The following is a 43,096-nucleotide window of genomic DNA, read 5'->3' on the forward strand; positions in this document are numbered from 1 at the left end:
TCCCTATAGCTCCGGATAAAATAAAAATACTAGGAATAATTAAGTAATTAGATGATTTTTTTTTAATTTTATTGCAAATAAAAATAAATAGAAAGAAAACAAAAATTAAACGAAAAATACTCAAAAGTATTTTTCCCTTATTTCCGGGAAATAGAGAAAGACCATAAGCCATCCCCGGATTTTCTACAAAAAAAATCCAAAAAAATGGAAAAATAGGAATACCGTTTCCTAACTCAAAATGAGTTTTTATATAAATTTTAAAAAATTGATCAATCAATAAGATTGAAAAAATACCTAGAAAAATTTTCTTCAAAAAATTAAGATTTTACTTATGTTATTATTTTCTATAAAAATTGAAAAATTTTTACAAATTTTTTTTTGATACTCTTTGTATAAATATATAGATCTCTTCTTCTCCAAAAGGAATTTTAATTCCTTTTCCTATTTTTTCTTCAAAAAAAAGTCTTTCAGAAAGTGTTTCCTTACAGATATGATCCTTATTATTCTGAATAAAAAATTTCATTTTTCTATTAAGAGGACTTATATAGGTTAATATTCTATCTACTATATTATATTTACTCTTTTTTCTCAACTGTTGTATAGTTCTAATTAATTCCCTTATCATATAATCCTCTCTAAGAGAATCTGTAATATTTAAGTCTAATGCTATTGTTAATTCATTATCAAATAAAATAGACCAATTTTTTATAACTTCAGTAGTTATTTTAACATCTTTTATAGAAAGAACAATTTTTTCTCCATCTATAAAAAAAGAACAATTTTTTCCTGATTCTATTTCCTGTATTTTTTTTGGAGAAAAATTTTTAATATAATCAGATATTTGATGAGTCTTATTTCCAAATTTTGGTCCAATCATTTTATAATTAGGATGAACACGTTTTATAAATTCTAAAGAATTCTGAGGAGAATCTAAAAATTCAATTTTTTTTACATTAATCTCTTTTAAAAGAATATTGGATAAGTTTTTTAATCCAATAAGTATTTTTTTCTCTTTTAAAAAAACAAGAATTTTTTGTAATGGTTGACGTATTTTTATTCCATTTTTTTTTCTAATAGAAAAAGCCATTTTTGTTATTCTTTGAACTATTATCATCAACTTTTCTAAAGTTGAATTAACCAGATTAGAATCATATCTTGGAAAAGATGACAAATGAACACTTTCAAAAGTTTCTTTTTTCGTTATTGAATTTAAATCAATATATAATTTTTCTGAAAAAAATGGAGTAATGGGAGAAATTAATTTTGATATAGTAATTAAACAGTTATAAAGTATTTGATAAGCTGATATTTTATCGTTATTATATTCTTCTTTCCAGAATCTTCTTCTGCATAATCTTATATACCAATTACTTAATTTATCTACAACAAAAGAAAATATTAAACGAGCCGCTTTAGTTGGATTATAAACAGCATAATATCCATCCACTTTTTTAATCATTGTATTTAATTCAGAAAGAATCCATACATCTAATTCTATTTTACTTTCCATGTAACAATTTTTTTCTTTATAAGAAAAATCATCTATGTTAGCATATAAAACAAAAAAAGAATAAATATTATAAAGAGTTCCAAAAAATTTCTTAATTCCTGTATCAATTTCTCTTTTGTTAAATTTTAAATTATCCCATGGTTCTGAGTTAAAAATAATATACCAACGTATAGAATCTGCACCGTAATTATCTATTAAAGAAATAGGATCAATAGTATTTCCTTTACTCTTAGACATTTTTTGTCCTTTTTCATCTAAAACAAGGCCTGTTGATACTACATTTTTATATGCAATAGAATTAAATAATATAGAACTGATAGCATGCAATGTAAAAAACCATCCTCTTGTCTGATCTATTCCTTCTGCAATAAAATCTGCAGGAAAAAATATATTATTATCTATCAACTTTTTATTTTCAAAAGGATAATGAAATTGAGCATAAGGCATTGATCCTGAATCAAACCATACATCTATTAAATCTGGTTCTCTCATCATAGGTTTTCCACTAGAGGAAACCAATATAATTTGATCCAAAAAATGTTTATGTAGATCTAATTGATCATAATTTTTATTTTCCATATCATTTGGAACAAAATTTTTTAATAAATGAATAGACATAAAACCATGTTTAATAGACTTATTTATTTCTACAAACAATTCCTGAATAGATCCTATAATTAATTCTTCTTTTCCATTTTTAGTCCTCCAAATAGGTAAAGGAGTCCCCCAATATCTAGAACGTGATAAATTCCAATCTTTTAAATTATTTAACCATGATTCAAAACGTTTTTTTCCTACATTTTTAGGAAACCAATTAATTTTTTTGTTTAAAAAAACCATCTTATCTTTCATCTTTTTTGTATTTATAAACCATGAATCTAAAGGATAATAAATAATTGGTTTTTCTGTTCTCCAACAGTGTGGATAAAAATGTGTATATTTTTCTACTTTAAAAATCTTATTTTCTTTATTAAGAAATGTAACTAAATCTTGATCTACGGATCTATTTTTCGTATTTTTTTCTTCAAAACTGTTCTTAATATATCTACCACCAAATTGATGAGGATAAGATTTTAAAAATCGACCTTGAACATCTACTAATGGAATAGGTCTCTTATCCTGATTTAGAATTAACATAGATGGAATATTATATTTTTTTGCTAATTTTAAATCTTCTATTCCAAAAGTAGGAGCAATATGAACAATACCTGTCCCTTCCTTTGTATTAACATATTCATCTCCTTCTATTATTTGAAAAGCTCTTTCCTTATTTTTATAAGGTTTAAACCATGAAATTAATTGTTCATATCGACTTTTAACTAAATCTTTTCCTTTAATTATACCTATGACGAAATAAGGAATTTTATCTTCTTTTACTTTTACTTTAAAATTATAAAAATCAAAATAATTTGATACAGAATAAAATTTATTAGGTTGTAATATCTTATGAATTAATTTTCTAGCAAAAAGAATATATTCTATTAAATAAGAAGAAGAAAAAAAATTATAAATTTTAACTAAAACATAGTCTATATTCGATCCAATAGCTAAAGCTGTATTAGATGGAAGAGTCCAAGGCGTTGTTGTCCAAGATAACAAAAATAAATTACTTGTTTCTTCTAACAATTCCTGAATTTTTTTTGACAAAGTTTCTTTTTTTACTTTAAATTTTAAAATAGGAGAAATCTGTTCTATTTTTTTATAAGCTCCAGGCATGTTTAACTCATGATGACTTAATCCTGTTCCTGCTGCTGGAGAATAAGGTTGAATAGTATAATCTTTGTACAAAATCTTTTTTTGATAAAGTTTTTTAATCAACCACCATACACTTTCTATATATTTTGTTTTATATGTAATAAAAGAATTCTCCATATCTATCCAATAACCTATCTTATCTGTAAACTCTATCCATTCTTTCATTGATTCTTGAACAAAAGAAAAACAAATTTTGTTATAATCTTTTACACTAATATTTTTCCCTATATCATTCTTAGTTATTCCTAGTTTTTTTTCCACATTGATTTCTATAGGTAAACCGTGAGTATCCCATCCAGCTTTTCTAATCACTTTTTTACCTTTTAATGTATGATATCTTCCGAAAATATCTTTTATAGTTCTTGCTACTATATGATGTAACCCTGGCTTTCCATTCAAAGAAGGAGGACCTTCATATAAGGTATATATGGATATATTTTTATTTTTTTTAGATTGAAAACTTTTTTTAAGAATTTTATTTCTTTTCCAGTATTGATAAATTTCTTTATCTATTTCATTAAGATTCAATGTTTTATATTCTAAAAATTTTATTGACATATTTCAAAAAAAATTTTATCTATTTATTAATAAAACTTTATTTTCATAAAATACCATATTTTACTTTTTTTTCTATCCATAAAACATGATAAATAAAAATAAAAATTCTCATTCAAAAAATGAAGAAACACCATTATTAAAACAATATAATAATATAAAAAACAAATATCCGGATACTATTTTATTATTTCAAGTAGGTGATTTTTATGAAATATTTGGAGATGATGCTGTTAAATGTTCTAAAATACTAGATATAGTTTTAACTAAACGTTCAAATACAATCCATTTAGCTGGTTTTCCTTATCACTCGTTAAATAATTATTTGCCAAAATTAGTAAAATCAGGATGCAGAGTTGCTATTTGTGATCAATTAGAAGAAGCTAAAAAAGGAGGAAAAAATATTGTAAAAAGAGGTGTTATAGAATTAGTTACTCCAGGAATCACTATAAATGAAAGTATTTTACATACTAAATCAAATAATTTTTTGGCTTCTATTTATATAGAAAAAGAAAACTTTGGTTTAAGTTTTTTAGATATTTCCACAGGTGATTTTTTTGTTGTAGAAGATAGAAAAAAAAACATATTGCATTATTTAAAACACTTTAACCCAAGTGAAATTCTTTTTCGTAGAAAAGAAAAAAAATTTTTTGAAAAAATTTTTAAAGAAAAATATTATTCTTTTTTAATGGAAGATTGGATGTTTAATTATTCATACACATATGAAAAATTGATTTCTCATTTTCAGACAAGTTCATTAAAAGGTTTTGGAATAGAAGATTTGAAATTAGGAATCATAGCTTCTGGAGTTATCTTAAGTTATTTATATGAAACAAAACATCATAATATAAAACATATTTCTAGTATCAAAAAAATAAAAAAAGAAGAACACATGTGGATTGATGATTTTACTTTTAAAAATCTAGAAATATTTCATGGTTTAAATAAAAAGGGAGTTACTCTAATAAATATTATTGATAAAACAATAACCCCAATGGGTTGTAGATTATTAAAACATTGGATTTATTTTCCTCTTATTCATATTCATTCTATAAAAAAACGTCATAAAATAGTAGAAGAATTTCTCTCTAATTTTTTTAATCGTTGTTTACTGAAAAAAAAATTAAAAAAAATATATGATATAGAAAGAATTATTTCTAAAATAGCTATTGGAAAAATTACTCCACGTGAAATTTTCACATTACAAAAATCTTTAGAAGCTATTCATGAAATAAGAAAAATTTTACTAATACAAAAATCTAATAATTTATTGGAGATAGGAAAAAAACTTCACAATTGTTTAATTATATCTAATATAATAAAAAAGACTATACATTATGATCCTCCACATCAAATTGATAAAGGTAATATTATTGCAAAAGGATTCTCTAAAGAATTGGATAAAATTCGTCATATATGTTCATCAAAAAAAGAGTATTTAGATAAACTTTGTTCCAAAGAACAAACAAAAACAGGTATATCCAATTTAAAAATTGGATATAACAATATTTTTGGTTATTTCTTCGAAATTAAAAAATCTAAAAAAAAACAAATTCCATCCAATTGGATAAAGAAGCAAACATTAACTAATTCTGAACGATATATCAATGAAGAATTAAAAAATTATGAGGTGCAAATTTTAAATTCTGAACAAAAAATTTTTTCTCTAGAAAAAGAATTATTTCACAACTTAATTCATCAATTATTGAATTATATCAAATTTTTACAACAAAATGCAAAAATAATAGCGGAAATAGATGTTCTTCTTTCTTTTTCTATTTCCGCTTCAGAAAATAATTATGTTAAACCAGATATCAATCATTCCTTTGAATTACATATAAAGGAAGGAAGACACCCAGTTATTGAAAGACAATTCATTTCTAAATCATCATACATTCCAAATGATATTATATTAAATAAATATGATCAACAAATAATGATAATAACAGGACCAAACATGTCTGGAAAATCAGCTATCTTACGTCAAACTGCAATTATCATATTAATGTCCCATATTGGAAGTTTTGTTCCTGCTAAATCTGCAAAAATTTGTTTAATAGATAAGATATTTAGCAGAATAGGGGCTTATGATAATATTTCTCTAGGGGAATCTACATTTATGGTAGAAATGAATGAAACAGCAAATATATTAAATAATATATCTCAAAGAAGTTTTATCATACTAGACGAAATAGGAAGAGGAACAAGTACATATGATGGTATATCTATAGCTTGGGCTATTACAGAATTTTTACATGAAAATTCTTTTAAACCTTTAGCATTGTTTGCTACTCATTATCATGAATTAAATGAAATGAATTTGTTTTATAATAGAATAAAAAACTTTCATCTTTTTATAAAAGAAAAAAATGAAAATATACTTTTTATGAGAAAACTTGTAAGTGGAGGATGTAAACACAGTTTTGGAATTCATGTAGCAAAAATTTCAGGTATGCCTATAAAAATAATTCATAGAGCTTTAAAATTATTAAAATTATTAGATAGTAAAAATAAAATTTTTGAAAAAAAAGAAAAACCTAAAAAAAATTTTTTTCACATGTTTTCTATTATAAAGAAAAAATTTATTAATAGAATAATTAATTCTTTTTATAAAGAACATTCTGAAAAATAAAATTTTTGATATTAAAGTATATATATTTAACTTTCTAGTATTTTACTTTATAAGTACTAAATTCTATTTAAATTAGATTTATTATTGCGAGAATAGCTCAGTTGGTAGAGTACGACCTTGCCAAGGTCGAGGTCGCGGGTTCGAATCCCGTTTCTCGCTTTTTAAATTTTTTAAAAATCCGGGTGGTGGAACTGGTAGACACACAGGACTTAAAATCCTGTGATCTTTAAGATCGTACGGGTTCAAATCCCGTCCCGGGTATTCTTTTTTTTTATGAATCATAATTAAAATAATTAGTAGATTCTTTAGTAATACTTACACTATGTGGATGGTTTTCTTTTAATCCGGAATTAGTTATTCTTACAAATTTTCCATTTTTCATTAATTCTTGAATAGAGGAAACTCCACAGTAACCCATACCTGAACGTATTCCTCCACATACTTGATAAATAACGTCTTTCATTTTTCCTTTGTAAGGAACTCTAGCCTCTATTCCTTCTGGTACCGTTTTTTCGTTAAATTGAAAATAACGATCTTTGCTTCCTCTTTTCATAGCAACTAAAGATCCCATTCCTACATAAGTTTTAAATTTTCTTCCCTGAAAAATAATTTCTTCTCCCGGAGCTTCTTCTGTACCGGCGAATAAACTTCCAATCATGACACAACTAGCTCCGGCTGCTATAGCTTTTACTACATCACCTGAATATCTAATTCCACCATCGGAAATAACATTTACATTTTTAGTCTTAGCATACTCATATACATCATTTATAGCTGTTATTTGAGGCATTCCTACTCCAGCTATTACTCTTGTTGTACAAATAGAACCAGATCCTATTCCTACTTTTAAAATATTAGATCCAGCATCTATTAAATCTTTTGCTGCTTTCATAGTAACTATATTTCCAGCTAATAATACAATTTTAGGAAAAAAACTTTTAATGGTTTTTATCATTTTTAATACACTCATAGTATGCCCATGTGCTGAATCTATAGAAATTAAATCTGCTCCTACTTTTACTAAAGATTCAACTCTTTCCAAGGTATTTTTGTCTATTCCTATTGCTGCTCCTACACGAAGACGTCCTCTATCATCTTTACATGCATTTGGATACTCTATTAGGTTATCTATATCTCTAATGGTTATTAAACCTACAAGTCTCTTAAAATTATCTATAATAGGTAATTTTTCTATTCTTTCTTTTAATAAAATTTTTTTCGCTTCTTCCAGTGTTATATCTTTTTTAGATGTGATTAATTTCTCTTTTGTCATCACATTCTCAACTGAGGTTTCTAAATCTAAACGATATTTAATATCTCTATTCGTTATAATTCCTACTAAAGTTTTATCTTCTTCTATAACAGGAAGTCCAGAAATATGATATTTTTTCATAAGATATTGAGCATCTCTAAGTGTAGAACACCTAGATAATGTAATAGGATCATCTATCATTCCACTTTCACTCCTTTTAACTTTATAAAGTTCTTCAGATTGATCTTTTATATTCATATTTTTATGAATAATCCCCATTCCTCCTTCTCTAGCTATGGAAATAGCTAGAGAAGATTCTGTTACAGTATCCATTGCCGCACTGATTATAGGTATATTTAACGTAATTTCCGATGTAAGAAATGTATTAAGAGAAACATCTGATGGTATAACAGAAGAAAAAGAAGGAACAAGTAAAACATCATCAAAAGTTAAAGCTTCTTTTATAATTTTTTTATTTAAAGACATATTATTAAATTTTTTATATAAAAATATAAATGAATTTTTATTTGTAGAAATAGATAAAAAAATTATAACATCCTTATTATCAAAATAAAATATACATAATCAAATAAAAGATAAATATATTTATCTTCTATAAACAATCAAAAATCCGATAATAATATATTTTTTCATTCCGAATTTTTATATAAATTTGTTCAGAATATGTTATAACTGAAATACTATTGATTATGATGAAAAAATTAAGAATCACAGTCACCACTATTTTTTTAGCAATATTTTTATTAACAAGTAGTTGTAATAACAAATCTAAAAACGAAAATAGCTCTCCTTCTACAGAAGAAGAAAAAGCAGCAAATAGCAATGAAAATCAATCAAATTCAACGACGGATACTCCTCCTTCATCTGCTGCTAATACACCTAATGAGGAAGACTCTTCAAATTCAAAAAATGAGGATTCTACGTCTTCTAAAGAGAAGGATAATAAGGTGAATACAGAAGAAAATGACAAAAAACAATAAATTTTTATTGAAAAACAAAAAAATAAGCAAGAATGATGAATTATCTCAATCTTGCTTATTCTAATTTTTTTTAAAGACTTTTAACTCTAGCCTTTTTTCCTTTAAATAATCGAAAATAATAAATTTTCGATCTTCGAACTTTTCCTTTTTTATTTACTATTATTTTTTTTAAATTAGGTTGATTAAAAATAAATATACGCTCCACTCCTATTTCTCCACTCATTTTTCGAACAGTAAAAGTTTTAGTTAAACCTTTTCCTTTTTTTTTTATAACTATTCCTTTAAAAGATTGTACTCTTTTTTTTTCTCCTTCTCTAATTTCAAAGAAAATAGTGATAGAATCCCCAGATTTAAATGGTGGAAAATGATTTTTTTTTATATATTTTTTTTCTATACTTTCTATTAAATTTTTTTCTGACATATTAATTATTATTTTTTAATTCATATAGAATTTTTTTTGTCAGTAAATTTAACCTCTTTTTTGAAAAGCTTTCTATATGTAATCGAATGATATTTTCAGTATTGGATTTTCTAATATGTATCCATTCATTATTTAGAAAAAATATTTTAATTCCATCTTCTAAGTTCATATCCTCTCTTTTATATTTATTTTTTATTTTTTCCAAAATTTTTTCTATTTCTTGATTAGAAGAAAATTTAATTTTCTTTTTTGACATAACATAATTAGGATATTTCTTTTTTAATTCAGTTAAAGAAATTTTAGAAAATTTAGCTAAATAAGTTAAAAATAAAGCAATCCCAACTAAGGCATCTCTTCCGTAACGTAAATCTGGATATATGATTCCTCCATTTCCTTCTCCTCCGAATATAGCATGAACTTCCTTCATTTTTTTCACGACATGAACTTCCCCAACGGATGTAGAATAATAAGAAGCTCCTATTTTATTAGATAAATCTCTTAAAGCATTAGATGATGAAAAAGTAGAAACAATAGGTCCTATTTTATTTTTTAAAATATAATCGGCAATAGATACTATTGTATATTCTTCTCCAAAAAATCTTCCATTTTCACAAATAAAAACAACTCTATCTACATCAGGATCAACGGAAATTCCTAAATCGGCTTTTACTTCCGGTACTCTCTTACAAATTTCTTTTAAATTTTTTTCAATAGGTTCTGGATTATGAGTAAAATCACCATTTGGATCACAATACATTTTCATTACATCTTTCACTCCCAATGATTTTAAAAGAAGAGGAATAGCAATCCCTCCAGTAGAATTAATCCCATCTACAACTATTTTGAATCTAGCTTTTTGAATAATATTTTTATCTACTAAAGGTAAAGTTAAAATCAACTCTATATGCTTCAAAATATAATTTTCTTTATATATAGAATTTCCGATTTTTCTAAAAGGAACAAAATGAAAATATTTTTTATCTACTATAGAAGAAAATTTTTTAAAATCTTTTTCAGATAAAAATTCTCCTTTAGAATTAAACATTTTTAATCCATTCCAACTCTTTGGATTATGACTTGCTGTTAACATTATTCCACCATCGGCTTTCTCATTTAGAATAGCTATTCCAACAGTTGGTGTCGTAGATAATCCAATATCAATTACATTAACTCCAAGACTTTGAAAAGTAATAATCAAAAATTTTTGAAAAATAGAGGATGATATACGTCCATCTCTTCCTAAGATAACTGTATACTTCTTTTTTTTATATTTTCTTTTCATCCAAGAAACATATCCTGCTGAAAATTTTATAATTTCTATAGGAGAAAAACCATCCCTTCCTCCTAAAGTCCCTCTTATTCCAGATAAAGATTTTACAAGTATCAAAAATTAATTGGATTTTATATAAAAAAAATTAATTTTTCGAATCACTCAAATTTTATTTGAGCGTTTTTTTTTAAATAAAAAAAGAAAAAAAATAATACAAAAACATATTAATAATAATTAAATGAATTAACAATATTGATATAATGTCCAGACTCTTTTAAAAGTCTCATTTTATTTAATGATAAACAATCTGTTTTTTAACAAAAAAAAACAGAAATAGTTCTGTAACAAAGATAAATAAAACTATTTAAAATACAAACCGTTACTTAATAAAATTAATAATTTTCATCTTTTTTATCTTTAAAGAAATTTTTTTCATAATCTTCCTCCCATTCTAAAGAAGGTTTTTTCTTTTTATCAAGATCTATAAACTTTGCCTGATTACTTATAAACTCCAATCTAAATTTACCTAAACTTCCATTTCTATGTTTAGAAACTATAATTTCTGCTTGACCATAACAAGATTCATTATCTTCTGTATCCCAGTTATTAAATCCATAATATTCAGGTCTATAAAGAAACAAAACAATATCTGCATCTTGTTCTATCGCTCCAGACTCTCGTAAATCAGATAATAACGGTCTTTTGCTTCCTCCTCTTGTTTCTACTGCTCTAGATAATTGAGATAACACTATTATAGGTACATCTAATTCTTTAGCTATAGATTTTAAACTACGAGAAATAATGGATATTTCTTGTTCTCTATTAATCAATTTTGTTCCAAGATTACCATGAGTCCCCATTAATTGCATATAATCTATCATAATTATCTTCACTCCGTGTTGTGATATAAAACGACGACATTTAGCTCTTAAATTAAAAATGGATAAAGAAGGAGTATCATCTATAAACAATGGAAGACTTTTTAAATTATTGGTTTTATCTATTAATATTTTCCAATCTAAATCAGTAAGTCCTCCAACCCTCAATTTTTCTGATGGAATTCCAGTTTCCGAAGACATTAATTTAGTTATTAATTGTATAGACGACATTTCTAATGAAAAAACAACAACAGGTACTTTTTGTTTAACAACTATATTTCTAACCATAGATAACATAAAAGTTGTTTTTCCCATTCCAGGTCTAGAAGCAAGTACAATCAAATCTGAATTTTGCCATCCTGATATCAATTTATCCATTTTACAAAAACCAGAAGGAATTCCACTCATTCCTTTTTTATCTACCTCTTTTATTCTATTTAGGGCTCTAACTATAATAGATTGAGTTGTTTCATATTTTTTCGTTCTTAAATATTTTTGACTTATTTCAAAAATACTAGACTCTGCTTTATCTAGAAGCTCAAAAACATCGGTACTTTCATCATAACAATTTTCTATAATATCTGATGATATACTTATCAATTTTCTTAAAATAAATTTTTGTTGTACTATACGACTATGATATTCTATATGTGCAGAAGAGACAACTTTTTGTGTTAATTTTATAAGATACAATTCTCCACCAGCCATTTCTAATTTTCCAACTTTACGAAGTTGACTAGATATAGTATAAAGATCAACAGGTTTAGAATTATGATATAAATATTGAACAGAACGAAATATTTCTTGATGTTCTTTCTTATAAAAAACTTCAGGAAAAAGGATGTCTATCACTTCATCTAATCCCTTTTTATCTATCATAATAGAACCTATTATAGCTTCTTCCAAATCTAATGCTTGAGGTGGAATTTTAACGTTTTCTAAATCAGAAGAAAATTTTCCGTTTCTGTTATTTGGAATTAAATGATTTGTTTCTCTCATACAATTTCTTATTCATAATAGAGTGAGTGATTAACTTTATTATCTATTAAAAGCTATCATTAAAAAAACCTATAGCAATATACTTATTTTTTCTATCTATAATAAGTTCTTCTTCTCTTATAGATGATAATTCTTTATAATACGTTATTACTTTTTTTTTAATAATTTGATAAGCTTTTTCTGGACAAAAATGAGCTCCACCTAAAGGTTCTTTAATAACCTCATCTACAAGATTTAACTGATACATATCCTCTGCCGTTAATTTTAACGATTCTGCTGATTTTTCTTTATTTTTCCAATTTCCCCAAAGAATAGTAGAACAACTTTCAGGTGAAATAACAGAATACCAAGAATTTTCCATCATAGAAACTTTATCTCCTATACCAATACCTAAAGCACCTCCACTAGCCCCCTCTCCTATAATGAGGACTATAATAGGAACTTTAATAGACATCATTTCATAAATATTTTTTCCAATAGCTTCTCCTTGACCTCGTTCTTCTGCTTCTATTCCTGGAAATGCTCCTGGAGTATCAACAAAAGAAACTATCGGTTTACGAAATTTTTCTGCTAATTTCATAAGACGTAAAGCTTTTCTATATCCTTCAGGATTAGGCATACCAAATCTTCTATATTGTCTATCCTTCGTATTTTTACCTTTTTGTGTACCTATAAACATAAATGTATTTTTTCCTATTTTTCCAAATCCACCCACTATAGCTTTATCATCTCCAATATAACGATCTCCATGAAGCTCAATAAAAGAATTTTTTTCTGTAATAGAATAAATATAATCTAAAGTATAAGGTCTATTTGGATGTCTAGATAATTGAACTCTTTGCCAAGGTGTAAGTTTACTATGTAATTTCTTAATAGTCACTTCCAATTTACGTTTCAATTGAAAACAAACTTCTTTCATATCTATACCACTCTTTTTTTCTATCATCAAACAATTGATATATTGATCATATATTTCTTGTATAGGTTTTTCAAAATCCAAATACTCCATATTAAAAAAAAGATTGAATATACTCTTTATTCATAAAAGAAATATGTTCTGTTGATATTCCTTTTGGACAGTCTATTTCACAGGATTGTGTATTAGTACAATTACCAAAACCTTCTTCATCCATTTTTTTTACCATATTTAATACACGTTGTTTTCTTTCTATTTTACCTTGTGGTAATAAAGAAAATTGAGCTATTTTAGCTGAAACAAACAACATAGCAGATCTATTTTTACATGCAGCAACACATGCTCCACAACCTATACATATAGCAGCATCAAAAGCTTTATCAGCTTTATCTTTCGGAATAGGAATTAGATTTCCATCTATAGTTTTTCCAAATGTATTTACAGAAATAAATCCTCCAGATATAATGATTCTATCCAAAGAAGATCTATCAACTACAAGATCCTTAATAACAGGAAAAGGTTTGGCCCTCCATGGTTCTATATATATTACTTCTCCATTATTAAAATGACGCATATGTAATTGACAAGTAGTAACTAAATTTTCAGGACCATGAGGTCTTCCATTAATATATAAAGAACACATACCACAAATACCTTCACGACAATCATGATCGAAAGAAATAGGAATTTCTTCTCTTTTAGATAAAATTTGATTGTTTAATAAATCTAACATTTCTAAAAAAGAACTATCTGGAGATATATTATAAACTTTGTAAGTTTTAAATTTTCCCGTATTTTCAAAACATCCTTGTCTCCAAATTTTCAATACAAAATTAAGTGAACTTTTCATGATGATATTTTTTCATTTATAAGAACGTGATTGTACTTTAACAAAGTTAAAAGTTAACTTTTCTTTATGATGGATCTCTTCACTAATTGATTTTTCCTCTTTATATTCCCATAAAGAAACATGTTTATAATGATTATCATTACGAATTGCTTCCCCCTCTATTGTCTTATATTCATCTCTAAAATGACTTCCACAAGATTCTTTTCTATTTAATGCATCTATAGCTATCAGTTCTCCTAATTCTAGAAAATCAGCAACACGTCCTGCTTTTTCTAGTTCTGAATTAAATTCACTATCCTTTATAATATTTCCTGGAATAAAAACATTGTTCCAAAAATCATTACGGAGTTCTTGTATCTTTTTTATAGCTTTATTCAATCCATTTTTATCTCTACTCATTCCAACATATTTCCACATAATATTTCCAAGTTTTTTATGGAAAAAATCAACAGATATTTTACCATGATTAGAAAATAATTTCTGAATTCTTTCTCTTACTTTTTTTTCCGACTTATGAAATTCCTGATGTTTTACAGATACAATATCTTTTTTACCTCTTTTTATATATCTAGATAGATAATCTGCTATAGTATATGGAAGAATAAAATAACCATCAGCTAAACCTTGCATTAATGCAGATGCTCCTAGACGATTAGCTCCATGATCAGAAAAGTTCGCTTCTCCTATAACATAACAACCTTTTACAGAAGACATTAAATTATAATCTACCCATAAACCTCCCATAGTATAATGAATAGCAGGATAAATTTTCATAGGTGTTTCATATGGATTTCTATTTGTAATTTTTTCATACATATGAAATAAATTACCATATTTAGAATCTATAACCTCTTTACCATATTTCATAATAATTATATGGCTAGATTTTTTTATTCCAACTTCATGTAATTTTTCTTTTCCATATTTTTCTATAGAAGTGTTAAAATCTAAAAAAACACCTTCTTTATTTTCATTATTTTCTATCCCAAAACCTTTATCACAACGTTCTTTTGCTGCTCTTGATGCTACATCTCTTGGAACTAGATTTCCAAATGAAGGATATCTCCTTTCAAGATAATAATCTCTTTCTTCTTCTTTTATATCTTCAGCTTGTTTCTTTCCTTCTCGTATAAGAATAGCATCTTCTATCTTTTTTGGAACCCATATCCGACCATCATTTCTCAAAGACTCTGACATTAATGTTAATTTAGATTGAAAATCTCCATGTATAGGAATACAGGTAGGATGTATTTGAGTAAAACAAGGATTTGCAAAAAAACCTCCTTTTTTATGAACTCTCCATATAGCACTAGCGTTTGATCCCATAGCGTTAGTTGATAAAAAAAATACATTTCCATATCCACCAGAAGCTATTATTATAGCATGTGCAACATGACGTTTTATTTCTCCAGAAATAAGATTCCTAGATATTATTCCTCTAGCTTCTCCATCTATAATTACTAAATCTAACATTTCATGACGGTTATACATTTTTATTTTACCTTTTCCTATTTGTCTTGACATAGCGGAATAACAAGCGAGCAATAACTGTTGTCCAGTTTGTCCTTTGGCATAAAAAGTTCTTGATACTTTTGTTCCACCAAAAGATCTGTTTTCAAGATAACCAGCATAGTCACGAGCAAATGGAACACCTTGAGCTACGCATTGATCTATAATATTGGAAGATATTTCAGCTAAACGATATACATTCGCTTCACGAGATCTATAATCTCCTCCTTTTATGGTATCATAAAAAAGTTGATAGATAGAATCATTATCTCCTTTGTAATTTTTAGCAGCATTAATCCCACCTTGAGCCGCAACAGAATGAGCTCTTCTGGGAGAATCTTGAAAACAAAAAACTTTCACTTGATATCCTAGTTCAGCTAAACTAGATGAAGCAGATGCTCCAGAAAGGCCTGTTCCAATTACAATAATCTCTAGATTAGATCTATTATTAGGAGAAATTAAATCCAAATTAGATTTATGATGTCTCCATTTATCACTTAATGGACCATTTGGTATTTTTGAATCTAATTTCAAATAATTATTATTTTGATTACACATAAAAATTAATGAAAAAAAAACCAGATAGCAATAATGCAAAAACCAAAACAAACAAACCAAAAATAAAAAAAACCTAACTTACGTATCCAAAATAATCTTTTTTTATTGGAAAGGCCTATTGATTGAAAAGAGGATTGAAAACCATGATTTAAATGAAAGCCTAAAACAAAAAAAGAAAAGACATATATAAATGTATATATAGGATTTTTAAACAAAGATATAACTAAAACATAATCTGAAACATGTTTATATTTCATAGGAATCATGAAGTTCATTAAATGAATAATTAAAAAACAAAGGATTAAAAATCCTGTATAAATCATTGTTCTGCTTCCGAAAGAAGAAGTCGTATTTTTGATAGCGTAATCAATATTTCCCTTTGATTTATTATTCCTTATGTGTAATAAAAATCCAAATATTATATGAATAATAAATCCTGAAGCAAGAACATACTCTAATATTTTCACTAAAATATTCCTCCTCATAAAAGACACTGCATTATTAAATGATTCTTCTCCATAAAAAAGACAAAGATTTACACTTAAATGTAATAACAAAAATGACATAAGGAAAATTCCTGTAACAGCCATAATTGTTTTTTTACCAATAGAAGATTTAATAAATCTAGAATGAATCATCTATTAATTTTTGTATCTTTATCAAAGATATTTTTTTTTTGAAAAATTATCAATTTTTTATTTTTTTAAGAGCATCTATTAACATATTTATATCTTTTTTTTCATTAAAAATACCAAAAGAAATTCTTACAGGAGTTACTTTTTTTAACAAAAATTTATCTTTTGTTATCTCCTTAATTACATGAGATATCTCTTTTAAATTATTAGAATGACATGAACTTCCTTTGGAGATAGCAATACCCATTAGATCTAAATGAAAATAAAATAGATGATCCTTTTTAGGAAAAAAAAAATTTAGGATATTAGGAAGGCTTTGATCCATAGAATCAGATAATCCATTAAAAATTATGCTTGGTATAATTTTTTTCAATTCTGAAATACAATAAGTTTTTAAATTTCTTATTTTTTTCTTATAATTTTGAAAATTATCACAAGATAAACGTAAAGCTTCCGACATCCCTGCAATTCCATAAATATTTTCCGTACCTGAACGAAAACCGAATTCGTGACTACCTTTTCTTATTAAGAATAATTTTATTTTTTTCATTACCTTTTTTCTAATAAAAATAAAACCAATTCCTTTAGGACCATAGAATTTATGTGCACTAGCAGTAGCAAAATCAAAAGGTGATTTTTCCATGTTAAAAGAATAATTTCCAATAACTTGAATTGTATCCGAATGAAAATATGCATTATATCTTTTACAAAGAAACCCTACTTTATCAATATCTAATAAATTTCCTATTTCATTATTAGCATACATTAGACTAACAAGCTTTTTTTTTGAATAATTTCTTTTCAATATCATTTCAAGATGATTTAAATCTATAACCCCTTTTTCTTGTATTCGAACTAATTCTAAATTAACTATATCCCTGTTTACAAACTCTAAAACGGTTTTCAATATAGATTCATGTTCTAAAGGAGAGGTTATAATATTATGAATATTCAAGTTTATAATAGAATATTTCAAAACAATATAATTAGCTTCTGTTCCACCAGAAGTGAAAATAATTTCTGATGGATATGCATTTATATTTTTTGCTATTTTTATTCTAGATTCTTCTATTATAGAACGAGCTTCTCTTCCATAACTATGTTGTACAGAAGATGGATTTCCAAATGAATTTTTTAATGTTTTCAGCATTACTTTTATTACTTCATTTCTTACAGGAGTAGTAGATGCATTATCTAAATAAGCTCTTTTCATAAAAGATAAAATAGATTTTACTTGTTTTTATTAAAAATATTTTAATTTCCTAATTTTTTATAATATACTCGTTATTAATTTTGTATATCTTACTATGTTATTAATATAGTACTTTATTCATGATTATTTACATGATTTTTTTTGTTTTAAAATGTTATTAAAATGTCTATTTTATTTTTATTTAAATTGAGTAAATATGATGAAAATAAATGTTGTAGTTTGGCTTTTAATGGGGCTTATGATTGGATTTATCACATGTTATTTTTTTGTAAAAAAAACAATATTGAAAAAATATATTCAATTATTAGAAAAAACTAATATTAAAGTAAAAAAAATTATAAAAAACGCAGAAAAAGAAGGGGAAACCATCAAAAGAAAAAAAATATTTCAAGCAAAAGAAAAGTTTACAGAACTTAAGTCTAAACATGAAAAAAATATTCATCTTAGAGAAAAAAAAATAGTAGATACAGAAAAGAAAACAAAAGAAAAAAAAATTAGACTATCCAAAGAAATTGAAATTTATTTTCAAAGAAATCATCGTTTAGAAAATCAAATACACGATTATGAAAAAAAATTCAAAATTCTTCAAAGAAAAAAAGAAAATTTTCATAACGTTCATTTAAAACAAATAGAATTACTTGAAAAAATATCTAATTATTCCTCTGAAGAGGCAAAAAATAAATTAATAGAAAAACTTAAAGAAGAAGCTAAAATAAAAGCACAAGCACATATACAAAATATTATAGAAGAAACGGAACTAACTGCAAAAATAAAAGCTAGAAAAATAATTATTCAAGCTATTCAAAGACTAGGGACAGAACAAGCTGTAGAAAACGCTGTTTCTGTTTTTCATATAGAATCAGATGATGTTAAAGGTCGAATTATTGGAAGAGAAGGTAGAAATATAAGAGCTCTAGAAAAAGCAACAGGTGTAGATATTATAGTAGATGATACACCAGAAGCTATCCTTTTGTCTTGTTTTAATCCAATAAGAAGAGAAGTAGCCAGGTTATCCCTTCACAAATTAATAATAGACGGACGTATACACCCAGCAAAAATTGAAGAGATAGTAGAAAAAACAGAAAAACAAATAGAAGAAGAAATAATAGAAATCGGAAAAAAAAATATTATTGATTTAGGAATACATGGAATACATCCAGAATTAATTAGAATGATAGGAAAAATGAAATATCGATCATCTTATGGACAAAATCTATTACAACATTCTAAAGAAGTCTCAAATTTATCAGGAATATTAGCTTCAGAATTAGGATTAAATTCTAAATTAGCTAAACGTGCAGGTTTATTACATGATATAGGAAAAGTACCAGAAAAAGAATCAGAATTTCCTCATGCTATTTTAGGAATGCAATGGGCTGAAAAATATGGAGAAAATATAGAAGTTTGTAATGCAATAGGATCTCATCATGATGAAATAGAGATGAAAAATCTTATATCTCCTATTATTCAAATATCAGATTCAATTAGTGGGGCTCGACCTGGAGTAAGAAGAAATTCTTTTGAATCTTATTCTAAGAGATTAAAAAATTTGGAAAACTTAGCTTTAAGTTTTAAAGGGGTTAATAAAGCTTTTGCTATACAGGCGGGAAGAGAATTAAGGGTTTTAGTAGAAAGCGAAAAAATAGATGATAAAAAAGCCTTTCAATTATCTTTTGATATAACAGAAAAGATAAAAAATGAAATGACTTATCCCGGACAAATAAAAGTAACCGTCATACGAGAAACTAGAGCCGTACAAATAGCCAGATAAAAAAAATAAAAAATTATGAAAGATTCTATTACTTCATTTATTGATAAATATTTTTTACATTTTAATGCTTTAGCCTTGTCAGAAGCTTCTAAAGCTTATAAAGCTCACATTGAAAATGGAGGAAAAATGATGATTACATTAGCAGGAGCTATGAGCACTGCAGAATTAGGAAAAATATTAGCTGAAATGATAAGAAAAGATAAAGTTCATATCATTTCTTGTACCGGAGCTAATCTGGAAGAAGATATTCTGAATTTAATAGCCCATTCTCATTATAAAAAAATTCCTAATTATAGAGATTTAACACCGGATGAGGAGGTCGTTTTTTTAAAAAAAGGATTTAATAGAATTACGGACACATGCATTCCAGAAAAACAGGCTTTTAAATTGTTACAAAATAACATTTTCAATATTTGGAATAGGGCTAAGAAAAGCTCAAAAAGATATTTTCCACATGAATATATTTATCAATTATTATTGGAAAATACTTTAGAACCATATTATAATATTTCTTCAAAAGAAAGTTGGGTATTAGAATCTGCAAAAAAAAATCTTCCAATTGTTGTTCCAGGTTGGGAAGATAGTAGCTTAGGTAATATTTTTACTTCATATTGTATAAAAAAAATATTTCAACCTAATCTTGTTAAAAATGGAATAGAATATATGATTTATTTGGCTAAATGGTATCAGAAAGTATCCAAAAAAAATAAAATAGGTTTCTTTCAGATAGGTGGGGGTATATCAGGAGATTTTCCAATCAGCGTTGTTCCCATGTTATCGCAAGATATAGGATGCAAATATACACCTTTATGGGCTTATTTTTGTCAAATTTCTGATTCAACAACAAGTTATGGGTCTTATTCAGGAGCTATTCCAAATGAAAAAATTACCTGGGGGAAACTAAACAAAGAAACACCTAAATTTATTATTGAATCGGATGCAACCATTGTTGCTCCATTAATTTTTTCCTACATACTTAATATGTAATTATATAATATATTTGTATGAAAAAAATACTTGATTTACAATGAATAATTTTTATGATCTTGTAGTTATCGGATCTGGTCCTGGAGGTTATATTTCTGCTATTCGAGCTAGTCAACTAGGACTTCGCACTGCTATTATTGAAAAATATAAAGACCTAGGTGGAACATGTTTAAATATAGGATGCATTCCTTCCAAAACACTTTTGTATTCTTCTAAATATTTTTTTTTAGCTAAAAATTATTATTCATCACATGGAATTTTTTTTGAAAATCTATCTTTAGATTTTATAAAAATGATGGAAAGAAAAAATAATATAATAAAAAGGATAAATAATGGTATAAAATATCTAATGAAAAAAAATCATATTGATTTATATAATGGATTAGCTTCTTTTAAAAAAAAGAAAGGAATTATCTCTATCACAGATGAAAATTTTTTGAAAGAAAAAAAAGAAGTTTTATACAAAAATTGTATCATAGCAACAGGATCTAAACCTTTAAGTTATCCATCTCAAAATTTTAATCACAAAAAAAAAATTATTTCATCTACAGAAGCTCTTTCTCTAGATAAAATTCCAAAAAAATTAATAGTAATAGGGGGAGGAGTTATAGGATTAGAATTAAGTTCATTATTCCATCAGTTAGGAAGTCACGTTACAATTATTGAGTCTATGGATAGAATTATTTTCAATATGGATAATTCTTTAAGTATTGAAATGAAAAAAATATTCAAAAAATATTCCATTCAAATAGAAACTTCTTCAATTGTAAAAAAGATAATTACATTAGAAAATAATGAAGTGTTAGTTCTCATTGAGAATAAAAATAACGGAAAAGAAACAAAATATGTTGGAGATTTTTGTCTTATTTCAATTGGAAGAATCCCATATACAAAAAATCTTGGATTAGATAATTTAGGAATAAAAACAGATAAAAAAGGATTTATTACAGTTAATGATTCACTACAAACATCAGAAGAAAATATATATGCTGTAGGAGATGTTATAGGAGGTAAAATGCTGGCACATAAAGCAGAAGAAGAAGGTTTATATGTTGCGGAATTATTAGCTGGAAAAAAACCAAACAAACCTAATTATAATTTAATTCCATCCGTAATATACACTTATCCGGAAGTATCTAGTGTTGGAGATACAGAAGAAGAAGTTAAAGAAAAAAAAATAGAATATAATAAAGGTATTTTTCCTAATAAAATATTAGGAATAGCTCTTGCTAATGGGAATACAGATGGTTTTGTAAAAATCTTATCCAATAAAAAAACAGATGAAATATTAGGAGTTCATATGATAGGAAGTCATGTTTCAGACATGATTATGGAGGCTACTATAGCTATGGAATTTAGAGCTTCTTCAGAAGATATATATAGGATTTGTCATCCTCATCCAACCTATAGTGAAGCTTTTAAAGAATCAGCTTTACTTAATTTTGAAGGACAATCTATACACATGTAAAAATCACCACACTATAGGTTTTTTTCCATGATGAATTAAAAATTTATTAGCATTTAAAAAATGTTTAGACCCTAAAAAACCTAAATTAGCGGAAAATGGTGAAGGATGTGAAGTTTTCAAGATATAATGATTGTTATTAGCATTAATTAAAAATGCTTTTTTCTTTGCAAAAGTACCCCACAACAAAAAAATAACATTTTTTTTTTATTTGAAATGATTTGAATAATTTTATCTGTAAAAATTTCCCATCCTTTATCTTTATGAGATCTTGGAATACCTTCTCTTACAGTTAGAATAGAGTTAAGCAATAATACTCCTTGTTTAGCCCAACGAATTAAGGAACCACTTTTTGGTAATGATTTTTTTCCGGGAAAACAATTGCTAACTTCTATAAAAATATTTTTTAAAGTAGGAGGAAACAAAATTCCATCGGGAACAGAAAAAGATAAACCGTCAGCTTGATGATCCCTGTAATATGGATCTTGTCCTATGATGACTATTTTTAATTTATTGAAAGAACAATAATGAAAGGATGAAAAAATATTATTTTTGTTTGGAAAACAAATATGATTTTTATATTCATTTTTCAAAAAGATTAATAATTTTTTAAAATAATTCTGATTAAACTCAGATTTAATAATAAATCTCCAATTATCATTTTTTTCCATAAAAAAAATATAATTTTATCATCTTATCAAATAACAATACAATAATCATTGTATAATAATGATCCCTTATTTTTATCTTAATGAAGAATTTTCATGTAAAAATATTTTCTTCTGAAGGAGTTCTTCTTTAGATTCTAAAGTATTTGGTATACAACAATTTACTGGGCAAATACTGACACATTGTGGTTCATCATAGAAATCTACACATTCTGTACATTTTTCTTCTACTATAAAATAGAAATCATTTTCCTTTGGTTCATGAAAAAGATTAGGATCTATAAGTAATTTTATATTCTTTCTTTTTAAAGATGTTCCATCAGACATTCTCCATTTTATACCTCCTTCATAAATAGCATTGTTTGGACATTCAGATTCACAAGCTCCACAATTAATACACTCTTCTGTGATTTTTATAGACATTTGTTTAATTGTTTAAATTAATATTAAAAAAATGAATACATTAATTCGAACTTTTGATAAGTTAGGTTTTTTACTTAAAGAATTTAAGGAATTTTATACAGAAAAAAATAATTTTTCTGAATCTAAAAAAAATTTTTTTTTATTCATGAATTATTTGAAAAAAATATCTGATAAAAATACTTGGTTTAGAATAGAAGATCTATTGATAACCATTGAAGAATGGAGTATTTTGTTGAGAATTGAAAGGTTAGAAGAATGGATAAATAAATATTCCTTCGAAAAAAAGAAAAAAAAAACTGTTTTAGTTATAATGCCCGGAAATATTCCAATAGCAGGATTCCATGATTTTTTATGTGTTATTTTATCAGGACATCGTATTTTAATAAAATTATCTAAAGAAGATGATTTATTATTTCCTTTTTTATGTAATATAATTACTTATATAAATCCATCATTAAAAAAAATGATAAAATTTTCAAAAAATTTTTCAAAAGAAAAATATGATATCGTTATAGCAAGCGGAAGCACTAATACAGCTCGTTATTTTGAATACTATTTCAGAGATTATCCTCTTTTACTTAGAAAAAGTAGAACCTCTATAGCTATTTTACAAGGGGACGAAAGTAATAAAGATTTGGTTTCTTTAACAAAGGATATATTAACTTATTCTGGAAGAGGATGTAGAAATGTAGGAAAAATATTTGTTCCTAACAATTATGACTTTCGTTTACTATTAGTAAATATGACATCTTCTTATATAATGAAAAATCCTAAATACGTTAACAATTATAATTATTATCATTCTATTTATACTATGAATAATATTCCAATGAAAAAAAATAATATTATTATTTTAATAGAAAATAAAAAATTATTTAGCCCTATTTCCGTTATTTATTATGAATTTTATTCAAATCTAAATAAATTAAAAAATAATATCTCTAATAATAGAGAACATTTACAATGTATCGTATCAAAAAATATTTTTCCATATGAAACTTACTTCGGAAATACCCAATATCCTAATTTACTAAATTATTCAGATGGTTTTGATACTATGAAATTTATCAATCAATAATAGACGATCAAAACGATTTAAATTTTTTTATAAAAAAAAACTTTATCTTTTCCTAAATAAAAATATTTTATAATCTTTCCATTAATTAAAGGAGAATGTATCCCTTTTTTTAAAAAGAAATGAAAAATAAAAATTCTAGATTCATCCCAATAATTATTTTTTATAAAACTATTTAAAGTTTTTTGATCTCCTTCTACAATTAAGGATAAAATATTTTTTTTATATAAATAATTTATAATATCCTTTATTTTATCTCTATTAAAAGAGATTTGAACAAAGTTTATATTTGTTTTATTTTCTTTCTTTTTTTTTGTAAAAACTATTGTTTCTTTTTTTTCTTTTAAAGAAAATGTAGAGATTTTTAAATCTCTATCTAATATAATTCTAATAGAATTATTTCCAAAATATTTATAATCAATTAATTGATTATCATTTAATAATGATTCTCCTTCTACTAAAAAACTATCTTCTTCAGTCCTCCATTTAAAATTTAATTGTCTAGAAAAAGAAATATTTTTAACCATAGGAAAATCTGTTTTTTTTTTCATAAAAGAATACATAAAACCATTATAACTTTGACCCCATTTTAATATGATATAAGGTCTCTTTTTTTCATGAAAAGAAAAAAAACGTTTATTTAAAATACGACACTGATTTTCTAATAAATTTTCTATTACTTCTATTCCAAAATATTTTAACTTTTTTATTCCTAATCCTGCATTTTTTTTACAAGGATTTTTTATTCCTATCACAACCCTAGGTATCTCATTTCTAATGATTAAGTCAATACAAGATAAATTATTATTAACATAATAACATGGTTCTAATGTTACATAAAGAGTAGATTTAGTTAACAATGATTTATGTTTTACCCTATTAATCGCTTCAATTTCTGCATGATCTCTTCCTCTATACCATCCTTCTGATATAATATATCCATCCTTTTCTATAACACATCCAATCATAGGATTAGGACTAGTGTATCCTAATCCATTTTTTGCTATTTGAATAGCCCTTTGCATAAAGAAATTTTTTTTCATTTCTAAGAATTCCAAATTTTCCAAGATTCTTCCGCTTGAACATGTAACATTTCTAATCCATTTCGAATCATAGAACCCTTTTCTTCTCCTTTTCTTAAGAATAAAGTTTTGGAAGGATTATAAACTAAATCATAAAAGTAATGTTGAGAAGAGATATATTGGTATGGCAATAATGGACATGAATTGATTGATGGATAAGTTCCCAAAGGGGTACAATTAATGATAATTTTATAATTATCTATTATATCCTTATTAATATTTTCATAAATAAAAACATTTCCATTTTTATTCCTAGAAACATATTTATGTGGTATTTTAAATTTGTTTAAAACATATGATATAGATTTAGATACTCCACCAGTTCCAAGAATTAAAGCTTTTGGTTTTTTTTTAAATGATAATCGATTAAAATCTTTTCTAAACGTGTATTCAAAACCAATAAAATCGGTATTATAACCAATCCGATATCCATCTTGATCTATTTTTATTACATTAACAGATCCAATAGATTTAGCTTCCATCGAAATATCATTCAAATAAGGAATAATTTTTTCTTTATATGGAATTGTTATATTACATCCTTTTAATGATTTATTTGTGAAAATAGACAAAATATTTTCTATTTTCGGAATATCAAATATTTCATAAGATGAATAATGATGGATAGATTCTCTTTTGAATTTATCCATAAAAAATTCTTTTGAAAAAGAATAACCAATACTTTTTCCTATCAATCCAAAAATACATTTATCTTTTTTACGATGATTATTACTACTTATCATATATATATAGGAAAATGATCAATTAATTATTTATATTTATTCCTCTCTTTTTAAACGCATACGTTCTCTATATCTTGCTCGTAAAATTTCATTCCTCCTATCTTCGGAAGGTTTTATATATTGTTGTTTTTCTCTATACTCTTTTAAAACACGTGTTTTATCAAACTTTTTCTTGCATTTTTTTAAAGCTTTATCAATAGATTCACCTTCTCTAACTGTCGTAATTATTAAAACCATAAGTAATATAAAAAAATAATAATAGATGTGGTGGACACTACCGGATTTGAACCGACGACCTCTACTCTGTCAAAGTAGTGCTCTAAACCATACTGAGCTAAATGTCCTTTTTTTTTATGTGATAAAAACAAAATTAAATTAAATATTTTTATTTTTTTATGAAAAATTCACATTTTAAAAAATGTTAAATAATATTTTAAACAAATCTATAGAAGATTTAAAAGAATTCAACTTAAAATTGAAAAATTTATTTAATATAGAATTACATGTCCATACATATGAAGATTTTCTTTTTTTATATCCTAAAAAATATATCCGTCTTTTTATATTAAAAAATATATCAGAATTAATCAAACATCAAAATATATATAATAACATTATTGTCCAAATAATAGGTAAAATTACAAATATTGAAGAAATTGACTGTAAAAATAAAAAAGGGAAGATATTGATAGCACGTTTAGAAGATCATACAGGTTTTATTCAATTAGTATGGTTTCATTCTGTTTTCTTTATGAAGAAAAAAATTCAAAAAAATATTTTAATAACAGTTTCAGGTAAAATAAAATGTTACCAAAAAAAGATTCAAATTATACATCCAAACATTCAAAAATTTCAAAAAATTGAAAAAAAATACACCATATGTCCTATCTATCATATACCTAAAAAACTTCAAAAAAATGGAATAGATAACTCTTTTATGATAAAAATTTTAAAAAAAATAATAAAAGAATCAAAAAATGAAATAGAAGATATTTTTACTAATAAGTATATAAAGGAAAAATTAAACATAGAAAGAAAAGAAGCATTGACTCAAATACATTTTCCAGAATCTTTAGATAAATTAACAAAGGCTAAATATTTTTTAAAATTTGAAGAATTATTTTTTTTCAAACTAATTCTTTTATCTATCCAAAACAGAAAAAAAAACTCTTATGAAAAAAGTTATTCTTTTTCGAGAATAGGAAAAAAGTTTAATACTTTTTATAAGTATTTTCTTCCATTCTCTTTAACAGAAGAACAAAAAAAAGTATTTAAAGAAATACGTTTTGATCTAAAAAAATCTATACAAATGAATAGACTTTTACAAGGAGATGTTGGATGTGGAAAAACTATAATAGCTATTTTAGCTATGTTGTTAGCTATAGATAACGGAGTTCAATCCTGTCTTATGGTTCCTACTGAAATTTTAGCTATACAACATTATTTATCTATACAAAAAATGTTTTCTAAAATTGGAATTAAAATAGCACTTTTAACTCGTTCTACCTCTCTTAAAAAGAAAAAAAACATATATCATGATGTACTGACAGGTAAAATTTCTATAATTATAGGAACTCATTCATTAATTCAAGATTCTGTAAATTTTAAAAAATTAGGATTAGCTATAATAGATGAACAACAACGTTTTGGTGTAGAACAAAGGGAAAAAATTTGGAAAAAAAATAAAAAATTACCCCATATATTAGTAATGACTGCTACCCCTATTCCTAGAACTTTAGCTTTGATCCTCTATAAAGATCTTAATCTTTCCATAATAAAAGAATTTCCCATAAATAGAAAACCTATAAAAACTATTCATTGTTTTGATAAAAATAGATTTAAAGCATTCGAAATCATACAAAATCAAATCAAAAAAGGAAGGCAAATATATATAGTTTATCCTACTATTAATCCTACTATTAAAAAATATAAAAAAGATGAAAATGAATATAAAAATTTAACAAAAGGATATGAATTTATTAAAAAAAATTTTCAGTATTTAGAAAATAAAATAGGAATTTTACATGGAAAGATGAGTTATGAAGAAAAAAATATTCAAATGAATCTATTTTTTCGTGGAGAAACTAAAATTATGGTTTCTACAACTGTTATTGAAGTAGGAATAGATATTCCTAATGCTTCAGTTATTTTAATAGAAAATGCAGATTATTTTGGTTTATCTCAATTACATCAGTTGAGAGGAAGAGTTGGACGTGGCCCTCATCAAAGTTATTGCATCCTTATGACTGATGAAAAAATTGGTAAAATAGGGAGTTTTAGAATAAAAGTCATGTGTGAAACTAATAATGGTTTAGAAATAGCAAAAAGAGACCTTACCTTAAGGGGAAGTGGAGATATCATAGGAACGAAACAAAGCGGAAAATCTATTTTTTTTAAAATTGCAGATCTTGTAAAGGATTTTTCCTTAATAAAAGAAGCAATTTCTATTGCTAAAAAATTTTTTTACGAAAATCCTGATTTTGTTCTAAATGAACAAATGAAAAAAAACCATTTTTATAAATACTATAAATCTTTCTTAGAAAAGAATAAAAAGATGAAAATATGATTCTTTCTATAAATAATCATCAACGTAAAATAATAGAAACAATTAATGGACCAATATTAGTAATTGCTGGGGCAGGATCAGGAAAAACACGAATAATTACATATCGTATTATTCATATGATTAAAAATCTAAAAATAGATCCTTCTAAAATATTAGCTTTAACTTTTACTAACAAAGCTGCAAGAGAAATGAAAAATAGAATTTCTAAATTAATAAACCAAAGGGACTTAAATAAAATGTATTTGGGAACTTTTCATTCCATATTTTCAGGAATCCTCCGTAAAGAATCTCATTGGCTTGGATATAAATCCAACTACACTATTTATGATCAAAAAGATTCAGAAAATGTAATCAAAAAAATATTGATGGAGCTTAATTTTAAAATTTCTCTCAGTCCTGAAAAAATTAGAAGAAAAATATCTGAGTATAAAAATAACTTATTTAAAAAAATGATAATAGACGGAAACTTATACCAAGATATAAAAAAAATATATAAATTTTATGTACAAAAATGTTTAAAAGCAGAAGCTTTAGATTTTGATGACATCTTACTTCATACAAATTATTTATTTAATCATTTTCCAAATGTATTACAAAAATATCAAGAAAAATTCAATTATATATTAATTGATGAATATCAAGACACTAATATATCTCAAAATTCTATTATTAAAAATTTATCATCAAAACATAAAAATGTTTTTGTAGTAGGAGATGATGCACAAAGTATTTATGCTTTCCGTGGTGCTAATATATCAAATATATTAAACTTTGATACAGACTATTATGGAGCAAAAATTTTTCGTCTTGAACAAAATTATCGTTCAACTAATCACATCGTGGAGGCTTCTAACAATATTATTTCTTTTAATGAAAATCAACTTTTTAAAAAAGTATGGACTAATAATGAAAAAGGAGAAAAAATTAAGATATATAGAGCTTCTTCAGATAAAAAGGAAGCAAAATATATTGCATCGTATATCAATTTAAAAATTGTAAAAAATGACGCAAAATTTAGTGATTTTTCTATTTTATATAGAACAAATACACAATCAAATATTTTAGAACTTGCTCTAAAAGAAGGAAAAATACCATATAAAATATATGGATCTATATCGTTATATCAAAGAAAAGAAATAAAGGATTTATTATCCTATTTTAGAATTATAACTAATCCAAATGAAGAAGAATCTTTGTTACGAATTATCAAAAATCAAATAAGAAGTAAAAAAACTGTTAAATTATTATTAGAATCATCTAAAAATAATAAGGATAAAAATATATATGAAATACTAAAATTTTTAATAAAAGATCCTAAATTTTTTTTAAACATAAATAGAAAAACAAAAGATCGTTTAAATAATTTAATTTTTTTAATAGAAGAAATACGTCTAAAATTGAATGATAAAAATACATGTAAAATAGCAAAATATATAATTGATTTTTTATTAAAAGAATATGAGGATAAAAAAAATAATTATCATGAAAATGATTTCCAATCAATATTAGATAATATATTCTTCTATGTTGAAGAACAAAAAAAATTAAAAAATGGAGATACTAGTTTATCTGGATTTTTAGGTTTTTTTTCTCTAAAAGAAGGTATAGATGAAGTGGATAAAAGTCATGAAAAAATTGAAAATAAAGTTTCTCTAATGACAATACACTTGTCTAAAGGTTTAGAATTTCCTATTGTATTTATTTCTGGATTAGAAGAAAATTTATTTCCATCAAAATCCAGTTTGAATAATCAATTAAAACTTGAAGAAGAACGCCGATTATTCTATGTAGCTTTAACTAGAGCTAAAAAAAAAGCTATATTAACATGCGCAAAATATCGTTTTATATGGGGAAAAAAACGAAAACATTTTCCAAGTCGTTTTATTCATGAAATAAATAAAACAATTACTGATAGTGAAAATATAATTGATAATTATTATAAAGTTAATAAAAAAAAATTCATAAATCTGTTGAATTATGAAAAAAAATCGTCATCTATCATATCAAACATAAAAAAGGGAGTAAAAGTATTTCACAAAAATTTTGGAATCGGAACAATATTAGATATCCAGGAAAATGAGATAGCTATAATTAAATTTAAAGAATCAGGAATCAAAAAAATTTTATTAAGTTTAGCTAAACTTATTTTTTATTCATAAAAACCTATATTTTTTTATCCTTCATACATACATAAGACTACCAATATTTTTACTGTAAAAATAAAAAATAAATAATGGAGAAAAAAAAAATGGAAATAAATTTTTTTCTACAAAAAATAATTTGTTTTGTAGCTATTTTTTTGTTTATCATAAAGTTAACTTCTTGGTATCTTACCTCTTCTCTATCTATATTTAGTGATTCAATGGAGAGTTTAACTAATATTATTAGTGGATTTATGGGTTTGTATAGTCTTTACATATCTTCTTTGCCAAAAGATAAGAATCATCCGTATGGTCATGGTAAAATTGAATTTTTATCAACTGGAATAGAAGGTTTTTTAATTCTTATTGTAGGAATTATTATTCTTGCAAATTCTTTTTTACATAAAAATAACAATCATTTATTAAAATTAGATTATGGCCTTTTTTTAATGTCTTTTACCGCTATTATTAACTATGTATTAGGTTCCCTTTCTTGCAGAATAGGAAATAAAAATGGTTCTTTAACGTTAATAGCTAGTGGAAAACATTTACAAATAGATACGTATTCTACTTTTGGAATAATAATAAGTTTAATATTACTAGATATTACAAAATATATATGGATAGATTTTATCATTTCTATTATTTTTTCTTTGATCATTTCATATACAGGATTAAAATTTCTTAGACATGCAATAGCAGGAATTATGGATGAATCAGATAAAAAACTTTTAAATAAATTATCCTTTTATCTCTTGAAGAAAAAAGATGTCCATTGGATGAATCTTCATCATTTAAAAATAATTAAATATGGGAATGCATTACATGTTGATTGTCATTTAACTATTCCATGGTTTTTTACCGTTAGAGAAGCAAATAAAGAAGTTCGTAAATTGACAAATTTAACTAAAAAAAAATTTGGAGAAAAAGTAGAATTATTTGTACATGTGGATGCTTGTAAGGATAATCATTGTTCTACCTGTTTTAATACATCATGTAAAGTTAGACAAAATTTTTTTTCAAAAAAAAACTACTAAACATTTTAGGTGATGAGAATCACACATTTTCATGAATTAAATAAATTTTTATTTTTATAAAAAAGTCAATATGGAATATAATACTAATCGTTTAAAATTGGTTATACCAGAATATGGAAGAAATATTCATAAAATGATAGATTATGCGATACAAATAAAAAATAGAAAAAAACGTAATCGTTGTGCATGGAGTATCATAAAAATTATGACGGATTCTAACTCTAGATTAAATCAACCTTTTTTTTCACAAAAATTATGGAATCAATTGTTTATCATGTCAAAATATAAATTAGATGTTGATTCTCCTTTTCCTAAACCAAATCCAGAAAAAATAAAAATAGACTATTCTAAAAAAGTAGAATATCCAAAATATTTAACTAATTTCCGGTATTATGGAAAAATAATAAGAAATATGATCCATGTAGCTATAAACTGTACAAATAAACAGAAAAGAGAAGGTTTATTTTATGCTATAGCTAATACTATGAAAAAAAATTATTTAAGATGGAATAAAAATATTGTAGAAGATCTCGTTATTTTTAAAGATTTAAAAGAACTTTCAAATGGAAAGATATGTTTAATGAATAACACTGATCCATTATTACAATGTTCTCATCTTCTGAATACAAAAAGAAGAAGAAATTATATGAGAAAAAAAAAATAGATGGCTACATTTAAAATTAAAGGAGGTAAATTTCTAAAAGGAGAAATAAAACCACAAGGAGCAAAAAATGAAGCATTACAAGTTTTATGTGCCGTTTTATTAACAACAGAAAAATTAAGGATAAAAAATATCCCAGAAATAGGTGATGTAAAATGTATGATTCAAATACTTCAACATTTAGGAGTTTCTATTAAAAAAAATGGTGTGGGTGATTTCTTTTTTCAAGCTAAAAATATTCATCTTGAATATTTAAATACGAAAAAATTTAGAGAATACGGAAAATGTATTAGAGGTTCGATTATGATAATAGGTCCATTATTGGCTAGATTTGGAAAAGTATCTATTCCGATTCCTGGAGGTGATAGAATAGGTCGTAGACGTTTGGATACTCATTTAAAAGGTTTTGAATCTTTAGGTAGTCGTATATCTTATAATAAAAATAATCAATCCTTTTCTTTCTTTTCTACTACCACTCTAAAAGGAAGTTTTATTCTTTTAGAAGAAGCTTCTATAACGGCTACAGCTAATGTTATTATGGCTTCAACTTTAGCAAAAGGAAAAACGACTATTTATAATGCAGCTTGTGAACCTTATATTCAACAATTATGCAGATTATTGAATAAAATGGGGGCAAAAATAAAGGGAATTGGTTCCAATTTAATTAATGTTATTGGAGTGACACAATTAGGTGGTTGTAGTACTCATACTATATTACCTGATATGGTAGAAATAGGAAGTTGGATAGGTTTAGCTGCAGTTACTAATTCTGAAATAAAAATTCATAATGTAAGTTGGAATAATTTAGGAATTATTCCAAATATCTTTAAAAAGATGGGAATTTTTATAGAAAAAAGAAATGATGATATATATATTCCATCTCAAAAATCTTATCAAATAGAAAAATTATTAAACAATTCCATACTAACTATATCTGATTCTCCATGGCCAGGTTTAACCCCAGATTTATTAAGCATTTTAATAGTAGTTGCAACTCAAGCTAAAGGAAGTGTTTTAATTCATCAAAAAATGTTTGAAAGTAGATTATTTTTTGTGGATGATCTGATTGAAATGGGAGCTCAAATCATTTTATGTGACCCTCATAGAGCAACTGTTATTGGTTTAGATCGTAAATCTTATTTAAGAGGTTCTATATTAAATTCTCCAGACATTAGAGCTGGAATATCGCTTCTTATAGCAGCTCTTTCTGCAAAAGGTACTAGTATTATAAAAAATATAGAGCAAATAGATAGAGGATATGAAAATATAGATGAAAGATTACGTATTTTGGGAGCAAATATTACACGTATACAATGATTTTTCTTAAAAAATTTTATTTGAAAAGATCGAAAATAGATCTTAAAATCATCTTATACTCAAAATCAATTAACTTTACATAAAAATAACAAAGTGAGATAATCAATGAAAGAAATCTAAACCTATAAGAAAAAATTATGGAAAAATTCGAATATATAACTAGAGAAGGATTAAAAATTCTACAAAAAAAGATTGAAAGATTAGAAAATATAGAAAGACAAAAAATATCTATGCAAATAGCTGAAGCAAGAGATAAAGGAGATCTTTCTGAAAATGCAGAATATGATGCTATAAAAGAAGCACAGGGGTTTTTAGAAATGAATATAGCTAAATTAAAAAAAAAATTATCTAATGCAAGAGTTATAGATGGTAAACAAATAAATAAAACAAGAGTTTCTATTCTATCTACAGTAAGAGTGAAAAATCTAACATGTGGAGGAGAACAAATATATACTTTGGTTCCAGAAGGTGAAGCTGATTTAAAATCAGGAAAAATTTCTATTAATACACCCATTTCTACAGGTTTATTAGGAAAACAAGTAGGGGAAATTGCCCATATTCAATTACCTAATAAGATGATACTTGATTACGAAGTTTTAGAGATTGCATTTAGCGAATGAGAAAAATAAAAAAAAATAACATTTTTACAAAAATCATTAAAAATGAGATACCTTTTTATAAGGTAGCTGAAAATTATGATCATCTAGCTTTTTTAGATATTTATCCAATAAAAATTGGGCATACGTTGATCATTCCAAAAAATAAAAATGTAGATAAAATATTTAATCTAACAGAAGAAGAGTTTATTTCTATCATGTCCTTTTCAAGAAAAGTAGCTATAGGAATTGAAAAAGTAATTCCTTGTAATCGCATAGGAATATTTGTTCTTGGATTTGAAATTCCTCATGTTCATATTCATTTGATTCCTATGGATCAAGAAAGTGATGGAGATTTTTCTAAAAAAAGAATAGTTATACCTGAAAAAAATCTTCAGATTTTATCAAAAAAAATTTATAATTCTATCAAAATATAATTATTTATTATTCCAATAAAATAGGATTTTTAATCCTTTTATTGTATGTAATTTATCTTCATAATGGATTGAATTTGTTAAAGGAGAATAAATATGTGATAAACCTCCAGTAGCTATCACAAAACAATTCTTTTTTAATTCTTTATTAATACGATTTATTAATCCTTCCACCATGCTCAGATATCCATAAATAATTCCACTTTGTATACATGTTTCTGTATATTTACCTAATATATTTGAAGGTTTTTTTAATTCTACTTGTGAAAGTAGAGCTGTATTTCCTATCAAAGAAAATAAGGAATTTTTTACTCCTGGGGCAATTACAACACCTTGAATAAGTCCATTTTTATCAATACATGTAAAACTTAAAGCTGTTCCAAAATCTATTACAAGTAGAGCTTTTTTCTTCTTTTTATGATATAAGGTATAAGCGGCTATAGCATTAGCATATAGATCTGTACCCAATTGATGAGAAAAATGTTTTACTGGAGATATAGAATATCTATCTACTACAATTGGTTTTTTTTTATGTATCTTATACAAAGATAGTTCCACAATATTTGTTAGAGAAGGAACGACAGAACCTATAACAATATTTTTTATTAATTGAGATAAAATTCCATTTTGATGATAAATACTTTTAAACAAAAAAATATATTCATCTAAAGATCTATGTGGATTCGTATTAATAATCCAAGATCTATCACATTCTAAATGATGATGATTATTATTCTCAAATAAACCAAAACGAATACTTGAATTTCCAATATTTACTGTCAACAACATTGTAAACTTCGTTTTTTAAGAAAAAAAAACGTATTTTTCATGATCCGTTATTTAAGTGCTATATTTCATCTAATATAAGATATAATAAGTAATATGTTCATTTATTTTCATAATAAGGAAAATGTCTATTATAAAAAAAAAGGAAATGGAATTCCTATTGTTTTTTTACATGGATTTATGGAAAGTTCAGAAATTTGGAATGATGTATATGAATTAATATCTAATAAATATAAAGTACTTTTAATTGATTGTCCAGGTCATGGAAAAAGTCTTCTTTCAAAAAAAAGAGAAACCATTTATACAATGGAAGAGGCTGCTGATTCTATCAAAACTATTTTAGAGAAAGAAAATATAAAAAAAGCAGTTTTTGTAGGTCATTCCATGGGAGGATATATAGCTTTAGCTCTTTCGGAGAAATATCCAGAAATATTTTTAGGTTTATGTTTGCTACATTCCACAGCGGAATCAGATACAAAAGAAAAAAGAAAAAAACGTTTCCAATCCATTAAATTGGCAATAGATCATTATCCATTATTTGTTTCTTCTAATATTAGTAAATTATTTAATCCTGAAAAATTAGATTTTTTTCAAAAAAAATTCATTTTTTTAAAAAAAATAGCTTTTTCCACTACAATTCATAGTGTTGTTTCTTTTTTACGAGGTATGTCTATACGTAAAGATAGAAGGTTTTTATTAAAAACGACAACATTTCCAAAATTATACATTATAGGAATGTATGATTCGATTCTTCCATATAAAAAACTACGTGAAGAAGCCAAACAAGGATATAAAAGTTTTTATGCAGAAATACCAACCGGTCATATAGCACCAATAGAAGATCCTACAAAAATAGTAAATATTTTAGAAAATTTTATAAGAAATAATATAGTAAAAAATAAAACAACAGATGATCATGAATTCATAAATCATATACCATAAAAAAATGGAAAATGATAAAATAAAATTACGAAAAAAATACCTTTTTTATAGAAAAAAACTATCTAAAATAGAAGTAATAAAAATGAGTCATGATATCTTTCATCTTTCTAAAAAATTATCATTCTGGAATAAAAATTTTTATCATATTTTCTTACCTATAAAAAAATATAACGAAATAAACACTTTTATTATTACTGATTTTCTTTTAAAAGAAAGAAAAAAAATCACAATACCTTGTTCTGATTTTATTAAAAATTCCATAGAAAATTGTTTGTTTCATGAAAAATCTTTTTTAAAAAAAAATAGATATGGAATACTTGAACCAGTTGATAAATATATTATTCATCCTTCATTAATTGAAGTTATTTTTATTCCCTTATTAATTTTTGATTTAAAAGGATATCGGATCGGTTATGGAAAAGGTTTTTATGATAAATTTATTACAAAATGTAATAAAAATGTTATCAAAATTGGGTTAAGTTTTTTTCCTCCTATAGAAAAAATTGGATCTATACATAAAAATGATCTTATAATAGATATAGGGATAACCATAAATAAAATTTTCTTTTTTTCTAAGAAAAAAATACTTTGAAGATATCCCAAATAATTACCATCATCATCATTAAACTTATTGTGATAAAACCAATGATAGTAAAACGTTCAAAAATTTTTTCTTTAATTTTTCTTCTAGTTATAATTTCTATAATTAAAAATAGAATATAACCACCATCTAATGATGGAATAGGAAGTAGATTTAGAAAGGCTAACCATATAGATAAAGAAGCTGTTAAAGTTAAAAAAACATCCAAATTCCATTGATTAGGAAATTCTTTAGCCATAGAAAATATACTACCTAAATGTTTATAAGCTTTAGTTTCTAAATGAAACATGTTTTTCATGAAAGAAATATGATGATTTAAAACATTCCAAGTCCTTTGAACGCCATAAGAAAAACTTTCCATTATAGAATATTTTTTTTGATCAAATAAAAAAATTTCATCCATATCTATAAAATCTTTTAAATAAAATCCTAAAATTCCATTTTTATCTAGAAAAATTTTTTTTTGAATAATTCTTCCATCTCTATTAATAGAGATCAATAAAGATTGATTTTTTTTATATTTAGATAAACTTTCTTTAAGTTGATCGAAAAATAAAATAAATTCTGAATTAATAGCCAAAATTTCATCATCTTGTTTAAATCCTGATTTATCTGCTGAAGAACCTTTTATTACATATTTTATAATGGGAGGAATACGAGGTCTGATAGAAAATTTAAATTCTTTTTGATCGAATAAAATTCTTTTTTTATCATTATTTAATAATAATTTCATGGTTTTACCCATACGGTTTATCGTAATAGAATTACCTAAAATAATGGCTCTAGGAATATCATTAAAGTAATGAATATATCTTCCATTTATTAATAAAATATTATCTCCATTTTTTAATCCTATTTTTTCACCTAAACTGTCTACCTCTATTCCATATTTAACATTTTTCGTTGGAAGATTGATTTCTCCATATTGAAATAACAAAAGAGAAAAAAGAATGATTGATAATATAATATTAGAAATTATTCCACCTGAAACAATTAAAAGCCTTTTAATTGCAGATTTTGAACAAAAATCCCAACTGTTTTTTTTATCCGAATTTCTTTCTTCATTCATCATCATTCCAGATATTTTAACATATCCCCCTAAAGGAATCCATCCTATTCCATAAATAGTATTTCCTATTTTTTTTTTGAAAATAGAAAACCAAGGATCAAAAAATAGAAAGAATCTTTCTACACGAACTTTAAAAGTTTTTGCTAATATAAAATGACCAAATTCATGAACAACAATCAATATAGATATGCTTAATAATAATTGTATTGATCTAATAAAAGAAGACGTCATAGATTAAAAAAATCATGTATTTTTTTGTTCAATTTAAACCTTTATTTCTATAATAAAAAAATATATTTTCATCTTTATTTCATAGAGATATTCTCCAAATAATTTTTCAATTAGTATATTTAATCATTTAATTTTAAATGCATATAAATTTGAATTTATCTAATCTTAAAATAGGAGAAAAAGGTATTATAAAAGGATATAAAAATGAAGATTTTCCTATAAAATTATTAGAATTAGGAGTACTTCCTGGTGTTGAAATTGAAATAATTTTTGTTTCTATCTTTTATGATCCATTATGTATTTTTTATAATCAATCTTGTCTAGCTTTGCGTAAAAAAGAAGCAGAAAATATTATCGTAGAACCCATTATTATCAATGCAAAAAATAATTAAATTAGCTATAATTGGAAATCCAAATGTTGGAAAAACTTCTTTGTTTAATCAATTAACTGGACTAAATCAAAAAGTTGGAAATTATTCAGGAGTTACTGTGGATAAAATAATAGGATTTTTTTCTTATAAAAAAAAAAATTATCAAATCGTAGATTTACCTGGAATATGTAGTATATATCCTTCTTCTGAAGATGAAGAAATAGTTTGTAAACTATTGAATAATATAGAAGAAATTAATTATCCTGATAAAATTATTGTTGTCGCTAATTCTTCCAATATAAAAAGGAGCCTTTTTTTATTCAGACAAATACAAGATTTAGGTTTTACAGTTATTCTTGCATTAAATATGCTAGATGAAGCTAAAAAAAAAGGAATATTTATTAATATAGAAAAACTAAAAAAAATTCTTTCAACAGAAATTGTTTCAATTAACGCAAGAAAAGGAATAGGTTTAGAAGAGCTTAAAGAAAAAATTAATAATTTTAATAAAAAACAACATACTTTTTCCTTTAACCCTATCTTACATTATCCAATTGCTATTCAAGATGTACAAAAGAATTATAAAGTACAAAATAAATACAGAGCTTGGTCTTATTTAGCAAATAACAAATTTTTAAAGGAGGATAATCGATTTTTATTAAAAAAAATAATAAAAAAACACAATCTTATTCCTAGAAGATTACAAATTAAGGAAACACTGGATAGATATGAAAAAATAGGAACAATTTTTTCAAAAACGGTATCTAATTTCATTTATAATAATAAAGTCGATTCCTTCTCTTTTTCCAAAAAAATAGACAAACATTTATTTCTACATCCTTTTTGGGGTTATTTTATTTTCTTTTTTTTATTATTTTTTATCTTTCAAAGTGTTTTTTTTTGGTCAGAGGGTCCTAAAAAATTTATAGAATATTTTTTTTTTTTAATAAAAAAAAAATTAGAAAACATTTATCCAGGACCTTTGAATGATTTTTTAATACAAGGATTTTTACCTGGTATTAGTACTATTTTCTCTTTTATTCCACAAATTTTTATTTTATTATTTTTCCTTCTTATCATGGAAGAAAGTGGTTATATAAACAGAGTTATATTTTTAATGGATAGATTGATGAGACCTTTCGGTTTAAATGGAAAAAGCGTAGTTCCTCTTATTTCTAGTGTAGCTTGTGCTATTCCAGCTATAATGTCTGCTAGACATATTGAAAATTACAGAGATCGTTTGATCACAATATTAGTGACTCCTTTTATAACATGTTCTGCTAGATTGCCCGTATACACTTTAATTATTTCTATTATTATTCCAGATAAAAAGTTTTTTTTTTTTCAACTAAAAGGTTTAGTTCTTATGGGTATGTATTTTTTAGGTTTTTTTTCAGCCTTAAGTATAGCTATGATTCTTCATCTTTTTCTTAAAAAAGATTATAAAAGCCATCTAATTATGGAAATGCCTACTTATAAATATCCTATTATTCGAAATGTATTAATTACTTTATGGATTAATATCAAATCATTTATTTTAAATGCAGGAAAAATGATTTTATTCATAAGTATTTTAATTTGGGTTTTAGGATCTTTTGGTCCTTCTCCTTCAAAAAAATTTTTTTCTGATAATTTCATTTTTTTTGAGAAAAAAAAATTACCTAACTCTTATTTGGGGTTATTAGGAAAAAAAATAGAACCATTTCTTATTCCACTAGGATATGACTGGAAAATAGGAATAGGAATATTATCTTCTTTTGTTGCAAGAGAAGTTTTTGTTAGTACTATGGCATCAGTATATAGTATAGAAAAGGAAGGAAATTTTTTCTTATTAAAGAATAAAATGGAAAAAGATATTTTTCCTAAGACAGGAAAACATAACCTTGCTACAGGTTTTTCTTTACTTTTTTTTTATGCATTGTCTATGCAGTGTCTAAGTACTTTATCTATAGTTAAAAAAGAAACAAAATCTTGGAAATGGACAATAATACAATTTTCCTTTATGATTATTTTAGCTTATATTTCTTCCTTTTTTATTTATCAAATTTTAAAATAAAGAAAGACATGTGGCAATATGTTATTATTAGTATTCTTTTTTTATATTCTATGTTTCGTATATTCAAAATATTTTTGAATTTTTTCTTTCTTAAAAAAAAGAATACCTGCAAAAAAAAATGTAACTGTAAATTATAATTTTCTTTTCTTAAAAATTTCAATAGAATCATATATATTTTTTTGAAATAATTCGGATAAGGATATCCCATATATTTTTAATTGTTTCGGAAAAATACTTTCTTTAGAAAGACCAGGAATGGTATTAATTTCTAGAAAAACTGGGGATCCATTTACAATAATAAATTCAGATCTAGATATGCATGATAAGTTTAAAATTTCATATATTTTCTTTGCAATATGACGAACCTTTATTTCTATCTCTGGATGTAATCTAGCGGGCGTTATTTCCTTAGAAATTCCAGAATATTTTGATTCAAAATCGAAGAAATCATTTTTACTGATTATTTCTGTAATCGGGAGAACTTTAATCTCCTGGTTCCAAATTATTACTCCTACAGATATTTCAACTCCTTTCAATGAAGATTCAATAATAATTTCTTCATCTATTTCAAAAGCTTTTTTGACAGAAAGAAATAATTCTTCTTCTTTCCATACTTTAGATATACCTATGCTAGATCCTGATCGATTTGGTTTTATAAAACATGGAAATCCTATTTTTTTTATAATTTTTTTTTTGCAAAAATGTTGATTTTTATTTATAAAAAAAGATGGAGCAGTTTTTATTCCAAACTCTTTTAATAGAGTTATACAATATTTTTTATTAAAAGTTAAATTAGCATGATGAAAATTACATCCTGTATAAGGTATTTTTAATAAATGAAAATAAGCTTGTAATATTCCATCTTCTCCTGGAGATCCATGAATAGCATTAAATACACAATCAAATTTAAGAATTTTATTTTCAGAAAAAGAAACAGTAAAATCTTTTTTATTTATAGGATATTCTTCGTTTTTTTTATTTTTTAAAAACCACTTATTTATTCCTATATAAACTTTATAAACATCAAATTCTTTTTTGTTTAAATTCTCGTAAACAACTTCTCCACTTTTCATTGAAATAACAGATTCTTCTGTATAACCGCCCATAACAATGGCAATTTTTTTCATTATTTTTAATTTTTTTATATTATCTATTCATTTCTAAGTTAAATATGAATTATTCAAAATATCTTTTTATTATATTTTTCAATTTATTAATTGCTATACTTATTTTATATAAAATAACAAATCTAACATTAAAATGGGTAGATTCATACACAAAACACGGATCTTATGTGATAGTCCCTAATCTTCATTCTATGACTTTAAAAGAATCTATATATATCTTAAATAAATTAGGATTAAAATATGATATAGATACTTCTCATTACGATCCATCATTGGAACCTAATCAAGTTTTATCTTTTTTCCCAGAATCAGGTAATCATGTTAAAATAGGAAGATATATATATATACAAGCTAATTCTGAAAAAAATCATACGACAGTTCTACCTAATATTGTTAACAAAAATAAACATATAGCTATTAGATTAGTTCAAGAAAATCACTTATTTGTAAAAGAAATAAAATATGTTAATGATCTATCGAAAGATATTGTTTTAAGAGTTTTATATAAAGGAAAATTTATTTCATCCGGATATATTTTGCCATATCAAGATAATATTACTTTAGTAATAGGAAAAGGAAATGAATTTTTTGTTCCAAATGTTATTGGAATGTCTTTACCTGAAGCTATATTTATTTTAAGAAACAAATTATTTCATATTATTAATTTTTATTATGATAATCCATCAGATGCTACTTCAAAAAATGCGAAAATTTATCGTCAAAAACCTTTTCCTGGAAAAATAAAGGATAGAAATCAATCTGTTTATTTGTGGTTAACGACTGATAAAAGTATGAAAAAAGAATTGTTTGATAATTTAATAATCAAACCAACAGAAGAAAAGCAAAATAAAGGAATAATCAAACCAACAGAAGAAAAGCAAAATAAAGGAATAATTAATCCAACAGAAGAAAAACAAAATAAAGGAATAATCAAACCAACAGAAGAAAAACAAAATAAAGGAATACCAAAAAGAACAGAAGAAAAACAAAATA

The 43,096-nt window shown here is 24.7% G+C and carries 36 protein-coding genes, 3 tRNA genes and 1 pseudogene (1 of these 40 only partly in view); 20 read left to right on the plus strand and 20 right to left on the minus strand.

The window, feature by feature from the left end:
- A protein-coding gene (locus tag H0H78_RS02260) for a lipoprotein signal peptidase (RefSeq protein ID WP_185850873.1) crosses the window boundary here: on the minus strand, nucleotides 1–313 show its beginning. Its footprint begins 332 nt before the window's first position; 313 of the gene's 645 nt are visible here — the first part of the coding sequence; its start codon is at nucleotides 311–313; its stop codon lies beyond the left edge, outside the window.
- Nucleotides 314–364: 51 nt separating this feature from the next.
- On the minus strand, nucleotides 365–3,823 hold the full coding sequence (gene ileS, locus H0H78_RS02265) for an isoleucine--tRNA ligase (protein WP_185850874.1): 3,459 nt from the start codon (nucleotides 3,821–3,823) through the stop codon (nucleotides 365–367).
- An 85-nt stretch (nucleotides 3,824–3,908) separates the two neighbouring features.
- Between ileS and mutS the strand changes: the two genes are divergently transcribed.
- The 3 genes from mutS (at nucleotide 3,909) to H0H78_RS02280 (ending at nucleotide 6,713) form a co-directional block, all read left to right on the plus strand.
- Entirely contained in the window at nucleotides 3,909–6,452 is a 2,544-nt protein-coding gene (gene mutS / locus H0H78_RS02270; RefSeq protein WP_238783744.1) for a DNA mismatch repair protein MutS, read from the plus strand.
- 86 nt (nucleotides 6,453–6,538) lie between these two features.
- Nucleotides 6,539–6,611: transfer RNA gene (locus tag H0H78_RS02275), tRNA-Gly, on the plus strand.
- 17 nt (nucleotides 6,612–6,628) lie between these two features.
- A tRNA-Leu gene (locus tag H0H78_RS02280) sits at nucleotides 6,629–6,713 on the plus strand.
- A gap of 10 nt (nucleotides 6,714–6,723) precedes the next feature.
- Here the strand turns inward: H0H78_RS02280 and guaB are convergent.
- Nucleotides 6,724–8,190: an IMP dehydrogenase gene (gene guaB, locus H0H78_RS02285; protein WP_185850875.1), complete on the minus strand. Its 1,467-nt coding sequence runs from the start codon at nucleotides 8,188–8,190 to the stop codon at nucleotides 6,724–6,726.
- A 224-nt stretch (nucleotides 8,191–8,414) separates the two neighbouring features.
- On the opposite strand from guaB, the gene H0H78_RS02290 reads away from it, so the two are divergent.
- Complete coding sequence (locus tag H0H78_RS02290; RefSeq protein ID WP_185850876.1) at nucleotides 8,415–8,705, plus strand: hypothetical protein; 291 nt, start codon at nucleotides 8,415–8,417, stop codon at nucleotides 8,703–8,705.
- Nucleotides 8,706–8,775: 70 nt separating this feature from the next.
- On the opposite strand, the gene rplS is transcribed toward H0H78_RS02290, so the two are convergent.
- The 8 genes from rplS to H0H78_RS02330 all read right to left on the minus strand — a co-directional run bounded on the left by rplS (nucleotide 8,776) and on the right by H0H78_RS02330 (nucleotide 17,954).
- Nucleotides 8,776–9,126, minus strand: coding sequence for a 50S ribosomal protein L19 (gene rplS, locus H0H78_RS02295; RefSeq protein WP_185850877.1), 351 nt, complete (start codon nucleotides 9,124–9,126; stop codon nucleotides 8,776–8,778).
- A gap of 1 nt (nucleotide 9,127) precedes the next feature.
- The gene (gene glmM / locus H0H78_RS02300) at nucleotides 9,128–10,513 is read right to left on the minus strand and encodes a phosphoglucosamine mutase (protein ID WP_185850878.1); all 1,386 of its coding nucleotides are present in this window, start codon (nucleotides 10,511–10,513) and stop codon (nucleotides 9,128–9,130) included.
- Between the two features lie 275 nt (nucleotides 10,514–10,788).
- Complete coding sequence (gene dnaB / locus H0H78_RS02305) at nucleotides 10,789–12,273, minus strand: replicative DNA helicase (protein ID WP_185850879.1); 1,485 nt, start codon at nucleotides 12,271–12,273, stop codon at nucleotides 10,789–10,791.
- 46 nt (nucleotides 12,274–12,319) lie between these two features.
- On the minus strand, nucleotides 12,320–13,282 hold the full coding sequence (locus H0H78_RS02310; protein ID WP_185850880.1) for an acetyl-CoA carboxylase carboxyltransferase subunit alpha: 963 nt from the start codon (nucleotides 13,280–13,282) through the stop codon (nucleotides 12,320–12,322).
- A 1-nt stretch (nucleotide 13,283) separates the two neighbouring features.
- Nucleotides 13,284–14,039, minus strand: coding sequence for a succinate dehydrogenase/fumarate reductase iron-sulfur subunit (locus H0H78_RS02315; protein ID WP_185850881.1), 756 nt, complete (start codon nucleotides 14,037–14,039; stop codon nucleotides 13,284–13,286).
- A gap of 12 nt (nucleotides 14,040–14,051) precedes the next feature.
- Entirely contained in the window at nucleotides 14,052–16,106 is a 2,055-nt protein-coding gene (locus tag H0H78_RS02320) for a fumarate reductase/succinate dehydrogenase flavoprotein subunit (RefSeq protein ID WP_185850882.1), read from the minus strand.
- A gap of 5 nt (nucleotides 16,107–16,111) precedes the next feature.
- Nucleotides 16,112–16,744 carry a succinate dehydrogenase cytochrome b subunit gene (locus H0H78_RS02325; RefSeq protein WP_185850883.1) on the minus strand — a complete coding sequence of 211 codons (633 nt, stop codon included), beginning with the start codon at nucleotides 16,742–16,744 and terminating at the stop codon, nucleotides 16,112–16,114.
- Nucleotides 16,745–16,793: 49 nt separating this feature from the next.
- Nucleotides 16,794–17,954: a cysteine desulfurase family protein gene (locus tag H0H78_RS02330; protein ID WP_185850884.1), complete on the minus strand. Its 1,161-nt coding sequence runs from the start codon at nucleotides 17,952–17,954 to the stop codon at nucleotides 16,794–16,796.
- A 199-nt stretch (nucleotides 17,955–18,153) separates the two neighbouring features.
- Here H0H78_RS02330 and rny point away from each other — a divergent pair, with 199 nt between their 5' ends.
- The 3 genes from rny to lpdA are packed head-to-tail and all read left to right on the plus strand — an operon-like array spanning nucleotide 18,154 to nucleotide 22,180.
- Entirely contained in the window at nucleotides 18,154–19,725 is a 1,572-nt protein-coding gene (gene rny, locus H0H78_RS02335) for a ribonuclease Y (protein WP_185851280.1), read from the plus strand.
- Nucleotides 19,726–19,740: 15 nt separating this feature from the next.
- Nucleotides 19,741–20,712, plus strand: a complete 972-nt coding sequence (locus H0H78_RS02340) for a deoxyhypusine synthase family protein (protein ID WP_185850885.1) — start codon at nucleotides 19,741–19,743, stop codon at nucleotides 20,710–20,712.
- A 40-nt stretch (nucleotides 20,713–20,752) separates the two neighbouring features.
- Nucleotides 20,753–22,180, plus strand: a complete 1,428-nt coding sequence (gene lpdA / locus H0H78_RS02345; protein WP_185850886.1) for a dihydrolipoyl dehydrogenase — start codon at nucleotides 20,753–20,755, stop codon at nucleotides 22,178–22,180.
- Nucleotides 22,181–22,183: 3 nt separating this feature from the next.
- On the opposite strand, the pseudogene H0H78_RS02350 reads toward lpdA, so the two are convergent.
- Nucleotides 22,184–22,848, minus strand: a pseudogene (locus H0H78_RS02350) (uracil-DNA glycosylase).
- Nucleotides 22,849–22,920: 72 nt separating this feature from the next.
- Nucleotides 22,921–23,268 (minus strand): 4Fe-4S binding protein, encoded by a 348-nt coding sequence (locus H0H78_RS02355; protein WP_185850887.1) that lies wholly within the window; start codon nucleotides 23,266–23,268, stop codon nucleotides 22,921–22,923.
- A gap of 31 nt (nucleotides 23,269–23,299) precedes the next feature.
- On the opposite strand from H0H78_RS02355, the gene H0H78_RS02360 reads away from it, so the two are divergent.
- Nucleotides 23,300–24,346 carry an acyl-CoA reductase gene (locus tag H0H78_RS02360; protein ID WP_185850888.1) on the plus strand — a complete coding sequence of 349 codons (1,047 nt, stop codon included), beginning with the start codon at nucleotides 23,300–23,302 and terminating at the stop codon, nucleotides 24,344–24,346.
- A gap of 17 nt (nucleotides 24,347–24,363) precedes the next feature.
- Here the strand turns inward: H0H78_RS02360 and ribD are convergent, their stop codons facing one another.
- The 4 genes from ribD to H0H78_RS02380 all read right to left on the minus strand — a co-directional run bounded on the left by ribD (nucleotide 24,364) and on the right by H0H78_RS02380 (nucleotide 26,512).
- The gene (ribD, locus tag H0H78_RS02365) at nucleotides 24,364–25,386 is read right to left on the minus strand and encodes a bifunctional diaminohydroxyphosphoribosylaminopyrimidine deaminase/5-amino-6-(5-phosphoribosylamino)uracil reductase RibD (protein ID WP_185850889.1); all 1,023 of its coding nucleotides are present in this window, start codon (nucleotides 25,384–25,386) and stop codon (nucleotides 24,364–24,366) included.
- A 2-nt stretch (nucleotides 25,387–25,388) separates the two neighbouring features.
- Nucleotides 25,389–26,168, minus strand: a complete 780-nt coding sequence (locus H0H78_RS02370) for a shikimate dehydrogenase family protein (protein ID WP_185850890.1) — start codon at nucleotides 26,166–26,168, stop codon at nucleotides 25,389–25,391.
- A 36-nt stretch (nucleotides 26,169–26,204) separates the two neighbouring features.
- Nucleotides 26,205–26,405 carry a 30S ribosomal protein S21 gene (gene rpsU, locus H0H78_RS02375; RefSeq protein WP_185850891.1) on the minus strand — a complete coding sequence of 67 codons (201 nt, stop codon included), beginning with the start codon at nucleotides 26,403–26,405 and terminating at the stop codon, nucleotides 26,205–26,207.
- 28 nt (nucleotides 26,406–26,433) lie between these two features.
- Nucleotides 26,434–26,512 (minus strand) — tRNA-Val (locus tag H0H78_RS02380).
- A 74-nt stretch (nucleotides 26,513–26,586) separates the two neighbouring features.
- Between H0H78_RS02380 and recG the strand changes: the two genes are divergently transcribed.
- The 7 genes from recG to H0H78_RS02415 all read left to right on the plus strand — a co-directional run bounded on the left by recG (nucleotide 26,587) and on the right by H0H78_RS02415 (nucleotide 34,923).
- Entirely contained in the window at nucleotides 26,587–28,734 is a 2,148-nt protein-coding gene (gene recG / locus H0H78_RS02385; protein ID WP_185850892.1) for an ATP-dependent DNA helicase RecG, read from the plus strand.
- Nucleotides 28,731–30,893 (plus strand): ATP-dependent helicase, encoded by a 2,163-nt coding sequence (locus H0H78_RS02390; RefSeq protein ID WP_185850893.1) that lies wholly within the window; start codon nucleotides 28,731–28,733, stop codon nucleotides 30,891–30,893. The genes recG and H0H78_RS02390 overlap by 4 nt, the downstream gene beginning before the upstream one ends.
- Nucleotides 30,894–30,982: 89 nt before the next feature.
- Nucleotides 30,983–31,912, plus strand: a complete 930-nt coding sequence (locus H0H78_RS02395; protein ID WP_238783745.1) for a cation diffusion facilitator family transporter — start codon at nucleotides 30,983–30,985, stop codon at nucleotides 31,910–31,912.
- A gap of 70 nt (nucleotides 31,913–31,982) precedes the next feature.
- Entirely contained in the window at nucleotides 31,983–32,576 is a 594-nt protein-coding gene (locus H0H78_RS02400; RefSeq protein WP_185850895.1) for a DUF4290 domain-containing protein, read from the plus strand.
- Nucleotides 32,577–33,890, plus strand: a complete 1,314-nt coding sequence (murA, locus tag H0H78_RS02405) for a UDP-N-acetylglucosamine 1-carboxyvinyltransferase (protein WP_185850896.1) — start codon at nucleotides 32,577–32,579, stop codon at nucleotides 33,888–33,890. It begins immediately after the preceding gene.
- 137 nt (nucleotides 33,891–34,027) lie between these two features.
- On the plus strand, nucleotides 34,028–34,510 hold the full coding sequence (gene greA, locus H0H78_RS02410) for a transcription elongation factor GreA (protein WP_185850897.1): 483 nt from the start codon (nucleotides 34,028–34,030) through the stop codon (nucleotides 34,508–34,510).
- Between the two features lie 5 nt (nucleotides 34,511–34,515).
- Complete coding sequence (locus H0H78_RS02415; protein WP_185851281.1) at nucleotides 34,516–34,923, plus strand: HIT family protein; 408 nt, start codon at nucleotides 34,516–34,518, stop codon at nucleotides 34,921–34,923.
- Here H0H78_RS02415 and H0H78_RS02420 read toward each other — a convergent pair whose 3' ends face one another.
- The gene (locus H0H78_RS02420; protein WP_185850898.1) at nucleotides 34,924–35,709 is read right to left on the minus strand and encodes a type III pantothenate kinase; all 786 of its coding nucleotides are present in this window, start codon (nucleotides 35,707–35,709) and stop codon (nucleotides 34,924–34,926) included. It abuts the gene before it with no gap.
- A gap of 93 nt (nucleotides 35,710–35,802) precedes the next feature.
- On the opposite strand from H0H78_RS02420, the gene H0H78_RS02425 reads away from it, so the two are divergent.
- Entirely contained in the window at nucleotides 35,803–36,648 is an 846-nt protein-coding gene (locus H0H78_RS02425; protein ID WP_185850899.1) for an alpha/beta fold hydrolase, read from the plus strand.
- A 4-nt stretch (nucleotides 36,649–36,652) separates the two neighbouring features.
- The gene (locus tag H0H78_RS02430; RefSeq protein WP_185850900.1) at nucleotides 36,653–37,240 is read left to right on the plus strand and encodes a 5-formyltetrahydrofolate cyclo-ligase; all 588 of its coding nucleotides are present in this window, start codon (nucleotides 36,653–36,655) and stop codon (nucleotides 37,238–37,240) included.
- On the opposite strand, the gene rseP is transcribed toward H0H78_RS02430, so the two are convergent.
- Nucleotides 37,221–38,549: an RIP metalloprotease RseP gene (gene rseP / locus H0H78_RS02435; RefSeq protein ID WP_185850901.1), complete on the minus strand. Its 1,329-nt coding sequence runs from the start codon at nucleotides 38,547–38,549 to the stop codon at nucleotides 37,221–37,223. The genes H0H78_RS02430 and rseP overlap by 20 nt on opposite strands.
- A 137-nt stretch (nucleotides 38,550–38,686) precedes the next feature.
- On the opposite strand from rseP, the gene H0H78_RS02440 reads away from it, so the two are divergent.
- Entirely contained in the window at nucleotides 38,687–38,941 is a 255-nt protein-coding gene (locus H0H78_RS02440) for a FeoA family protein (RefSeq protein ID WP_238783746.1), read from the plus strand.
- A complete protein-coding gene (gene feoB / locus H0H78_RS02445) occupies nucleotides 38,925–40,976 on the plus strand; it encodes a ferrous iron transport protein B (RefSeq protein WP_185850902.1) in 2,052 nt (683 codons plus the stop codon). The genes H0H78_RS02440 and feoB overlap by 17 nt, the downstream gene beginning before the upstream one ends.
- Before the next feature lie 131 nt (nucleotides 40,977–41,107).
- Here feoB and H0H78_RS02450 read toward each other — a convergent pair whose 3' ends face one another.
- A complete protein-coding gene (locus H0H78_RS02450; protein WP_185850903.1) occupies nucleotides 41,108–42,103 on the minus strand; it encodes a D-alanine--D-alanine ligase in 996 nt (331 codons plus the stop codon).
- Nucleotides 42,104–42,147: 44 nt separating this feature from the next.
- Between H0H78_RS02450 and H0H78_RS02455 the strand changes: the two genes are divergently transcribed.
- Nucleotides 42,148–43,096, plus strand: a 949-nt coding sequence (locus tag H0H78_RS02455; protein WP_185850904.1) for a PASTA domain-containing protein, incomplete at its 3' end; no start/stop codon positions are given.

Origin of the sequence: Blattabacterium cuenoti (genome assembly GCF_014251235.1) — a bacterium.
In the GTDB taxonomy this organism is placed as follows: Bacteria; Bacteroidota; Bacteroidia; order Flavobacteriales; family Blattabacteriaceae; genus Blattabacterium; species Blattabacterium cuenoti_AF.

What these genes read in the sequence shown, in the direction of transcription:
- dnaB (WP_185850879.1), bottom strand. Translation starts at nt 12,273, where the DNA reads ATGAGAGAAACAAATCATTTAATTCCAAATAACAGAAACGGAAAATTT.
- H0H78_RS02400 (WP_185850895.1), top strand. Translation starts at nt 31,983, where the DNA reads ATGGAATATAATACTAATCGTTTAAAATTGGTTATACCAGAATATGGA.
- H0H78_RS02320 (WP_185850882.1), bottom strand. Translation starts at nt 16,106, where the DNA reads ATGTGTAATCAAAATAATAATTATTTGAAATTAGATTCAAAAATACCA.
- mutS (WP_238783744.1), top strand. Translation starts at nt 3,909, where the DNA reads ATGATAAATAAAAATAAAAATTCTCATTCAAAAAATGAAGAAACACCA.
- H0H78_RS02360 (WP_185850888.1), top strand. Translation starts at nt 23,300, where the DNA reads ATGAATACATTAATTCGAACTTTTGATAAGTTAGGTTTTTTACTTAAA.
- feoB (WP_185850902.1), top strand. Translation starts at nt 38,925, where the DNA reads ATGCAAAAAATAATTAAATTAGCTATAATTGGAAATCCAAATGTTGGA.
- rseP (WP_185850901.1), bottom strand. Translation starts at nt 38,549, where the DNA reads ATGACGTCTTCTTTTATTAGATCAATACAATTATTATTAAGCATATCT.
- H0H78_RS02325 (WP_185850883.1), bottom strand. Translation starts at nt 16,744, where the DNA reads ATGATTCATTCTAGATTTATTAAATCTTCTATTGGTAAAAAAACAATT.
- rpsU (WP_185850891.1), bottom strand. Translation starts at nt 26,405, where the DNA reads ATGGTTTTAATAATTACGACAGTTAGAGAAGGTGAATCTATTGATAAA.
- H0H78_RS02395 (WP_238783745.1), top strand. Translation starts at nt 30,983, where the DNA reads ATGGAAATAAATTTTTTTCTACAAAAAATAATTTGTTTTGTAGCTATT.
- H0H78_RS02450 (WP_185850903.1), bottom strand. Translation starts at nt 42,103, where the DNA reads ATGAAAAAAATTGCCATTGTTATGGGCGGTTATACAGAAGAATCTGTT.
- ileS (WP_185850874.1), bottom strand. Translation starts at nt 3,823, where the DNA reads ATGTCAATAAAATTTTTAGAATATAAAACATTGAATCTTAATGAAATA.
- H0H78_RS02390 (WP_185850893.1), top strand. Translation starts at nt 28,731, where the DNA reads ATGATTCTTTCTATAAATAATCATCAACGTAAAATAATAGAAACAATT.
- guaB (WP_185850875.1), bottom strand. Translation starts at nt 8,190, where the DNA reads ATGTCTTTAAATAAAAAAATTATAAAAGAAGCTTTAACTTTTGATGAT.
- H0H78_RS02290 (WP_185850876.1), top strand. Translation starts at nt 8,415, where the DNA reads ATGATGAAAAAATTAAGAATCACAGTCACCACTATTTTTTTAGCAATA.
- H0H78_RS02420 (WP_185850898.1), bottom strand. Translation starts at nt 35,709, where the DNA reads ATGTTGTTGACAGTAAATATTGGAAATTCAAGTATTCGTTTTGGTTTA.
- H0H78_RS02355 (WP_185850887.1), bottom strand. Translation starts at nt 23,268, where the DNA reads ATGTCTATAAAAATCACAGAAGAGTGTATTAATTGTGGAGCTTGTGAA.
- H0H78_RS02370 (WP_185850890.1), bottom strand. Translation starts at nt 26,168, where the DNA reads ATGATAAGTAGTAATAATCATCGTAAAAAAGATAAATGTATTTTTGGA.
- greA (WP_185850897.1), top strand. Translation starts at nt 34,028, where the DNA reads ATGGAAAAATTCGAATATATAACTAGAGAAGGATTAAAAATTCTACAA.
- H0H78_RS02430 (WP_185850900.1), top strand. Translation starts at nt 36,653, where the DNA reads ATGGAAAATGATAAAATAAAATTACGAAAAAAATACCTTTTTTATAGA.
- recG (WP_185850892.1), top strand. Translation starts at nt 26,587, where the DNA reads ATGTTAAATAATATTTTAAACAAATCTATAGAAGATTTAAAAGAATTC.
- H0H78_RS02340 (WP_185850885.1), top strand. Translation starts at nt 19,741, where the DNA reads ATGAAAGATTCTATTACTTCATTTATTGATAAATATTTTTTACATTTT.
- H0H78_RS02315 (WP_185850881.1), bottom strand. Translation starts at nt 14,039, where the DNA reads ATGAAAAGTTCACTTAATTTTGTATTGAAAATTTGGAGACAAGGATGT.
- rplS (WP_185850877.1), bottom strand. Translation starts at nt 9,126, where the DNA reads ATGTCAGAAAAAAATTTAATAGAAAGTATAGAAAAAAAATATATAAAA.
- H0H78_RS02330 (WP_185850884.1), bottom strand. Translation starts at nt 17,954, where the DNA reads ATGAAAAGAGCTTATTTAGATAATGCATCTACTACTCCTGTAAGAAAT.
- ribD (WP_185850889.1), bottom strand. Translation starts at nt 25,386, where the DNA reads ATGAAAAAAAATTTCTTTATGCAAAGGGCTATTCAAATAGCAAAAAAT.
- rny (WP_185851280.1), top strand. Translation starts at nt 18,154, where the DNA reads ATGAAAATAAATGTTGTAGTTTGGCTTTTAATGGGGCTTATGATTGGA.
- H0H78_RS02425 (WP_185850899.1), top strand. Translation starts at nt 35,803, where the DNA reads ATGTTCATTTATTTTCATAATAAGGAAAATGTCTATTATAAAAAAAAA.
- H0H78_RS02310 (WP_185850880.1), bottom strand. Translation starts at nt 13,282, where the DNA reads ATGGAGTATTTGGATTTTGAAAAACCTATACAAGAAATATATGATCAA.
- H0H78_RS02440 (WP_238783746.1), top strand. Translation starts at nt 38,687, where the DNA reads ATGCATATAAATTTGAATTTATCTAATCTTAAAATAGGAGAAAAAGGT.
- lpdA (WP_185850886.1), top strand. Translation starts at nt 20,753, where the DNA reads ATGAATAATTTTTATGATCTTGTAGTTATCGGATCTGGTCCTGGAGGT.
- murA (WP_185850896.1), top strand. Translation starts at nt 32,577, where the DNA reads ATGGCTACATTTAAAATTAAAGGAGGTAAATTTCTAAAAGGAGAAATA.